This window comes from Candidatus Symbiopectobacterium sp. NZEC135 (genome assembly GCF_025962695.1).
Map to the genome: position 1 here is coordinate 1 of NZ_JAGFPF010000021.1, position 57,671 is coordinate 57,671.

Genomic DNA, 57,671 nt, shown 5'->3' on the forward strand with positions numbered 1-57,671 from the left:
AAACCAATGCTAAACACTTTCATGTAAGCAATCAGGCTTTTTAACCAGGCGGCCTGTGCGACACCTTCTACTACCAGTGTTTGTTGTAATAAGGTGGCGATCCCCAACAATAAACCCGCAGCAATAAAACCTGGAATAAGTGGCGTGAAAATCGTGGCGAATTTGGTCAGAAAGTTATGCACTGCACTTTTTTGCTTGGCTTTAATGTGCTGCTTGTTCTGACTTGCCAACTGACGTAAATCGGGCGGCTCTTCACCCGTCGATACCGATTGTGCAGGTTCAACCAGTAGAGCATTCATCATCTCGCTGGCGGTCTGCGCCTTTCCGGGGCCAAGAATGACCTGCAACTGGTCGTCGCCATTGACTACGCCCAGTACGCCAGGTATTTTTTTCAGTGCATCCAGAGCGATTAATTGACGATCCTTTAACGTAAGGCGCAGCCGGGTCATGCAGTTACCGCAGAGAATGACATTCTCTCTTCCGCCGATGAGATATAATATCTCTTCGACCATTGAAAGGGTTATTTTTGCCATGATTATCGTTATATCTCCTGCAATGTTTTACGGATAAAAGCATGGTGTTAAAGAGCGTCGTGCCCGCTTTTGCTGATATGCCCCTCGACTCACTCTAACTGCCGCATTGCCAGCACACGGTGACATCAATAACCATGTTAGCCATCTTCAGGCGCAGATAGCAATGCGATGGTTAATCTGCGAAGTCTATTCCAACATCCAATACAAATGCCCTGTTGTATACTTGAATGTGGGTCACATGCTGACTTTCCATCACTGCGCTGCGTGCAGATAAGGTTACGATCATGACAACGATACCTCCCGGTGACAATGCTGTGCCATCCGACACAGCGATAGAGCAAAAAGTCCTTAAACGTTCAATTTTGTGCACCTTTTTTATTGCAAGTGCAGGGATTATCGTTGGTCTGATTTGCGGATCAATCTCGATTATTTTTGATGGTATGTTTTCCATTCTGGATGCCGGAATGTGTTCGCTCTCTTTATTGGTCTCTCGCCTGCTTGGACAACCCCATAGCCGCCGCTTTCAGTTTGGGTTCTGGCATGTTGAACCGATGGTGCTGGCATTTAATGGTTGCCTGTTGGTTATTCTGTGTTTGTATGCCTTTGTTAATGCCATTAAAGGGATTATTGACGGTGGACGCGAATTAGAACTTGGCTGGGCTATCGCTTATGCAATTACTATCAGCACCTTTTGTTTTGCTCTCTACTTCACACAGCGTCGGCTCAACAAGAAAATCAAATCAGAACTGATTGCCCTTGATACGAAAAGTTGGTTAATGTCCGCTTGTATCAGTAGCGCTTTATTATTTGCTTTTATACTTTCCTGGCTGATGGAAGGCACTCGCTACGAATACCTCAATGTTTATACCGATCCTTTTGCACTGGCGGTTCTGACATTATTGTTAATTCCCGTTCCAGTGAAAACTATCCTGTCAGCTGTGCGAGAGATTCTACAAATGACGCCAGACAGCCTTGACGATAAAATAGAATCCATCATGGCGAAACTGACGTTGGAATATGGTTTTCTGGATTATTCTAACTATGCAACCCGCATCGGCCGTGGGTTGTTTGTTGAAATCCAGATTGTTATTCCGCAGACGATGGAGAATAACGGTGTAAAGGCGTTCGATAGAATTCGCGACAAGATTGCCCATGCCATTGGGGAAGATAGCCCCCATCGGTGGTTGACCATTACCTTCACACAAGATCCCAAGTGGTTATAGTGTGAATCACGGTGGATGATTGACGCTTATTCTTACTGTCGCCAACAAATGAAATTACGGTTGTCGCCATGATGCCGATAGACACCATGGCGTACCTCCGCTAGAACGTTTGCAGTGCGCTCAGTTTGCCTTGTTGCCACGCGCTTTCTGACTGGCGCAGCGCTTGACTGATATCGCCCAGCTTATCCGATGGCAGTGCTTTCGGTAGCAAATCCAGTCCGACGGTAGAGATGATCTGCCCGTAGGTATTACGCAGCTCTGCGTAGGCTAAATCCTGACGTAGGTTGGCATTCAGCGCGTTTAACTCGCCCTGAATCAGTTGTAATTCACCAATGCTGTTCGCTTTGTAGCGGTTACGCAACTGCTGGGCTATCTGCCCATCCAGATCGCGCAGTTCTGCGCTGGTTTTATACTGCCGCAGCGCTTCACTGTAGTTGGCGCGCGCGACGTAAAGCTGTGCAAGGATTGCCAGCGAAATCGCCTGGCGCTGTACTTCAGCCACTTGTTCATTGGCCTGTGCCGTTTTGCGTGCAGCTGGGCCGGATAACACGTTGAACAGATTCCAGGTGGCTTTCACGCCAACATCAGCCCAACTGTTGTTGACCAGGAAGGAGTTGCTGTCATAGTGACCGCCGGCGCTGATTTCTATCCCGGGCAGCATACGCAGCAGCGCTTTGCGCGTTTCGGCAGCATGAATACGGACCTGATAATCTTGCTCGCGCAGTTCTGGACGACTCACCAGCGCGGTTTCTTCCAGCGTTTTCACATCGATATTCAATTGCGGCACGATTTCGTCACTGCTTTGTGGCAGCGCGAGTTTGTAAGGCGTATCGAGCGGCAGGTTCATCAGGGTTGCCAGTTCGGTCTTGGCCAGCGACAGCGCACGGCGTTGCTCTTCCAACTGACGAGTGGCGTCTATCAGCGCACGGCGATAGCTCAGCGCTTCAATCGGATCGCCCACTTGTTGCGTGGACATGCGTTCGCTTGCTGCGCGCGCTTCATTGACACGGACGATCAAGCTATCAATCTGCCCCAGCAGGCGTTCAGCCGCGACGGCGCGCCAGTAAGCAGATCGCACATCTTGCAGGATGGTATGCACCACTTTGCGTTTACGCTCTTCGGCAATCCAGCGCTGGTCTGATTTTTGTTGAGCCGTCACGTAGCTGACGCCAAAATCGAGCACATTCCATACCATGGTCAGGTCAGCAACGTCGCGATCGCGATCCTGTGAGGTGGACGGCTCCAGAGAGGTTCTCCCTGTTTCAACGCTGCGGCTACTAGAAGCGCTCATATTATTACGCCCCGCGTAGCCCGCAGATGCGGCGATCTTCGGCAGCATATCGTAACGCGCCAGCTCCAGCTGTTGCTGCGCCAATGCATGTTCCATGACCTTTAAACGTGATTCGAGGTTGTATTTCAGTGCACGCGCCATGGCGTCATACAGCGTAATGGGGGCCGTGACCGGTTCCTGTTGGCTGAACATGGCGATTTTGTCTTGTTGGCTGCGTTGCCCGCTTTCCATTTTGGTGATCGGCTGGGTGGTCACAGCACAACCGCTGGCGGCCAACACCATAGCGCTAAGGCTAAATAATTTCCGAACCTTTAACACGATTCCGCTCCTCGTCATTGTTGTTATTGTCGTGATTATGTTTGTGATTACTGACCACGTTCACGTCGTAGCCTTACCCTTGTTGTTGGCCGCTGTCCTGCAAGGCTTGCTCAAGCGCGGCTAGCCGTTGCCACTCAGCGTCTCCCATCTGTTGTAGCTGTCGATGTAGTGACGGCGTAAATGCCACCGAACGTTCGGTACTATTCTCGCCATCATTCAATGTGTTATTTGCGCTGTTGAACGGTACATCCTTCCAGCTACCGCCGGAAAAGATCTCCATCGGTGTGAGCGAGGGCAAATGGATACCCGAGAACGTGCCGGCCAAGGATGTGGTGCCACCCAATGCAGGGTCTTTGCTAAAGCTTGGGAAGGAGCCGAGCGTACTGTCAAAGTTCACACCCACATTGCTGGCAATCCCCTGCACGAAGGTATTGGCAACCTCGCTGGTCGGGAAGGTTCCGCTGTCGGTTTGTTGTCGATTCGCGGAGAAAATGGCGGACATTACTGAACCCGGTGCCCCCGCATTACCGGTAGTAAAACTGCCGAGCGATGGCGCGACGACTAATCCGCCCAACGTGGGGGGCGCGATACTGCTATCTTGCCCTAATGACTGACGGGCATCGCTTGCTGACGGTGTCAGGTTGATACCGTCCGTAGCGCGGAACTGCGGATCGCCTTGAATACCGGGCGTCACTGTCAGGCTGAAGTTGGTACTGACGGTGGCGTTGTTGCCATCGGTTGCGATAACAGTGATCACCAGATTACCGACATTGCCGTTGCCCGGCGAGCCGGAGAAGGTGCCGGTGGTCGGGTTAAAGCTAAGCCAGCTCGGCAATGCTGAGCCGTCAGCTTGCGTGGCGCTGAGTGTCAGGGTATCGCCATCGGGATCAGTAAAGGTGCCAGCAGGGACGGTGAAGTTCAGGCTGCCATCCTGCGCGATGCTCTGGGCCGGAATTGGCGTAGCGACCACCGGTGCATCGTTGACGTTGGTGACCGTCAGGCTAAAGGTGGTGCTGACCGAGGCATCACCATCGTTAGCGGTAACCCTGATGCTCAGGTTGCCCACATCGCCGTTAGCGGGCGTACCCGAGAAGGTGCCAGTGGCCGGGTTAAAGCTGAGCCAACTCGGCAGTGCGGAGCCGTCTGCCAGCGTGGCGCTGAGCGTCAAGGTATCGCCATCGGGGTCGGCAAAGGTACCCGCAGGCACGGTGAAATTGAGACTACCGTCCTGTGCCACGCTTTGTGCCGGGATGGTGCCCGACACCACCGGTGCATCGTTGACGTTGGTGACCGTCAGGCTAAAGGTGATGCTGACAGAGGCATCGCCATCGTTAGCGGTGACCTTGATGCTCAGGCTACCCACATCGCCGTTAGCGGGGGTGCCGGAGAAGGCGCCGGTGACCGGGTTAAAGCTGAGCCAGCTCGGCAGTGGGGAGCCGTTCGCCAGCGTGGCGCTGAGCGTCAGGGTATCACCGTCGGGGTCGGTAAAGGTGCCAGCAGGGACGGTGAAGTTCAGGCTGCCATCCTGCGCGATGCTCTGGGCCGGAATTGGCGTGGCGACCACCGGCGCATCGTTGACGTTGGTGACCGTCAGACTAAATGTCGTGCTGACCGAGGCATCACCATCGTTAGCGGTGACCTTGATACTCAGGCTACCCACATCGCCGTTAGCGGGCGTACCCGAGAAGGTGCCAGTGGTCGGGTTAAAGCTGAGCCAACTCGGCAATGCTGAGCCGTCTGCCAGCGTGGCGCTGAGCGTCAGAGTATCACCATCGGGATCGGTAAAGGTGCCAGCAGGGACGGTGAAGCTCAGGTTGCCATCCTGCGCGATGCTCTGGGCCGGAATTGGCGTAGCGACCACGGGCGCATCGTTGACGTTGGTCACTGTCAGGCTAAAGGTGGTGCTGACTGAGGCATCGCCATCGTTAGCGGTGACCTTGATGCTCAGGCTACCCACATCGCCGTTAGCGGGGGTACCGGAGAAGGTGCCAGTGGCCGGGTTAAAGCTGATCCAGCTCGGCAGTGGGGAGCCGTTCGCCAGCGTGGCGCCGAGCGTCAGGGTATCACCGTCGGGGTCGGTAAAGGTGCCAGCAGGGACGGTGAAGTTCAGGCTGCCATCCTGCGCGATGCTCTGGGCCGGAATTGGCGTGGCGACCACCGGCGCATCGTTGACGTTGGTGACCGTCAGACTAAATGTCGTGCTGACCGAGGCATCACCATCGTTAGCGGTGACCTTGATACTCAGGCTACCCACATCGCCGTTAGCGGGCGTACCCGAGAAGGTGCCAGTGGTCGGGTTAAAGCTGAGCCAACTCGGCAATGCTGAGCCGTCTGCCAGCGTGGCGCTGAGCGTCAGAGTATCACCATCGGGATCGGTAAAGGTGCCAGCAGGGACGGTGAAGCTCAGGTTGCCATCCTGCGCGATGCTCTGGGCCGGAATTGGCGTAGCGACCACGGGCGCATCGTTGACGTTGGTCACTGTCAGGCTAAAGGTGGTGCTGACCGAGGCATCGCCATCGTTAGCGGTGACCTTGATGCTCAGGCTACCCACATCGCCGTTAGCGGGGGTACCGGAGAAGGTGCCAGTGGCCGGGTTAAAGCTGATCCAGCTCGGCAGTGGGGAGCCGTTCGCCAGCGTGGCGCTGAGCGTCAGGGTATCACCGTCGGGGTCGGTAAAGGTGCCAGCAGGGACGGTGAAGTTCAGGCTGCCATCCTGCGCGATGCTTTGCGCTGGGATTGGTGCTGCGACCACCGGTGCCTCGTTCGGTGGGCTGATGGTCAGGCCAAAGGTGGTACTGGTCGAGGCATCGCCATCGTTGGCGGTAACCCTGATGCTCAGGGTGCCAATATCGCCGTTAGCGGGCGTGCCGGAAAAGGTGCCGGTGGCCGGATTAAAGCTGAGCCAACTCGGCAGTGCGGAGCCGTCTGCCTGCGTGGCGCTGAGCGTCAGTGTATCTCCGTCCGGATCGCTGAAGGTACTGCCGGGCACGGTGAAACTCAGCGCGCTACCTTGTGCGATAGTTTGTGCCGGGATCGGTGTTGCTAGCACGGGCGCATCGTTGACGTTGGTGATAGTCAGGCTAAAGGTGGTGCTGACAGAGGCATCGCCATCGCTGGCAGTAACCTTGATGCTCAGGTTGCCCACATCGCCGTTAGCGGGCGTGCCGGAGAAGGTGCCGGTAGCAGTATTAAAACTGAGCCAGCTCGGTAGCGCGGAGCCGTCAGCCAGCGTGGCGCTATACGTCAGGGTATCGCCATCGGGATCGGTAAAGGTCCCGGAAGGCACGGTGAAATTCAGTGCGCTATCCTGCGCCACACTTTGTGCCGGGATCGGTGTGGCAACCACTGGCGCATCGTTGACGTTGGTGATGGTCAGCGTAAAGGTGGTACTGACCGAGGCATCGCCATCGTTCGCGATCACTTTGATACTTAGACTGCCCACATCGCTGTTGCCCGGTGTGCCGGAGAAGGTGCCGGTAGCGGTATTAAACGTCAACCAGCTTGGCAGCGGTGAGCCATTCGCCAGGGTGGCACTTAACGTCAGAGTATCACCATCGGGATCGCTAAAGGTCCCTGCGGGCACGGTGAAGTTCAGCTCGCTATCCTGTGCCACACTCTGTGCCGGGATAGTGGTTGACACCACTGGCGCATCATTGACGTTGGAGACGGTCAGGGTAAAGGTGGTGCTGATGGCGGTCAGACTGGGATCGGTAGCAGTGACCTTGATTGACAGACTGCCTACATCCGCGTTGCCCGGTGTGCCGGAGAAGGTGCCGGTGGAGGTGTTAAATGTCAGCCAACTGGGCAGCGCCGAGCCATCCGCCAGGGTAGCGGTGAATGTCAGGGTATCGCCATCGGGATCGGTAAAGGTGCCATCAGGCACGGTGAAATTCAGTGCGCTATCCTGCGCCACACTTTGTGCCGGAATGGTGGTGGACACTACCGGTGCATCGTTGACGTTGGTAACCGTTAAACTAAACGTGGTGCTGACGCTAGCATTGGTGGGGTCTGTTGCAGTTACTTTGATAGACAGGATGCCAACATCCGCGTTGCCCGGCGTGCCGGAGAAGGTGCCGGTCGCGGGATTAAACGTCAGCCAACTGGGCAATGCTGAGCCATCTGCCAGCGTAGCACTGAGCGTCAGCGCATCATCATCTGGATCGGTAAACGTACCGGCGGGGACGGTAAAGTTCAGGCTGCCATTCTGCGCAATGTTTTGCGCAGGAATGGGGGTGGACACCACGGGTGGATTACCTGTGACGATCGTCAGGGTCGAGGTTGCACTGCTGCTGGTATCGTCATTGGCGGTGACCGAAATGGTGCGGTTGCCCGCAGTTGGCGTGGTGGCAACATTGACGTAGACAATAGCGCGTAACGCCGTCTGGAAGGCATCCAGCGTGGCACCGCCAGTCAGAGTAACGGTTTGGCTACCATCTCCTGACACGTTGATGCCTGCTGCATGAGCTGCCAACAGCGCCTGCTGCGATAGCGTCATATATTCGTTACTGCCATCGGTGTTGCCCACCAGAGAAAGCGTCAGTGTCCACAGGCGCGTGTCGCCGTCGGTTTGCGACAGTGTTGCCAACAGATCGGTAATGGGCACGCCGGTATTGAGTCCAGTGGAAACCGTAGCGCTATAATCACTGCCAGTTGCGCTGCCGTTTAGATCAACCTGCGCGCTGGTACCGGAAGCGTACTGGGATTCGTAGGCACCGATATCTACGGTGCCCTGGCGAATGCGATCCATCCCGCGCGCGTCGCCATCGCCAGTCACATAGAACCGGTCCCCCTGATTAATGGCATTGGTGGCTGTAGCGGCCAGTCGGGGATCTGACGACGACACCATATCAACGCTAGTACCGATCAGATTATTGCCGCCATTCAGGGTATAGGAACCGTTGGTGGTGGTGTCGTTATGGATGACAACATCGACGGTATTGCCCGATATTATTGAGTTGCGCACACTGGCAACCCAGCTTGATGCATAGTTGGTGAAGCCAAACTCAATACCCGCATCCTGACCGGTGATGGTGGTGTTCATTAAGGTGATATGGGTGTTGGGCGCGTTGGTGCTGCCGCTTGCCGCCAGATAGAGACCTGCTACGCCCACCGCCCCATTGGGTGGGTTAACACCGCTGTTATTGTAGATGGCCGAATTGGTGAGCGACAGCGAGAGTGTTTGTTGGGCTGATACGAACAGTTTGATCACGCCTTCTTCATTAATGCCGCCCAACTGGGTATTATCATGGATATTTACCTGATCGAGATCGAAGATGTAGGCGCCCTGTTGAATATTGCTCAGGTCAATCATGCCATTGCCCCAGCCATCGTCGGTGTTCCCCGTAATATCAACATTGTACAACCTGAAGTTGATATCTAATGCGCCAGCATTGATCCCCAGCACACCACCCGAGTACAGGCTGTTGATGGTGGTGAAATGGGTCAGGGTTAGGTTCTGGATGGCGAACGTCAGCGACGAACTGGTGATCTGAAAGCCAGAATAACCGCCACCATTCAGGGTGAAATTCTGACCGTCGATAAGCAGGGTCTCGGTGGGTGACAAAATGGAGCTGCTCAGCGTCACGTCGGTCTGAAATACGATACGATCGATGCCTGGCGTGTTGTTCGCCCAATACAGCGCCTCGCGCAGGCTGAGCCCGCCGCCGTCATTGATATCATCTTGCAGTGTATTGCCATTGCCAAAGGTCGCGTCAGCGCCGGTATCGCCTCCAGTGGTGACATACAGGGTGCTGTTGCTGGCCAGCACGTTCACTGATGACGTCAGGCTCAGCGACGTGGTGTTATTGCTGCTGCCGCTGTCGCTGACGGCGGTTAAGGACACATCCCGAGTTGCCGCAGTGACGTTGCTGTTGCTATTGCCGTAGCGTAAACCATCCACCAGACCGGCAAGTTGCGTGTTGCTGGCGGTCATCCCGTTCAGTTGCAGGGTCACAGTGTTGCCGACGCGCGTCACCGTATAACTGCCAATACCGGTCAGCGTGCCGCTGCCGTTGGTCGCCAGACTGATGGCGTTACCGCCAACGTTAATAAATTCACCGCTGTCGCTGACGTTGGATACGGTCAAGGTCAGAGAGGAAAAGGTCTGCCCGCTGTCCCGCGTGTCTGCGCTGACGCCGCTGAACAGATCGATGGAACCCGCCATACCGCCGATAAAGACCGGGTTGCTACCGGTGGCGGACAGTGTCGGTGCCGTGCTGCTCGCAGCAGTGGTGACATCAAGTTTGACCACGCTGACGGTGGCATTACCGGCACTGTCTTTGGCGACCACATACACATCATAGGCAGTTGCTGCGGCTAAACCCGTCAAGGTCAGGGACTGACTGTAGGGCGCGCTGCTGGATACCTGATTGCCGGAAGCCAATGCCACGCTGCCAGTGGCCGTCTGCCCATTGATCACTTGAGTGACGCTCGGCGCGTTGGCACCGTCGGGTACCACAACGTAATAGACAGTGCCCCGTTCGTTGAGATCGGTGTTTAGCGTAAATCCGCCCGTAGTGGGGGCTGTGATCGTGGGTGTCGTGTCAAAAGTGGGCGCGATATCATCGGCGACCGTTAAGGTCACCACTTTCTCATAGGTGGCTTGCCCATCGGAAACCTGAACACGAATGGAATAGGTTCCTGCTGCCATAGTCGTGGCGTTGACCGCCTGAAGAGAATTGCCGCTAAGAGTAAACAGGGCGTTATCGGTGCTGCCAACGCCGCTCACCAAACTGTAGGTGAATGTGGTGGAATCCACGTCGGTTGCTGACAATGTTCCCACAATGCCGTTGCTGCCCAGAGATTGACCAAATGTGGTGTTAGAAAGAGCCAGATCCGTTGGCGCATCATTCACTGCCACTACGGCAACGGTACTGGCGATACTGCCGGGGTTGTAGCTATTATCACTGGTACCGGAGTCGGTGACCTGGGTGAGGGTCACCACCCGTGCCGTAGTGTGGGGGTTCTCACTGCTGTTGCCGTAGGTCATGCCGGACAGCAAGGTGCCCATATCGGCATTGCTCAATGTAGCCCCGCTGAGGCTGACGACTGCTGTACCAGCGCTAAGGGAGATACTGGCCGAGCCGTAACCGCTACCCAGTGAGACGCTATTGCCATTGGTCAGCGATACTTTGACGCCGTTGATATTCAGGTATTCGGTACTGTCTGCTACGTTGGTTACGGTAAAGGTGGCGCCGGTAAAAGTTTGCCCGCTGTCGTTGGTGTCAGCGGTCACGCCGCTAAACAAGGTAACGTCAGAGCCGTTTTCTGTATAGGTAGGATTTGTGGCGCTACCGGAAATACTCGGTGCGTTATCAGAGCCCGTCACAGCAGGTGAGGTCACAATGTTATCCCACACCACCAGACCGTTACCCGTGATAGCGTTCGTTACGCGAACCTCATCAATATTCTGAAAGGCTGAAGAGAGCGTAAGGGTATTAAACGTGGTTGTCAGCGTCACAGAATAGGTTGCACCGGAAACCGCAACACCGTCCTTATAACCGGTAAGCGTAAAGATGTTATTGGGGAAGTAGATGCCGGTGACCTTGAGGTCAACGTTTGATAATTTGAATTCGCTGCCATCGGTCGATTTTATCCCGACATAATTCAAACTTCCCCCTGAGGTAACGGTGGTGTTAAGTACCTGATTGCCACTCAGGGAAACAGACTGAATAGACACGTTCGACGTACTGTACGCAAAATAGGTAAAACCGTTGTTCGCGTCATCGTAAGACTGAATACCAGGCTGAGTGTTTATGAAGGTATTGGTGCCCGAAAATTGCGAAAAACTGTTAGTCCCCAACGTCGGTGACACCAATAAATTCGTGTATTCACGCTCAATACCGCTCAATACGGCATCCGTTGCTTCAACACTGCCAACTGTTGTCTCCAGTTGCCAGTTTCCCCCTTTGGATGCTGAGCCAGTCAAGTCAGTTGAGGCGGCAATATCTGCCTGCGTGAGCTGTGATAGCAATGAGACAAAGCTTTTTCCTGTGTCCTGTGCAATATCACAGCCATAGAGCAGCAGATCGCCATCTTGTGTTAACGCAGCGCCGAGTTTAGCCAGGTCGACCGAACGTGCCTCCGCCGTAGCACTATCCAGCGTCAGATTGCCAAGGCGAACTTGCCCTTCGTTGCCATGGCTCAATATATGGATCGCATCGTAACCAGTATGCGTTTCAGCCCATACCGCCATCTGGGTCAGGCCGTCTTGACTGCTATCCAATAAAAATACATCAACCCCCGTGGGGACATTATTGACCAGTGTTTGGTAGTCCGTCAGCGCAGTATCAATAAATACTGCTTCTTTACGTATTGTTTCGCCAGCAACGGCCTGAACAACGACGTCAGTCGTGATGTCATGCGTGGCACTATTTTGATCGGATGATGCGTTGTTGTCCGATGCGGCCTCAGCAGAATGATTTGCGGTCTGCGCAGGATGAGAAGAGGATGCTGCGTCACTCGGATTACTGGTTTCGGCCTGAGTGGCCGTTGCGGCTATGGCACCGTCGAACAACACTCGCGCTTCCAGCATATACCCTAAAGGAGCAGATGCCGGGTCAATTACGTTCTTCGGGTGAGGCTGCTTTTTACTGAATAATTGACGCAACAACATAAATATTACTCCAGAGTGATAGGGTAAGAATACTTGAACATCAATACTCAGAAGTCATCATTAAAACACACTGAATCCTATAGGTTTACAATGAAATTAAGCAAACAAATTTTTATTCAATAACCATAAAACTGCATGTCAGCTCTTCACTTTCAACCTGATTTATATAGCGCTTTCCTGATAATTCAGGAAAGCGCATTAATTATTTAATTTGGATTCATAGGGAAAATACCCGATGTAGCAATACAGGCCGTTAAGCCGACACTGGGATTGCGAATGCTAAATGGCGTCCCGCCCGTATTGGCGCCAATAGTTACACCACTCGGGGTGCCGAGGCTAAATGGTACGACAAAAGGCTTTAAGGTCGCGTTGGTTGCGGCATTACTGTAAATTTTTGCAGGCGAGTCAACCCCGCCAACAGGACTTAAATCAAACGATGGTGATGTGCCCGCCAATGATACGGTGTTACCGGGTACGTTGGTGGTGGCGGCACCGGTGACGACTGGAATTGCGACAGATGCCGTACCCGTCAGGGGGGAAAGGGTCGCCGGATGAAGATGTGGAGCGACATTATTGGTCGCTAATGCCACATTCTCAGCACCATAGGTCTGCCCTAGCACAACATTTGACAGACCCGGTCCTTGCCCTGTGCCTGCCACTACGCGACTGCGTAAATCCGGCAGCCCAAAGGTGCCTTGTGCCTGCGATCCCCCCCAGGTATACCCCACCAGAGCATAAAGTGCCTGATATTGGTTGGTAGGGACTAATTGGCCGTTTGCGCGAAGGTAGCCCTCAGGACAATAGCTCGTTACCATATAGCAAACAGACCCTATATAAGGTTCGGCAGCACAAGCCATTGCTGATGTTGGGAGCATGGAAAAACCTAATGCGCTGGCAAGAACTGATTTGACCAACAAACGTTGTACTCGCTTCATACACACCACTCCTTGAGGGATAATAACTTCATTGAATAGTGAAAAACATCTAATTACTTAAGTTATGTTGTTGATTTATATAATGAAAATCAACTAACGGAAAATGCAAAAAAGATGTAAAACAGCGGAACAATGATGCGTCAAAGAACAGTGTTAATATAGTTCACTCAGATAAATCTTACTTGCTGGCAGATAACATTTCCTTGTACTCCCCCTAAAAAACATAAGAAATTTTGGATAATCATTGCAGTGACCACCGCTACAGTCACTGTCCTTAATCAAAACCCGCTCTCCCGGATCCCCAGCGCCATCAGCCGACGCCAAACCGCACCGAGAATCGACTCTTTTCCCCCGTCCAGAATGACGCTACCCCGTAGCGGTTGCTGTAGCGGCAGAAATTGCGCTTCCTGTACCATGAAACGAACGCGGTACTGCGCCTGCACCGGTTGAGGATTGTGGTCGCGGTCGCGTCGCACGGCAATCGTGCCATGGCGATCGGATGCAAGCATTTCTTGTTGCAGATACGCGCTACCCGTAGGGGCGATGTCATGAAGTGTGACGCCAAGACGTGGGAAAGCGGGATCGTCGGCAAGGAAGACGCCTTGCATGCCCTCTTGAGTACGTATGAGTGATTCTTCGGGTATATAGCCAACCACCTGTCCCTGCGTAGGTTCCACCACTCGTAGTAATGGCGTATCCATCGTTAGCCAGCGTCCTGCTGTCATGTCCCGTGCGAGATCGCGTACCACACCTGCTTGCGGTGCCCGAATCGTTAAGCGTTGACGCTGTGCTGCTAACCCGCGATAGCGTGCCAGCGCCTCAGCTAACTGCCGATCCATGACCTGAATTTCACTTGCAGTTTCCTGTCGTGCCGCTCCACGCTGTCGCTGCTGCTGTAACTGGGTGATACGCTGGCGCTCAATATCGAGACGATAATCCAGATCGACTGACGTCAGCTCCAGCAGAATGTCTCCGATATCCACCCGCTGACCATCTGTAACGTGTAGCTGGTTAACCTGCGCCGGTACCGGACTATAGAGGGTACTGACCTTCTCGGCTTCCAAAACGGCAGGAATGTGGATACTGCCACCCCATGGATAGAGCAAGATAAACAAGAGGGCCGAGCACAGTAGGGCACTGCGCAAAAAAGCGATAGGGTGTATTGATTTGCGCATTGCCCACCAGGCATAGGCTTCTTTGGCTATTGGTAGCGCGATAAACCAGACGATCTCAACCAGCATTAAACCAATACCGATCACCTTGATAAAAAAGTGGTAAACCACCAGTGCGATGCCAAAGAACAGGAAAAAACGCCATATCCAGGAGGCATAGCCCCAGATCAGCAACTTGCGTTGTAAGGGAGGCGATAGGCTTTCTGGCGGTGGATGTCCATAGCCGAACAGGCTCTCCCGAAGCCGCCAGCGGCAAAGCGCATAAGCGCGTTCTTGCAGGTTCTCGATGCGCCAAAAATCGCTGAGCAAGAAATAACCATCAAAGCGCATCAAGGGATTAAGGTTTACAGCTAAAGTCGTCAGCCATGTCGCGCTGGAAAGCATAAAAGCGGCTGTGCGTACTGGGCCATCTGGCAGTAATGCCCAGGCCAAGAGCGCGATAACCGCCAACATCAGTTCCGCCAGAATACCGCCCGCGCCGATCAGCAAGCGTGCCTTACGGTCCTTCAGTTTCCAGGCATCGGTGGTGTCAGTATAAAACAAAGGAAATAGCACAATAAAGGCAACGCCCATGCTTTGCACACGACAACCCGCTCGTTTTGCCATGAAGGCATGACCTAGCTCATGGATAAATTTGGCGAACACCAGAGAAATACCGAACACGGCCATGCCAGGCAGGCTGAAAAGGTGTGGAAACGAATGGGTGTAGCGTACCCAGTCTCGACTGACCAAAAATAAACTCAGTAGCAGGATGAATGGAAATACCCAGATCAGAAAGGGTGCGCCATAGCGCTGAAGCCACGGCCAACAGCGGTTAAGTACCGGATCGGGTCGCCACAGAGGAATACGGAAAAACAGGTACTGGTGCAGCACGCTTTTCCATAAACTGGTGCGCATCGCATGAGCTTTGCTCAGATAGCGCTGACGTTGTTCCGTATCGCTTGCAGCGATTAAATCGTGCTGGCGCAGAAACTGTAGTAGTTGCTCCAACTCTTTCACTCTCAGCGGTAGGCCAGGCTCACTGTTGGCGGCGGCCAATATTTGCTGCGGCTGGCGCAATGGCCAATGGTGCAACAGGCGGATAGCCGAGGGGGTCAGGGTAAAATAACGCCCAGTTATAGGGTCGGCCAGTACCCACTGCGGGGCACCGTTGATGCCGGGCGCCGATTCTACCAATTGAAGATCGGCGCGCAGGGGAGGCAGATGCGGATTCATAGCCCAATCGCCTGACGGATCACGGCCAGTGGTCGGCGGAACAAGTAAACGGCCAGAGGCACATCGTCGCCGGAAATTTTGGCGGTACCTCGCAGGCCGATACGGGGTGGCGCATCAGTAAAACGCGCATCCAGACGGTAGGCCAGATTCCCGGCTGGCGTCAGCTCTGATTCATAGGCGATGCGTTCCAGCAGTGCGGCGTGCGGTGTCAGAGGGTCGCTGTCCAGAAACAGCGTAATGGGCGCATCGGACTGAAGCTGTATGGCATCACCCACGTCCAATTCAATGCGTAACGCCGCAAGGGTAGGATCGGCCAACTCCATCAACCGTTCGCCAGTGCGCACCGGTTTACCTATCCAGCGCGTGGCATCGGCAAAGACCGCAATACCATCACGTTCTGCGCGAATTTCCGCTCGGTTCAGGAGGGCGTTGGCGTAATCGCGCTCAGCGCGTTTCTGTGCAACCTGAGCGGCAAGAAAATCGAGCCGCGTTTTAGAATCGGCATCCTGAAAGGCACGCTGGGCGCTGGTGCGGTGCTCTGCTTCGGCAACGTTAAGGGCGCGCTCTGCCACGTCAGCCTGTGCTTTCAGCGTGGTGCTATCAAAACGGACCAGTAGGTCGCCTTGCCGTACGCTTTGGTTTGGCTGCACCGCGAACGACTGAATCACGCCATCCAGTGGTGCGGCAACGACACGACCCTGATGCGGAGTGACCTCTGCGGGTGCCAGCACGGATTGACGTACCGGAATAAACAGGCAGGCAAACAACAGTAGTGCGGGTACGGCGATTTTCCACCGTGACTGTCGCCGACGCCAATGGGGCGTTTGTGGTTCGAGCGCCAGCCAGGCATGACTAAATGCACCGCTCAACTGTTCAGCCAGTACTTGCTCGCTGTTTTGCCACGGATGTTCTCGCGCATACCAAATGGCACCGAATGGTTTACCCTGGCGATCGAGTAACGGTGCCCACAGCGCTTCGGGTGCGGACAAATCCAGCCAATCACGTCGGCTTTGTTCATCAAGGTGCGCGGCTTCAATGACCGTACATTGCGTTAATATTTTTTCGTCTGAGGATAATAACTGGGCGCTGGCGCGTTCAATAAACGCCACAAAAGGGGCGTGCGGTGCCGGTTGCGTAACGCCGGTGACTGCGCGTACCCGTCCATTGACGATCAGCGCAGCGTGACGAAAGCCGAATAACGGCTGGCTGTCGTTGACGAGACAATAAGCCAGTTCTTCCGTACTGTTGGCCGCCCGCGCTCGGCGCTCCACGTCAAGAAAACGTGCGAACGCACCTGCCGTAGCCGTAGCCGTAGCCGTAGCCGTAGCCGATTCCGTGCTCACGGTGCCTCCGAAAACTGTGCCGTTCCACTCATGCCGGCTATCAACGACGAGTCCGGTTTTTCTAACGCCCCGGTCAGGCTGAGTGTCTGACTGCTCTCGTCAATACGTGCACCGAGTCGTGTGACCTTGGCGTGCAAGGGCTTCCCTGTCTCGTCGGGCGTAAAGATGAAGGGTAACCCAGGTTTCAGCACCGAGAGCAAACGCGATGGAATCAGCAGGTTGATCTCAAGCACGCGGTTGTTGACGACGTCCATTAAGGGGGCACCTTGCGCTACGCTCTCAAACGCCTGCGCGCGGCGTTTTACCACCTGTCCATCAAACGGTGCCACGATGCGACAACGATTGACCTGAATCTGATACACCTGGCTTTCGGCCTGGGCTTGAGCGAGGTGAGCCGCAGAGAGCGCTACCGCGTGTTTCCCGACGGATTTCATCTGTGCCAACTGCTGGTTTTGGCTTAATTCAGCTTCTGCTGCCCGCGCGGCGGCTTGTGATGCCGACAGTTGTGCTTGATAGATGGCGCAATCAAAACGTGCCAGCACATCGCCCTTCTTGAAGGATTCACCTTCTTTGTAGGGCATCTCCACGATGCGTCCCGGCAGTTCGCTGGAAAGGGTGGCTTGATCGACCGCCACCAAAATACCCCGAGCCTGCGTGTCGGGGTGAACTTGCTGTGTCTCGAGTGCTGCTGGTGAGGTCAGCAAGGGATCGGATGCATTCGCCTGAGCGATGTGCATCCACACTCCCGCCAATAAGAGTCCTGAGGTACTGAGATAACGCAACGTATTCGCTTTTTTCACCCGTCTCCACCTATGCCGCGCAAACCGTGATAAATACGGAACAGGCGTAATGCGCAATTGGCGTTATGGCCTGTTAATTATTTGTATTTTAATGTTTCTCAGTATAGCAAAGCTGTGAGACGACGGAAGAGGGAGAGTATGTTCAGCGTGAAACTTTCATCGTTGTTCAGCATGTGTGCGATTGTTGTTTTTATGCGCCGGGTTTATTGGCATACCACCCGGTAGTGGTGTGAATCGTTACGAGCCATCCACACGCTTTCGAACGGTTGAACATACTGACGTTGATGTTTATTCGGTGGCACTTGAACGCTGATAAGAGATCAACCCGGCAAGTTATCAACCCTACGAAAACTAAGGTTAAAGGAGCGGATAAATGCACCGATAAGTCATTTAATGACCCATGCGCTTGCAAGTAACAAGGAAAACAGTTGCTATGGATATGATGGAGCTGCATTCATGAATGGTATCACCCCTCTCAGCGTCGCCCTACAGAACCTAAACGCCGGTATTGTGCAGAGCCGACCTACATCGGACAGTGGGGAAATAACGCTATTATCAACTAACGTTACGCCTTCCAGTACAAAGGTGACCCTTTCTGATGATTCGCGTTACCAAGCCCTGTTATCCCAAATCGGGTCAAATACCGTAAGCAGCGTGAACAATAACAACACTAAAAGCGTAAAAGAGATCTTAGGTTTAATTTTTCAAACTGGTGCACAGGTTGACCGCGATTACCGTTTTCTGGACGACAAACCTGAAACGGAGGATACATCAAGACTAGCGATGGCTCAGCAAGCCGCAGATTATATAAAGACGATGCTTTATTCGGACGGGCAAACCCAGAATCCCTTTGAAGGCCTCTCGCGACAGGTATTATCTTCTATTACCTATGATCGCTCCGGTTCATGGACTACTGCCGAGCGTTTAAGTGCATTTTGGCAGATGAATAAACTAGATACAGAGTACGGCAATGAAGTATTTTTTAAAACACAAGGAATAGATGATTACGACACTGTGGCTGTAAATCTTATGACTGACCTAAAAATGATCCAGGGCATGAGTGAAGCAGAAAAAAGTGAGAAAATGATCACAAAAGATAGTATTAAAGATATGCAGGGTAAAGTCGCAAAATTACAGGATGAAAATAAAGATAAACTACTACAGTATACGCCTCTTGAGTATAACAATTTGATGAAAGGGGACTCAACGGATCTGTTGATTGCGAAAGAAACAGGGTTCGGTAGTTATATGTGGGTTACTGAGTCTTCTAAAAGTATATTTACCTCAATGGTGGAGAAAAACGAAAAAATAAATACATCTAGTATGGTATTGTTAGCCCGATAGTTTATTTTGAATGGGGCGAACTATTACCAATTCATTCCCCCCTTTTTTCCTTAATGGTGCCAGAATAGAGTGCTCCCGGAAATTCTGTGTAATGCTGTTATAGTCTTGCCATAGGAGGGCTTGAAAGCGTTACGGATGAGGGAACTGGTTCTGGATAGCTCATGTTTTATCTTTGGTATAATTTATTACTATCAATAATCAATCTGTACCCTCAACTTGAAACGATCATTTCCGTTGTCCCATATATGCTCGAGGTGTGCTCCCGGTCATATTCTTAAAAAATGTGGCGAAAGCACTGTCGCTGGAAAACTCTAAAATGCTGGCCACTTCAGTGATTGGGTGTGTTTCTGCCAGTAATTCAATCGCCTTAAACAGCCGCCATTGTTGGCGCCATTGCTGATAGTTGAGCCCCGTTTCTCTCATCATAATGCGACTGATGGTTTTTCCCGTTGCTCCATTATTCGCGGCGAGTTTTCGTAGTGGTGGCGGCATTTCCATTTCACCCAAACAGCGCAAACGTCGGTCTTTTGGTAGTGGAAGAAGCGTTGACTCGCGTTGGGCACTGTGAATTTCATCCTTACACACAGCCCAAATGTGCGCTGCCGCGTCGCACTGCCAGTTCATAGACCAATCCGCGAAAGCAATGCGTTCTACTATTTCACGCAATAGTGCTGTCACGCTTAATACTTCCACATGAGGGCCGAAGGTCGGATGGCGTTGGTTATCGACATAGATAGAGCGATAACCAACAACACCAAGAATTTCAACACGATGGACAATGCTAGGGGGGATCCAGGCAATACGGGCAGGCGGTAACAGACAAATACTGTCGTTAAGCGTGATGCGCATACAGCCTTGTTGGCTAAACAGTAACTGCCCTTTTTTATGCCAATGATGGCCAGAATCATGCTGAGTTAGCTCAGAGGCAATACCTACGATTTCATTGTCATGCTCATCAGGATTAAATACGGAATCTGCGGGTATCCATGCCATAAAATGTCCGATTTTATAAAGTTTATGTCTGCTATTTTGTAATGGGAAAAATAATATTATGTTACTTTCGCAATACGTAACATTCTAGCAATATTCATGTTTATGCAACGAAAACTTACTTTGACGTTAGCAACATCCTTGATGATGTTTCCGCAGGTGGTAGAAACGATATACAGCCCTGCTTTGACGCACATAGCCGATGGGTTTCATGTCAGTGCTGAAATCGCGGCACAAACGTTATCCAGTTATTTTTTTGCTTTTGCGCTTGGCGTGGTGGTTTGGGGACGGTTATGCGATGTCATTGGGCGACGACCGGTCATTTTACTGGGGCTTGGGATATACCTGTTTGCTTCCGTTATCGCTGTATTAAGCGACACTTTCGCTATCTTGCTGGGCGCACGTGTAATGGCTGCTTTTGGTGCGGCTGTCGGATCCGTGGGAACGCAAACAGCGATCCGAGATTGTTTTAACGGACAAGAACTGGCACAAGTGTTTTCTCTGATGGGAATAGCAATGGCAATCGGTCCAGCAGTGGGGGTACTGAGTGGCACAGTACTGACACATTACTGGGGATTTCAGGGCGTGTTCACTGGATTGACTGTGTTAGCTGCCCTACTACTCGGTTACGCAGCATGGCAATTGCCCGAAACTCGCCCGCGACAGAAAGTGAAGAATCTTTTTATTAGCACGTTCAAACGCATGTTAAAAGACAGTGATATTTGGCGTAGCGCTGTGCTGGTCGCACTGCTTAATATTTGCATGTTTGGTTATTACCAGCTTGCTCCCTTTCACTTTGAAGCACTGGCTATTCCACAGTCGTGGTTCGGTTATACCGGCCTGGTACTGGCTATTGGCGTGGGTATCGGCGCTGTAGTGAATAAAATCTTAGTTGCCAGAAACTGGATGTTTATATCGCTATTGATATTGGCTTGCGGGTTAGGGCTCTTGGGCGGGATAGTCATGTGGGTAATCGAAAACACCCTGTGGTTTGTATTAGCGATGATACCGGTTGTCATGGCTTACGGTATCGCTATACCCAATATTTTGGCTCGGGCGCTACGCCGTTATAAAGATTGCGTCGGAACGGCTGGCGCTATCTTGGGTCTTATGTACTACATGATGTTGGGTGGTGGTTTAGTGTTAGCCGGTTTAACACAACGTTTAAGCGCGGTATTAATTATCAGCACGCTGTTAATGGGGATAATGGCGTTGAGTATTGCACGAGAAGAACGAAGATCGAATACAGCGAGTGTTCAAGATATTTGAGCGGCTATCAAGGCTAACGATGTCGTATTTCACGCTTTTGAACAGACGCTCAGTAGTCCACGGTGTTTGAGGGGCGAGTATGAAGGTGCCGGACGCCAGCACCTTGCGCGCTGCATCGCGCTTTTCACGGGCTGCCGCTTAGCACCTTGAGATCCATCGCGCACCATGACATCGACTGGATTGATTCCGGCTGCGCGGACCTTCACGCGCACTTGGCCGGTGCGGGATGCGGATCGGGCAATACCAATAACGCTAGAACCTCTGGACCACCGTAGCGGTGTAAGCCTATTGCGTACATGGTGAGTGTCTCCTTGCTTTACTTGAGATTGGCCTGGAAGAACGAGGTTAATTTATCGAAGGGGATAATGTTCACTTGGTCGTACAGATCGGTATGGTTGGCACCGGGAATGATCATCAACTCTTTGGGTTCTGCCGCCGCTGCATACGCCGTTTCGCTGAAGTAACGCGAGTGGGCTTTTTCGCCATGGATGAACAGGATTGGGCGTGGGGAGATTTCTGCGATGTATGTCAGAATCGGCATGTTCATAAATGACAGTGGCGTGGTTATTGTCCAGGCGTTACCGGAGTTGACCGCGCGTGGATGGTATCCACGCGCGGTCATGTAATACTCATGGTAGTCGACCATAAATTGTGCCTCGCCACCCTTTAATGTGTTGTAGGCGGGCTGATACGCCGGGATCCCTTTTTCTGCATCTACCCAACGTTGTCGGCTTAATTGCTGTAATGTTTGTGTGCGCTGTTCAGGCGTCACGCTGTCGTTGTAGCCTTTCGACATGACGCGTGTCATATCGTACATGGTGCTGGCGACGACGGCTTTGACACGTTTGTCTACCGCGACGGCATTCAGCGCCATTCCGCCCCAGCCGCAAATACCGATGATGCCGATACGCTCGCGGTCAACGTTGGGTTGCAGGCCAAGAAAATCTATCGCTGCACTGAAGTCCTCGGTATTGATATCCGGTGAAGCGACATTGCGCGGTTCCCCTCCGCTTTCCCCTGTGTAGGAAGGATCGAAGGCCAGTGTGATGAATCCTCGTTCTGCCATGGTTTGTGCATAAAGGCCGGAAGATTGCTCTTTCACTGCGCCAAACGGACCGCCAACGGCAAGGGCTGCCAGTTTTCCGCTGGCATTTTTCGGTTGATACAGGTCAGCCGCCAGCGTGATGCCATAGCGGTTTTTGAAACTGACTTTCTTGTGATCCACTTTGTCGCTTTTGGCAAACGTCTTGTCCCAGTTACTGTTGAGTTGTATTGACGACTGGGCGAAGGATTGGCTGGTGGTTATCGCACTAATGCCCAACGCGGCGATGCTAGCACCGGTTGCTTTCAGCAAGTTGCGGCGTGCCACATCAGGTTTATGCTGACACGGAAGGTGACTGCCGGTTTCATTGTTTTTGTTCATGGTGATTTTTCCTGATGGGTTGGCTCGGATTGCATTGCATTTTCACGCCGTACACCGCTTTTCAGTAGCAAGATCCTCCGTGTTTCTTGCCTAATCCTCCGGCGTAGCAAAACGGCACACGACGTGGGAAGAATTTGCGATGTACCATTGTTGATGGCGAATTCGGGGGCACCGGTGGAAACCGTCAGCCGCTGGGTTCATCTCGCCTGGCAGTGGTTGTTTGTCGACAGTGGCTTTAGCCACTGGCTGCAATCGTTTAAGCAGACCCGTACCGATGGGCAGGGACTGATACCCGATTTGAACCGTATCGGCGCAACGCTGGTACAGTGGCTGGGCGAGTATCTGCAGGCTACGCTGTGGGTCGCGCTGATTTTTTTTATCCGGGTGATGATCCTGTTCTTGAGCCTGCCGCTGTTTGCTCTGGTGGTTATCACCAGTATCGTTGAAGGGCTGGTTCGCCGTGATTTGCGCCGATATGGTGCCGGCTATGAGTCTAGCTTTGTCTACCACCACGCCAAGCGTTTTATCAAACCCGCGCTGTATGGTCCCTGCATGTTGTATCTCGCCTGGCCCACAGCAGTGTGGCCTAATCTGTTATTGCTGCCCGCTGCGCTGTTGATTGGTGGGGTGTTGACTGTGGTGACTGCTACGTTTAAGAAATATTTGTAGTGTGTTTCTACTTTTTTCCGTCATCCCGCATATATATCTGAGGGACTTCAATGCAATTATTAAGGATGACAGCAATGATTCGAATTGCGAGATAGATTAACTATTAGAATGTTTTTATTTCTGAATGTAATTTTTGAAACATTATGGCTCGCTTTTTTAATGCTGAGTAATTTCTTCATTTTTTAAGTGCGTTTTTTTGATGCAGCGTGGTCGTTTGGGGTGTTTTTTGTTTAGTTTATATTTATTAATTGCGGCGTACACTAAATTTTCGTCATGAAGAATTATGGCGTAATTAATTCACGTATCTCGAAATTTAAATAGAAATATGACGGAATGAAAAAAAATAATTCATCATTGATTGCAATAGGTATTGCATTGTTAACAGTGCCATTTTTATCTCAAGCAGCAGTCAGTACTGGAAGCAGTTCATCACTTTTGTTTTCGGATAATGACGCGATTTCAATTTCTAAAGTAAGTGATGGTGGGCATGGTGGCAATGGCGGTAATGGTGGACATGGTAATAATTCACCGGGCGGTCCAGGTGGAAATGGCGGTCATAATGGTAGCGGAAACGAGAGTGGAAATAATAATGGCGCTGGGAATGGCAATGGAAACCATGGTGGAGGGAAGGGCAGTAAGGGAGCTTAGATTTAGTCGTTTAAATGATGCCAAGCAATTGGCATCAAGATAGATTGAAATTAGAGGGTTTTATTATGTTAAAACAACTTCCATTTGTTTTTTTTGCTGTTCCTTTTTTATCTTTTGCCAATGTTGATAATTCTCACCCTGTTCATGATGAATATACTGTGTTAAGTGGGAGTAATATTGGTAGTGGGGGGGGGCGAGACAGTTTTTTAAATGTCCGGTATGGTGCCAATGGTGCCAATGGTGCCAATGGTGCCAATGGTTTGCCAGGTGAAGATGGTGAACCAGGCGAAGATGGACAGGGCGGAGGAAATGGTGGGAATGGTGGGAATGGTGGGAATGCGGGAGATGCCGGTGGGAATGGCGGGAATGGCGGTAATGGAAGCGGGACTGGTAATGGGGGTAACGGCGGAAATGCTGGTCCTGGAGGACACGGAGGAACTGGCGGTAAAGGCGGGGGAAATGGCGGGCATAATGGCAGTAATGGAAAAGATGGTAAATAAGAACTTACCCGTGTTCAATATATGACAGACTAATGTCGCCATACGAGCATAATTTAGTAATGAGGATTGCGAGAGAGACAATTTAAATCGCAGTTTCTAATTTTGTGTCGAGCCTGTCCAGAACTTGTCGTATCTGCAGGTTCTTTTTTTGTTAGTACTTTTACGACCATGCCTTCACCGCTGAAATGGCGTCATTGTTACTCCGGTTTGATTCATCTGGATTTATACTCAAAAAAATTACATGTGACAGAGACATTATGAGCATAGCTGGTGCGCTATGCACTGAGTGGCACATTTTCCCGCTTTTAATTTTCACCAATCCATAAAAAATTTCCTACTGCCAGCCTAACGGCTTTGCGTCACTCTCCCGAGCACCAGATATACCGGGAGAGCAGCCTATGCGCCATATGAATACCCTCTGTGCACTGTTACTGACAGTCCTGCCGGTGCTGCAGTGCCAGGCGTCGGAGAAAGATGAATTGGCGCTGGTCATGCGCCAATTAGAGCAGCTTCAAGCAGGACTTGACCGCGCTCGCGTCGTGGCGAACCAGAACCAGGATGCACGCTTCTATTTTGATTATCAGCAGGCGATGCGAGATATCGCCACCATGAAGCAGGGGATCTCCACTTACCTGGAGCCCTCCCGCGCGCAACCGACTACACCCACCGCCGTTAACGCGCCCTGAGTTTCCCGATTATCGAGAACTGTTCAGGGAGTCTGACATCAAGAGCGCGGTTGTAGATTCAATCTGTCAACGCAACACCCCTTTCAATACGTTGTAGTTTTTTCCTGAGCTCACGGATTTCAATTTGTTCCGGGGTAATGGGGGAGGCTTTTGGTGTTTTTCCCTGTCGCTCATCACGCAACTGCTTCACCCATCGCGTCATTGTGGAAAGGCCGACATCCATAGCGTTGGCTGCGTCTGCAACGGTGTAGTTCTGGTCAAGTACCAGTTGAGCGGATTCGCGTTTGAATTCAGGACTGAAATTTCTTCTTTTCATTGGAGAACCTGTGTTGTTCTAAGGTGAGCATATCACCTCTGTTTAGGTGGCCAAATTCAGTAAACCACTTCAAACCAGTTATTCAACGTCTCGCGTTTTGATGGGCGTCGCAAAGAAGAGAGTACCAACATGGACCATCCTCCCCTGCGGGCATTCTTTCGTCGTCTGTCGCGGGAATGTGGCTGTGCGATCAGCCCGCATCGGTTCCGTCATACCATCGCCACCAACCTGATGAGCCTGCCTGATCGCAATATCAAAATGGCGCAGGAGCTGCTTGGTCATTCAACACCAGCGGTAACGTTGCAATACGTTGAAACGGACTTGAATAGGGTGAGAACGATGCTTGAGGAGCTAGAGGCTGCTTAGAAAGAGGGGAAACGCAAACCTAAGCATCTGATAAACATCATGGAGAAAAATCCGACTTTTTCTTTACAGAAGATTGACACAGGTGTGTTCTGAGGGTAAATACCTTACCTGTAGTAATTTTCTATGGATGCGAGAAATCCAGAGGGTGCTAGAACATCCTCTGGATTCTTAAGTCCTGTGTTCAACATCGATGCGGTATGCAAGTTACCATCATGATGCTGGGGACCTTTTGTCATGCCCGTTGAGGATCTCAACCCTTAACGAACAGGCTCTGAAGAAGTGGTGCCCGGACTCGGAATCGAACCAAGGACACGGGGATTTTCAATCCCCTGCTCTACCGACTGAGCTATCCGGGCAACGGGGCGCATTAAACCGTATTGGGTCAGTGCCGTCAATGAGTTTATATCACATTCCCATACGAATGCTGTGAATTCGAGCAGTAACGTGCATTTTTGCAGCAAAAATGGTTTTCTGGGTTTGATAACCAGCTAGGCAAACGTTTTCTTATTCGGCGCAATCCGTGTTGGGCGTATTGTGTTTGAAAAAAAACCGTGCCACTATGACGCCGTTTTTTACTCCCCATTCACGAGCGGTTAAAGAGGGCGCCACTATGTCAGATTCATTGCGCAAGGTGCAGGCTGTACGCGCCGGGCTGTCGATGATGCCTGCCTGTGGGCTCGGTTTCCGCTTGTCTGCATTCTCTCGATTATCCTCCTTCACCATGCGGTGAGGCGTTCTGATGCTCACTGTTAGGCATGAGTAAGAACAGCGCATCGCTCTGATTTTACTGATGTCTATCGGGCGGAGCTGGATCCAGTTTCTCCTTGCGTGTTAAGCCGTATAGGCAAAAAGCGGTATTTGTCAGTCGCACCGTCTGGTCTTGTCATAAGATTAATGTATATCTGTTTTAATCTGCGGGTATGCCATCTAGGCCTGACAGTGATGACGCTTTACACGGTGCCTTTGCGCCACTACTCATCCTTAAGTGTTTGGGTTTGGTTACATGAAACAGTTAAAAATTGCAGCAAACGCGACGGTTGCAGGCCGTCTCCATACCCAGCGAGAAATTGTCTCTCTGAGTCAAACCGACTTTACTGACGTAGCCGCGGTTGTCGTTTCTCTTGAAGAGGCGCGATGTGGGGTGTTGTCGTTGTTGCAGCACACCGGTTTCGGCATTCCAGCGTTTGTGGTGAACGAACCGTGGTATTCCGCAGAGGACGTGTTGCCATCTGGCAGCAGCTGGCTGCGTGTTGACGGTGCGGGTGAGCACGCCCCGTTGCTGGAGAAAGCCGCGGCGGATTATCAGGCCGGGTTATTGCCGCCGTTTTTCGATACGCTGTCCAAATATGTCGGCATGCGTAATTCCACCTTCGCCTGTCCGGGCCATCAGGGCGGCCAATTTTTTCGCAAGCATCCCACCGGGCGTCAATTCTTTGAGTTCTATGGTGAAACACTCTTCCGTTCCGATATCTGCAATGCGGATGTGAAACTGGGCGATCTGTTGATTCATGAAGGGGCGGCGAAAAAAGCGCAGAAGTTTGCGGCCAAAGTGTTTAATGCCGACAAAACCTACTTCGTACTCAACGGCACCTCGTCAGCCAATAAGGTGGTGACCAACGCGTTGCTGACGCCGGGCGATCTGGTGCTGTTCGATCGCAATAACCATAAATCCAACCATCACGGCGCGCTGATTCAGGCGGGCGCGACGCCTATTTACCTAGAGACGGCACGAAATCCGTTTGGCTTTATTGGCGGGGTAGATGCGCACTGCTTTGATGAAGCTTATCTGCGTGGCTTGATTCGGGAAGAGGCTCCGCATCGCGCGGATGCGCCGCGTCCGTTCCGTCTGGCAGTGATCCAGCTTGGCACCTACGATGGCACCATTTACAACGCGCGTCAGGTGGTGGATAGCATCGGTCACCTATGTGATTACATCCTGTTTGACTCTGCCTGGGTGGGCTACGAGCAGTTTATCCCGATGATGGAGCAGTGCTCGCCGCTGTTGCTGGAACTGAATGAGAACGATCCGGGCATCTTTGTTACCCAATCGGTTCACAAGCAGCAGGCGGGCTTCTCGCAAACCTCGCAGATCCATAAAAAAGACACGCACATCAAAGGGCAAAAGCGGTTTTGCAACCATAAGCGCTTCAACCACGCCTTTATGCTGCACGCCTCGACCAGCCCGTTTTATCCGCTGTTTGCCGCGCTCGATGTGAATGCAAAAATGCATGAAGGCAGCAGTGGTCGTCGCCTGTGGCTCGAATGCGTCAAGCTGGGGATTGATACCCGTAAGCAACTGCTGGCCCGCTGTTCGTTGATCAAACCTTTTGTTCCCGATCTGATCGACGGCGTGCCGTGGCAGGATCACGCCACGGACGACATGGCGCAGGATGTGCGCTTCTTCGATTTCGAGCCGGGAGCGGCGTGGCATGCATTTGAAGGATATGCGCAGGGGCAGTACGTTATCGATCCGTGCAAGCTGTTGCTGACGACGCCCGGTATTGATGCCAGCAGCGGTGAATATGCCGCTTTTGGTATTCCGGCCACCATTTTGGCCAACTACCTGCGTGAGCATGGCATTATCCCAGAGAAAAGCGATCTTAACTCGATCCTGTTTCTGCTGACGCCTGCGGAAGATAGCGCCAAGCTGTCGTATCTGGTGGAGGCATTGGTCCGTTTTGAAGCGCTGATTGCGCGCGATGCGCCGTTAAGCGAAGTGCTACCGAATCTCTATCATAAATATGAACAGCGCTACTCTGGCTATACGCTGCGTCAATTGTGCCAGGAAATGCATGATTTCTATGTCAGTCACAACGTGCAGTATTTGCAGAAAGCCATGTTCCGCAAAGCGACGTTGCCGCGTGCCGTGATGCTGCCGCAAGAGGCAAACAATGCCTTTGTGCGTGGAGAAGTGGATTTGATCCCACTGGCTGAGGCTGAAGGGCGTGTCGCGGCAGAAGGTGCGCTTCCCTATCCGCCGGGCGTGCTGTGCGTGGTGCCGGGAGAAATTTGGGGCGGGGCAGTACTGCGTTACTTCCTGGCGTTAGAGGAAGGTATTAACTGGATGCCAGGTTTCTCGCCGGAGTTGCAAGGCGTTTACAGCGTTGAGCAGGACGATGGCAGCAAGCGCCTGTGTGCGCATGTGATTCAGGAATAATCGTAACGGTATTAATGGCGCGAGGCGTAAACCCTCGCGCCGTTTTTTTATTCAGTAGCAGACGCGGGTGCCGCCGCGATTTCGCCATTAGCCGCAGCGCGATGCTTTTTCAGCCCGTACCATCCCACCATCAGCAGGATAGCCAGCACCGGCGTGGAGGCAATGGTCCAGGTGCCGTTCGGGTAGTCAAACGCCATCAGCACCACCACGCCCAGCAAGAACAGTAGCGTAAGCCATGACGTAAACGGTGCACCGGGCATTTTGAATGAAACGGGTTCAGCTTTACCCTGTTTGATGGCCTGGCGCAGCTTCATCTGGCACAAAATAATGAAGGCCCAGGAACAGATGATGCCGATAGACGCCATGTTGAGCACAATCTCAAACACTTGCGACGGCACAATATAGTTGAGGAATACCCCAACGATATGGATCGCCACCGTCACCATGATGCCGGTATAGGGTACAGACTGCGCACTCATTTTCGATAGAAAGTGTGGTGCTGAGCCTCCCTGAGACAGGGAGCGCAGAATGCGTCCGGTCGAGTAAAGGCCAGAATTCAAGCTGGATAGTGCGGCTGTAAGCACCACCACGTTCATTACATCACCCATGTAGGGCACACCCAGCTTGCTAAAGAAGGTGACAAACGGGCTTTGTCCGGCCTGATAGGCATTCCACGGTAGCAGACAGACCAGCAGCACGATGGAGCCGACGTAAAACAAGGCGATACGCCAAATCACGCTGTTAACGGCTTTGGGCAAAATGCGTCGGGCATCTTTGGCTTCACCGGCGGCAGTACCGATGATTTCGATGCCGGCAAAGGCAAAGATCACGCCCTGAACCAGCACCAATGCGGGCAATAACCCGTGGGGGAACAGGCCGCCGTTATCACTGATGAGGTGAAAACCGGTTGGGTTGCCCGCAACAGGGTGACCGCTTGCCAGAAACACCGTACCGACAATCAGGAACAGTGAAATGGCCGCCACCTTGATCAAGGCAAACCAGAATTCCATCTCGGCGAACCATTTCACACCAATCAGGTTCATGGTGGTAACGATGGATAGCGCACCTAAAGCCAACACCCACTGCGGCACATCGGCAAAGGTTCCCCAGTAGTGCATATAGAGCGCAACCGCCGTGATATCCACAATGCCGGTCATCGCCCAGTTCAGGAAATACATCCAGCCTGCGAGGTACGAGCCTTTTTCGCCGAGAAATTCGCGTGCGTAAGAGACAAAACTGCCGCTGGAAGGGCGATGCACGATCAATTCACCGAGTGCACGCAGGATAAAGAAAGAGAAGATACCGCAAGTGAGGTACACCAGCGCCAGTGAAGGGCCTGCCAGTTGCAGACGTGCCCCTGCACCCAAAAACAGCCCGGTACCGATAGATCCGCCAATGGCGATCATCTGCACGTGGCGTTTGCTAATGCTTTTTTGATAACCCTTTTCGTGGGAATCAAGCCAGTTTTTTTTGCTGGTCTGATGCGTCACATCTGTTGTGTTGTGGTGTGTCATGCTCTGTTTGTGTTCCTGCTGGTCTTTCATGCCTGATGGTGTTTGGTCTGACGTTGCGGTCATGCAGGTGCGCGGTTTGCTTCTCCTCGCTCCGCAGTCATAACCCTTTGTTATGTTTGTTTCGGGCAGCGATGCTACCTTTTCTCGTCTTTGCTGGCAAAAAAAGTGTTGGGAATGTGTGCAATAAAAAAGAGTGATATGACATTGTGCTTTGTGGGAAGTGTTACACCTCAGCCGCATCGAAATTAGCAGCATCCTGGAGACATTGACTTTCTTATTTCGGCTATTTGCTGGCACAATTTCCCCGCGTTCAAACAGGAGAAACGAAATTATGGTGTGGCGTACTGGTTTTTTGTTCGGAGCAGGGCTGTTCTGTGCGGCAGCATTGGCTTCTTCTCAAGTGGGGTTTCGTCAGTTCGCTCTAACAAATGATGTCCCCGAACGCATGCTTAATATCGCTGTGCTTTATCCTGCTGCACAGAGTGATATACCGGTTAAATCAGTAGGTGAAAATTTGGCTTTTTTCGGTGTCGACGTACAAGAAAACGTACATCCAGAGTCCGGCACGCATCCCTTTGTTGTACTCTCTCATGGATTTGGTGGTAATTGGCGCAATCAGCTTTGGTTGGGACACGCGTTGGCGCAACAAGGCTATATCGTTGCTGCCACTGACCATCCTGGTACGACGTCAATGATGATGAATAAGGCGATTGCAGCCAAACTTTGGCTACGTCCAGATGATATACGGCGGGTTATTTCAGCCATTCAAAACAAACAAAGTGACGTCGGGACTATTGCACCGGGAAAAATTGGCGCTATTGGTCACTCATTAGGGGGATGGACGGTGTTGGCGTTAGCTGGCGGGCGTTTTGATACTCAGCAGTTTGAAACCGATTGTCTCACGCATACTGAGCTGGCTTCTTGTATCGTGTATCAGAAAATGGGGATACAACAAGAGGCGCAAGCAAATACGTTGTTAGGGCAATCCGCGCGTGATCCGCGCGTAACGGCTGTTGTCTCATTGGACCTAGGGTTAGCTCGCGGTTTTACTTCTCAAAGTCTAGCGGCTATTGATATTCCCACACTGGTTATTAGTGCAGGAGAGCCTGATTCCCAGCTTCCTGCCAAGGTTGAGTCATACTTTATGGCGCAGCAAATGCCCGAGCAGCGTACCCGTTATTTGGAAATAAACGATGCCTCGCATTTTAGTTTCATGCAGGTGTGTAAGTCGGGAGCGGTTACTCTGCTTGAACAAGAGCAACCGGGAGATGGCATCATCTGCGTTGACGGAAACAAGCGCTCTCGTGAACAAATACACCTTCAGGTCATTGCAGCCATCAGCGATTTTCTCGATAAAACTTGGCATTGACCGTATGTACCTCTGGCGTACGAATACGCCAGAGGTAAGGGGAACATCTCGATTAACGGCGATAGTTTTTCTGCGTCGAGTTGACCTTGTAGAGATAGCGCCGCGATTCGGATGACGGGTGCTTGGTGGTCAATGTCTCGTAGACTTCGCCTGGCGACATCTGGTTGATCAGGCTAACGGCCCTGTCCTTGTCGCTGGAGAACACACGCAGTACGCTGCCCGCACCACCGTTATACGCGGTAATAACGGCATAGCGACGTGAGGTGGGGTTTTCAATTCCCCCCAGATAGGTGTTCTTCAGAATCGCCAGATAAGCCACGCCGGTATCGATGTTGTTCTCAGGATCGAACAGGTAGCTGCGGCTCGGCTGCCCCCATTTTCCCTTGCTCTTGAACACATCACGTCCGGCGCTGTGCTGCACTACCTGCATCAGCCCCAATGCATCAGAACGGCTGACGGCGTAAGGGTTGAAGCTGGATTCGGTTTGCATGATTGCCAGAATCAGCGATTCTTCAATGCCATAGCGTTCGGAAGCCTGACGAATCAGCGGCAGGTATTTATGCGCACGCTTGTCCAGATGGTTTGGCACCAGTTGGAAGGTGATGGACCAGATCACATGCAGCCCGGAGGTCCGTTTCTGCAAGCGGTTTTGCAACAGATAATCGGCAAAGCTGGCGGCGCGTCCTTCCCAACGAATGGGTTGTCCGGTGTTATCTAATACCTGACCGTAAAGCATCGGTTCACGGCTGATTTGAATATCATTGGCGTCAGAGTAAAGGTCTGTATTGCTGGCGTCATCGCCCATCAACAGTGTGGTGATGATGGCCTGGCGTAAACTCGGGACGTAATTGGTCGCTGAAATGGTTTCGATAGTGATCGTACCGGCATCAAAGTTGATGTGACTACGGGTTTGATATTGATCGGTATACTTGACGTAGTCTTTCGGGCCGGCAATCAGCACTTCGTTCAGGCCCCAGATATTCTCGATGTTGTGGGCGAACTGCCCCATCAGAATGTCAAAGGCGTTGGTATCCTTGATGAATTCTTCATTATTGAGATCGCCGCGCTTGCCGGAACAGGAGATCAGCAAGGGCGCAACGAGCAACAACGCTAGCAATTTCTTCATAGATGATTCGTTATAAGTATCTTGTTATTAACGGTTCATTCGCAACACGGTGTCAGCATAAAGAGACAACAGGGCCACAAGGCCCTGATGTCATGCGCTGGGAGGGGTATAGCCTTCGATGTGGACCTCTTTACCCTCGAACAGGAACTTAATCATCTCTTGTTCCAGCAGTTTGCGGTGATCCACGTTCATCATGTTGAGCTTTTTCTCGTTGATCAGCATGGTTTGCTTGGTCTGCCATTGCGCCCATGCCTCTTTCGAGATTTCCTGATAGATGCGTTTGCCCAGTTCTCCAGGATAAAGCTGAAAATCCTGCCCTTCGGCTTCACGTTGTAAAAAAGTACAAAAAATGGTTCTGCTCATGCTGATTCCTCTTGGATAACGCGTGCTGGTCAGATCAAACTGCCGCCGGAGTGTTGCGCTAACATACGTAATAGTCGTTCCACCGGTGCAGCCAGCCCAACGGCGGGCGGTTGCGCCAAGTTATACCAGAGACCGGCCTTTTCCTCCATGCAAGCATCGTGCAAAGCGTGAGGAATGTCAGTGGGTAATGCGAGCCAGAGCGGAACAATATCCAGATGGAAATGGCTAAAGGTATGGCGAAACGACACCAATTGCTGGACGTCTGTGATTTTCAGACCGCGTTGTTCCAGCCAAGGTTCCACATCATCATGGGTGTTGAATTGTGGAAAGCAAAACAATCCTCCCCATAGCCCGGTTGCAGGCCGCTGTTGCAGCCATACTTCATTGCCTCGTTGCAGTAATAGAAACCAGGCGCTTTTTTCCGGTAACGTCTGCTTCGGTTTTTTACCCGGATAGCTGGCCCAGCTGTGGTTGGCATAAGCCAGACAACCGTTGCTCAGCGGGCAAAGTTCGCATTTGGGGCGGCTGCGGGTGCATACCATTGCACCTAAATCCATCATCGCCTGATTAAACTGGCTAACGCCCTGTGCGGGCGTCACCTGCTCACTATGGGACCAGAGCTGATGTTCAACCTCTTTTTTACCCGGCCAGCCGGCTACCGCGTAGCAGCGTGCCAGTACGCGTTTTACATTGCCATCAAGAATCGGGTGATGGTGGCCGAGAGAAAGGGATAGCACAGCACCTGCGGTGGAACGCCCGACACCCGGTAGCGCGCAAACGGCATCCAATGTGGTAGGAAATTCTCCGCCGTGCTGTTCCACGATGGTTTGCGCGGCTTTGTGCAGGTTACGCGCACGCGCGTAATACCCCAGGCCGGTCCACAGGTGCAGCACCTCATCCAAGGGGGCGGCGGCAAGGGTGCGTACATCGGGAAAGCGTGCAATAAAACGTTGAAAATAGGGGATAACCGTGGTGACCTGCGTCTGTTGTAGCATGATCTCAGAGAGCCAGACGGTATAAGGCGTTTTCTCTTGTTGCCACGGCAGCGTCTTGCGGCCATAGCGCTCATACCATGCCAACACCTGCTGCGCGAACGGCTGCGCTTGCATCATAAAAAGCCACTCTCTTGCCGGGTGAAAAGTCTGACAGCGATTCCAGCACAGAGTTAATGTGCTGTAAACCGGAACTTTCCGAGGTATCCCCCTTGCTAAACCGCGGTATCCTTGCATAATGCGCCTTTCTTTGGGCGAATTTGAACAGGCCATCGGCACACGTTTTCTATGATCAATAACGTCATTTCACCGGAATTTGATGAGGATGGGCGTCCGCTGCGCCGTATTCGCAGTTTTGTGCGCCGTCAGGGGCGTTTAACCAATGGGCAGCAGCAGGCGTTGGATAACTATTGGCCCGTGATGGGGGTAGAGTATCAGGCGCAGGCGCTCGATTTTACCGCGCTTTTCGGTCGCGAAGCGCCGACGGTATTGGAAATCGGGTTTGGCATGGGGGCGTCGCTGGTTACCATGGCAGAGCAACACCCTGAGCAAAATTTTTTAGGGATTGAGGTTCATCTTCCTGGCGTCGGAGCCTGCCTGGCAGCGGCGCAGGAAGCTAATCTGAGCAACCTGCGCGTGATGTGTCATGACGCGGTAGACGTGTTAGAGCAGATGATCCCCGATGGATCACTGGCCATGGTTCAGCTCTTTTTCCCTGATCCTTGGCACAAAGCGCGCCATAATAAACGTCGTATTGTACAAAAAGCCTTTGCGGAGCGGGTGCTGCGCAAGCTGGCGAAGGGGGGCGTTTTTCATATGGCCACAGATTGGGAGCCTTATGCGGAACATATGCTTGAGGTCATGCGTGATGTGGCGGGATACCGTAATCTCTCTGCTACGCAGGACTTCGTTCCTCGCCCAACGTCTCGCCCGTTAACCAAGTTCGAAGCGCGCGGCCAGCGGTTAGGCCACGGAGTGTGGGATCTTATGTTTGAGAGGATAGAATAATGGCACAACAACGCAGTCGTCGTTTGCGCAAAAAGTTACACATTGATGAGTTTCAGGAACTGGGCTTTTCGGTAAGCTGGCGTTTCGCTGAGGGCTCGTCGGTAGAAACTATCGATGCCACCCTGGATAAGTTTGTTGACGATGTGATTGATCCGGCTGGTCTGGCCTTTGAAGGCAGCGGTTATCTGCACTGGGAAGGGTTGATCTGCTTGCAGAAGACCGGCCATTGCACCGATGCGCACCGTGAGCAGGTTGCTGCCTGGCTGAAAGCCCAGCAGTTGCAAGAGGTTAAAGTTAGCGAACTGTTCGATATCTGGTGGGATCTGCCGGAAAATCTGCTCTCCTGATTCTGTTTTTATAGGAAGACGACATGTTGCGATCGGTAATGCTCTCTCTGTTGGCTTTGTTGTCCTGGCAGGCACAGGCGGCGTATCAATGTGAAGTGAATCCGCAGGATGACATCTTCATTACACCGCAACAAGTGCAGGTGGTTGGCGCAAGTGGCAATCTGGTGATTTCGCCGCAGGGCGATGTCACCCGCAACCAGACGGCATTAACGCTTACTGCGACACAGCGTCAGCAGGCGAAAGCGTATCAAGCGGATTTGCGTCAGCAACTGCCGTGGATTGAGCAGGGCACACAGGCGCATCTGGAAAAAGCGCGCGTGGCGCTGGATGGTGTCATTGCTAAGGAACTGGGCAGTGACAGCAATGTGCGCACCCGGCTGACCACGTTGGATACCCAACTCAAGCAGCAGATGGCGCGCATTCTTGAGCCGCGCAGTGATGGCATTGCATTTCATCACCAGGCCGTCAAACAGGTGGAGCAGGATGGCCGCCAGTTGGTGCAGCAAGCCCTTGGTGGCGTGTTGCAAGACAGCTTGAACGAGATGGGGGTAAAGCAGCTTTCCAGCGGCGGTAATCCGTTGCAGGCGATGATGGGTAACCTTGGCAACCTGCAACAAGCAATTCAAACCGAGTGGAACAGCCAGGAACTCACGTTCCAGCGCTTTGGCAAGGATGTATGCCAGCGAGTCATTTCACTGGAAAACCAACGTAAGCAGTTGCTTAAATCCCTACCGTAATCGTATCTACAACGCCACTCTGATGAAAATACGTATTTCGTCAGAGTGGCTTTTTATGTCCCCGTTTTATATCCCCGGCGTTTGATAAGGCGCATAGCCGATTTGTGAAAGCTAGTTATGGTTATACATATATCATGCTGTTACTCGATTTTATTTCTCTCATGCCATTGTAAAAATAAAGAAGAATAAATATGAAGTGGTAAACGAGTGACCTTTAACGGGCATTTGCGTTTATTGCTTCTCACTTTTGCCTATGCAATACGAAGCGTGATGGATAAATATTATTTAACAAAGGACTTAATATGACCTTCGCCGAATTGTTGCAGGCAATGTCTGCCGATATGCATGTAGATATTAATAAAGCCGTTGATAGCGGAGGCTGTGCTATTCGCTTTGAGAACAATGTTGAACTGAATATTGAGTGCCGTAATGACGAGGCCTATCTTTTTTCGCCCGTCATGCGTACGGCAGAGCGTCTCTCAGATGATTTTTTCGCATCGTTGTTACAAATCCATTTGTTTGGGGTCGCAACCGAGCGTTGCTGGTTTGGTTTTGATGCCAGCGGTAATCAGGTGATTCTGTTTCATCTGCTCACGTTGGATAATATGGATGCCGAGACCGCGATAAAACGTATCGACACACTCATTACACAAATTCAGTACTGGCAAGAGCACCTTCCCAATATTGCCAATCGGGCTTCGCGACCTTCAATTGCGCAAACCACTATCAGCAGAAACAGGTATCAACGTACACGATGAAGATTTCAGATGGCATGAAACTGGCTGCCCGTACGCTAACCTATAAAGCGATGGACAGCAGTAAAGTCGTTAATACGCTGGTTAACCGCATCACTTTTGGTTCGGTCAGTCGCGATACATTGGCGAAGAATATCCTGTCCGGTACGGTTAATCTCGCTCAGCAATACGCGTGTGAACAAAAATTGCTGGGTGAGCGAAGCGCTGAAATTGTCAGCCTTGGCAGAAGCGTATTGTTTGATAATACGGTGGCGCAGGTAAAAGAGGGGGCTAGTCCCTTAGTCTCTTTGCTGATGGAGTACAATGGCAATAATTCGTGTTCCACCTTCCTGGCAAGTAAAATTGCCGAGCGTTTTCTGCCTGATATGTTACAAGATCACGCGCTGGAGCGTATTTTATGCGTTTGGTCAACGCAGGAATCAGGTTCACAGGTGATGAAACTGGCAATAGAAAATGCCCTCACCGGTGTTTATGGTGGGAAGATGATCGCCGCGACATTTATGTCGGTATTAAAACGCACAATTCTGGATAAAGCAGAATATCAAAGTAATACCGCATTGCACCGCATTGCAGCAAAAGAGTTGCAGCGGCATTATACGCAAAGTAAAGAAGTCGTCCCGGAAATTTCACTGTGCTCAGTGATTTCATCCGTAACCGCAGAAACCTACAGCCATGTTTCATCCTTGTGTTTGCAATCAGAAGTGATGCGGAATGTTTTGCAATTGCCCGCTAAAATAAGAGAAGTCTTCAATGCGTTCCTACCAATGGGGACTGCCAATGGAGACAAAAAAACAGTCTCCGATCTTATTGAACTGGCCATCCTTGCTCATAAAACACAACAGCCTGAACTGGTTGATGAGATGTTCAAGATGATTGCTGAACTGCCAAAAGAGGTTCGTGGTGAATTCCAAAATAAATATGAGCAACTAAAACCATTATTAGAAAAAATGCCGTTGTCTACCATCGCGATTGGTCAAAACTGGCTTAATGAGCTTGAATCTGTTTCCTTCGAACATCATGATAACTATGCGGTTTCCTCCGAGCTAACGGCTTTTATGAAAAACGGCTTCTCTTTGCCAGTGAAGCACCCTGAAGACGCGGGAGGTTATTTCGCTGGTGGCTCGTTTATCAATGCGTTACGGCAGGGAATGGCTCTCCATATCGATAATAGCCATAAAAGCTATGGTCAACGAGCTGTTGATATGGGGGGCAATCTGTTTTCGATTATCAAAGACACGCTTGCGTTACCTGAGGGGCTGTCTGAAGGGCAAAAGCGTCAAGTTGGACAGCTTTCTGACATGGTTAACCACCATCCTATGAGCCTGCTGGCGCTGACGCACCATATTGCGCCCAAAAATGTTCTGAATAACGTCGGTAATAAGGTACTTAATGAGCTCAATCATCAGTCTGGCAATGTGATTTTTATCGATAATCGATGGATGAAACTGGGGCCGCCTCAGACAACGGTTACCGTGAGCAAGAGCAACGGCGTTGATATTGCAACCCAGATAGTCTGGCCGGTGGAGCAACTGGGTTCGTCGCGGGATGACATGTTGCCTTTATCGAGCGGTTCAAGCACGGTTTCTACCACGGTTAACAGTCATCTGATGTTCAATGAGAACGGTTTGAAAAACAAGAGTGTGACCATTTCAGACATCAATGTCGATTTGGCTGAAAAATTAACCTTTAGCCAGCCGCTGGAAACCTATACCGCTAGCGCATCGAAATGGCTGAATAGCGATCCGCAGCACGGCGGCTTGTTTCCTCTGCTTAGCGGTGCTTCGAGCTGCTAGTTAAAAAAAGGCCCAATAGTGGGCCTTAACAGTGAGATAGCGTGGATATCAAGGCGCCGGGATGGTGAAACGGCGATGAATCTCTTCCAACTCAGCCAGCACATCGGCATCCAATTGCACCTCCAGGCTGGCAAGATTGGTGTCGAGCTGTTCAAGCGTAGTTGCTCCCAGGATGGTGCTGGCGACAAACGGTTGCTGACGAACAAACGCCAACGCCATTTGTGCCGGATCCAACCCGTGACGTTGCGCAAGGGCGACATACTCAGCAATGGCTTGCTGGGTGTGCGGCGCGCTGTAACGCACAAAACGGCTGAACAGCGTATTACGCGCACCAGCAGGCTGCGCGCCATTCAGATATTTCCCGGTTAAGGTACCAAAGGCGAGAGGCGAATACGCCAACAGTTCCACCCCTTCGTGCTGGCTGATTTCAGCCAAACCCACTTCGAAGCTGCGGTTGAGCAAGCTGTACGGGTTCTGGATGGAGACGATGCGCGGCAGATTATGTTTTTCAGCCAGTTGCAGGTAGCGCATCACGCCCCAAGGGGTTTCATTCGATACCCCGATATAGCGGATTTTTCCGGCACGAACCTGTTCTTCAAGGGCTTCCAGCGTTTCCAGCAGCGTCACTGTTGCTTTGTCATCGGTGTATTGATAGTTCAATTTGCCAAAGCAGTTGGTTTGTCTCTGCGGCCAATGCACTTGATAAAGATCGAGGTAGTCGGTGTTCAGGCGAGTGAGGGTGGCGTCCAGCGCGGCACGGATATTTTTACGATCCAATACCTGTTGCGGGCGAATACCGGCGTCGCTGCCACGGCTTGGCCCGGCGACTTTACTTGCCAGAATCAGTTTTTCTCTGCCGCCACGCGAGGCTAACCATGAGCCAATATAGCGTTCCGTGAGCCCCTGTGTTTCCGGTCGCGGTGGTACGGGGTACATTTCTGCGGTGTCAATCAGGTTAACGCCGGCTGCCACTGCGCGATCGAGCTGCGCGTGCGCCTCCGCTTCACTGTTTTGTTCACCAAACGTCATGGTGCCCAGACTGAGCACGCTGACTTCTAAAGCACTATGGGGAATACGGTGATAGAGCATTGCCAGCTTCCTTAATGTCTGAAAATCCCGGCGTCCTCATCCCTTACATAAAGGGAAAAACCAGCGCCTATTTCTGACTATAACCAAGCAATGCTATGGGGGGAAGCACCTTTAATGGCTTTACGGTGTGAAAAAAAAACAAAAAAGTCAGGCAAGGCCTGCCGTTAACGCTGAACAATCTGGGAGACAATTTCATTATTGATCTGTCGCCACTGCCCATCTTCATCAAGATAACTGAGCAGACCCGTGTCTTTATCCAACGCCGGCTTGTTTTTTGTCAGCAACATCTGCCCTTCTTTGGTGGCAATCACATAGTTGCTGCTACATCCACTGAGAAACAGGGCAAAAAAGCATAACGCGATGGCTTTGTGTCGAATCGTCATCAGGTAATCCACTCGAATAGTAAAACAACGGGCGATGGTTCTCTTCAGAACCTAATCTCTATCAAAAAACATGAATATACAAGATGAGTCTAGCAAAGCGTGAAAAAGAAGAATGTAGGAATAATGGAAATAATTGGTGATTCCCCGTAAAGGAGAGGTAGGAGAGCGGGCGGGCAGCCAAGGCTACCCGCCGGGGGCGTTATTCTGCGTTTGTCGCTTTTTTACTGCGCATCAGATTCAGCGCTTCAACCGACATTGAGAAGAACATGGCGAAATAGATATAGCCTTTGGGAACGTGGACATCGACGCTTTCCAGAATCAGCGTAAAACCCACCAGAATCAGGAAAGAGAGCGCCAGCATTTTCACCGATGGGTGGCGATCGACAAACTCACCGATGGCGCGGGCTGAAAACATCATCACACCCACGGCAATCACCACGGCGGCCATCATAATAAACAGATGGTCGGAAAGGCCGACGGCGGTAATGACGGAGTCGAGGCTGAAGATGATGTCCAACAACATGATCTGCACAATCGCCCCGAAAAAGGAATGTACCTGACTGGCATGTGCCTCTGAACCGCCTTCGATAGTCTCATGAACTTCGCGACTGGATTTCCAGATCAGGAACAAGCCACCGAAAAACAGGATCAGATCGCGCACGGATATTTCATTATCCATCAGCGTAAACAGCGGGTTGGTCAGGCGGATCACCCAGGCGATAGAGGCGAGCAAGCCAAGGCGCATCAGCATGGCACCCAGAAGGCCGATACGGCGCGCTTTATTTTGCTGGGCTTTGGGTAACTTGGCGACAACCAGAGAAAGGAAGATGATGTTGTCGATACCTAGTACTATCTCCAAAATGGTCAGCGTGCCGAGCGCCATCCATGCATTCGGATCAACAATCCAATCAAACATTATATCAATCACACCTAAACGAAATGTAAACGTAGATTATACGCTTCGCTTTCTGCTTTCTGGCAAGAAAAAACGATACGCATTATCTCTATCTCAGGCACTTAAAGGTGAAAATGGCGCGCTAACAGCGGACCGGTAAAGGTCTTCTTTAAATAGAAACCGCGCGGCAAGGTCATGATGTGCTGACCAAACTCGCCGATTGCTTGTGTTAGCGCCTTGCTGTTGGCGCCTTTAGGGCGTAATTGTAGTACCTCGCCGTGACGTGCGGTGATGCTTTCCACTTTGCCAAGCACGATCAGATCCATCAGTTCTTCCCAATCCCGGCGCAGCAATTCCTCCTCCTCGGGAGAGGGGCTCCAGATAAGCGGTGTGCCGATATGCCGTTCGCCAAGTGGAATTTCACGCGACCCTTCCACTGGGATCCATAGCACCCGTGCCAACTTATGCCGCACATGGCTGCTTTCCCATGTCACACCGCTGTTGCCGGTCAGCGGAGCCACCGACACAAAGGTGGTTTCGAGCGGTCTGCCCTGGTCATCGATCGGTATGGTTTTTAGCTCCACGCCAATATCGGGAAAATCCTGTTCCGGCTTGCTGCCCGCGCTGGCACCGAGAAAGCGCTCGAGAAGAACGCCGATCCACCCCTTGTCGCGCTTGAGGTTGGCGGGCAGTGGCAGATTTGCCTGTGCAGCAAGTTCCGCCAGCGTATAACCGGCAAGCGCCCGTGCATGCTCGAGCAGCGTATGCTCATCGGCGGGTGGTGTCGAAATCGGGTTGGGCATATTCACCTATGAAACCGGTTGTCAGATTGACTAAAAAAAATACAGCATTCATCAGGTTTTTCAACAGGGCATTGCCCTGCCGAAAGAAAAACAATAATAGCATGATTCATAGCGTGTTTTTTTGTTTATCCCGCCAATGCATCGCATCGGTTTTATCGTTGTTCAGGGATAGACACCGACAATAAACAGGATCTTACACCAGGTTATCCACAGATTTTTGGGATAACCGGGATAAGTCATCACTACTGGTTTGATTTACAGCCTTGACGTCACGAATTTTTGCGATTTTTGTTATTTTATTATGCGATTCTTGCGCTGCGTCTGTGGATAAAACAGTTGTGGAGCAATCTTTCACCACTCTGCCGGACACCGGTTTTCTGTGCGGTTTATTTGCAGTGAATATGTCGTGGGTTAAATCGGTATTTTTTTGAAAATAAAGGAAGAATTTTTAGGTTTCGCGCTGTGGTTTTAACGACAGAGAAAATGTTTTCCGCATGCTTTCATTTGGTTCTGCACAGTGATATCCACAAAAATAGTGAATAAAAGCGCTATGGCTGCGGCTTGCTGTTTATAACTATTCATCTTTCTGTGGGTTAGCGGCAGGTTATTCGTAGAGTCAATGCTGTTAAGCAGGAGTTTACCGGGTGGCGGGAGTGTGAAACAATCAGGCCATCTTTGCATTGAAAGTTTTCGAGGTAGTCCGGTGATCGATGATGATGGCTACCGCCCTAACGTTGGTATTGTAATCTGCAATCGGCTTGGTGAAGTGCTCTGGGCGCGCCGTTATGGTCAGCATTCCTGGCAGTTCCCGCAAGGGGGCATCAATCCGGGGGAAAGCCCTGAACAAGCCATGTATCGCGAACTGTTTGAAGAAGTGGGACTCAGGAAAAAGGATGTCCGTATTCTAGCTTCAACCCGTAGCTGGTTACGTTACAAATTACCAAAACGTTTGGTGCGTTGGGATACAAAACCGGTTTGTATCGGTCAAAAGCAGAAATGGTTTCTGCTACAGTTAATGTGCAATGAATCTGATATCAATATGCAAAGCAGCGGTACGCCGGAGTTCGACGGCTGGCGCTGGGTGAGTTACTGGTATCCTGTGCGTCAGGTGGTGTCGTTTAAACGCGACGTTTACCGTCGGGTGATGAAGGAATTTATCAGCCCGGTTATACAACTGCAAGAGAACGCCGCGGCGAGGGCGCCTTCGGTGCCTCGGCGCAAAAGAGGATAAGTCGCGCTCATCATGCTCACGCGTTTGCGAGAAATCGTTGAGAAAGTGGCGGCGGCATCGCGCTTGAATGATGCGCTGGATCTGTTGGTCAATGAGACCTGCCAGGCGATGGATACGGAAGTGTGTTCTGTCTATCTGGCCGACCACGATCGCCAATGTTACTACCTGATGGCGACACGCGGTTTGAAAAAGCCGCGTGGTCGTCTTATCACGCTGGCTTTTGGTCAAGGGATTGTTGGATTGGTGGGGCAGCGTGCTGAACCTATCAACCTGGCCGATGCACAAGCCCACCCCAGTTTTAAATTTATTCCTTCCGTCAAAGAGCAGCACTTTCGTTCTTTCCTTGGTGTGCCCATCATTCATCGTCGACAACTGCTCGGGGTGCTGGTGGTGCAACAGCGCGAACATCGCCAGTTTGATAAAAATGAAGAGTCTTTCATGGTCACGCTGGCGGCGCAAATGGCCGCTATTCTCTCTCTGACGCAAATCAAAGCGCTGTTTGGTCAGTATCGACAAACACGACTCAAAGCGCTGGTGGCATCGAGTGGCGTGGCGATTGCGCCAGGCTGGATGGACAGTAGCCAGCCCTCACTTGAACTGGTTTTTCCGGCGTCAAGTCTGGATAGTGAGCGCGAGCGTTCGCGTCTGACACAGGCATTGGAAGAGGCCAATGCCGAATTCCGACGTTTTAGTAAACGTTTTAGCGCCAGTGCGCAAAAAGAGAGTGCGGCCATTTTCGATCTTTATTCCCATTTGCTGAGTGATGCACGCCTAAAGCGCGAGCTGTTTCAGGAAGTGGATGACGGGAATGTCGCCGAGTGGGCGGTAAAACTGGTGATCGAGCGTTTCGCCGCGCAGTTTGCCGTGCTTCAGGATGCCTATTTGCGCGAACGCGCAGGGGATTTTCGCGCGTTGGGGCAGCGTCTCTTGTTCCATCTTGATGATAGTGTGCCCAGCAGCGATCGCTGGCCGCCGCATTTTATTCTGGTGGCCGATGAACTGACGGCAACGCTACTGGCGGATGTGCCACAGGACCGACTGGCCGGCGTGGTCGTGCACGACGGTGCCGCCAACTCTCATGCGGCGATCATGGTGCGGGCGATGGGGATCCCCACCCTGATGGGCGCGGATATTCAGCCTGAGTTATTGCACCAGCGCACGCTGATCCTTGATGGCTATCAGGGCGAACTGTTGGTGGATCCTGAACCGACGCTGTTACAAGAATATCAGCGCCTGTTGAGTGAAGATAATGCGCTGACGCGTCTGGCCGAAGACGATATGCAACGGCCTGCGGTGCTGAAAAGCGGAGAGCACATGCAGGTGATGCTCAATGCCGGGCTCAGCGCTGAACATGAGCAGCGTTTTATCAACCTGGTTGACGGCGTCGGGCTGTACCGCACCGAAGTGCCCTTTATGCTACAGAGCGGCTTTCCGTCTGAAGATGAGCAGATGGCGCAGTACCAGGGCATGTTGCAGCTTTATCCCTCACGTCCGGTCGTGTTGCGCACGTTGGATATCGGTGCCGACAAACAGCTACCGTATTTGCCAATCAGTGAAGAGAACCCCTGCTTGGGGTGGCGAGGTATTCGCGTTACCCTCGATCAGCCGGAGATCTTCTTGATCCAGGTGCGGGCAATGCTGCGCGCCAATGCCGAAACCGGCAACCTGCGCATTTTGTTGCCGATGATCAGCAGCTTGGACGAGGTGGACGAAGCGTGCCGGCTTATTGCGCAGGCAGCCGCTGAAGTACGAGAACTGGTGGGGCATGCCTTGCCGGAACCGCGCATCGGCGTGATGATCGAAGTCCCGTCTATGCTGTTTTTGCTACCACACCTGGCCTCCCGTATTGATTTTGTCTCGGTAGGCACTAACGATCTGACCCAGTATTTGCTAGCCGTGGATCGCAACAACCCACATGTGGCATCACTCTATGACAGCCTGCATCCGTCTATGTTGCTGGCGTTGGCCGGTATTGCACGCGAATGCCAACGTCTTGATCTTGAAGTCTCTGTCTGTGGTGAAATGGCCGGCGAGGCCATGGGTTCACTGGTATTAACTGGGCTGGGCTATCGTACTTTCAGCATGAACGGTCGTAGCGTAGCGCGGGTAAAATACCTGCTGCGTCAATTGGTATTGACGGAGGTACAAGTGCTGACTGAGCGCCTTTTGATGGCGCGCAGCGCAAGCGAAGTGCGCCAGTGGATTGCACTCTTCCTCGAAGAGCGCGGTTTGGGAGCGCTGGCCCGAGGTGGGCGCTGACAACATGTGTTAAAGGTAACATCCTGTTTACATAACTTTTCCTGCGCTTGCACGCTGCGTAGCGGCTGCTCTGTGCTATCATGCGCAACCGCCGCCAGTGCGTAAGGCGTTAATGCCGAGAGTGCGTTGGCAAACAAGGTTTCCCCTTTTCCGACTTCCCGTACCGTGGGATTAACAACGTCGTGAGATAAACAAACAAGCATGTGGTGATCGATGACAACGAGTTACTTGGCGTTTCCTCAATTTGATCCGGTGATTTTCTCCCTTGGACCCGTTTCGCTCCATTGGTACGGACTGATGTACCTAGTGGGCTTTGTGTTTGCCATGTGGCTGGCTGTGCGCCGGGCGAATAAACCGGGCAGCGGCTGGACCAAGGAAGAAGTGGAAAACCTGCTCTACCTGGGGTTCCTCGGGGTTTTCGTGGGCGGCCGTCTGGGGTATGTCCTGTTCTATGCTTTCCCTTCGTTCATCAGTAACCCGCTTTACCTGTTTAAAGTGTGGGATGGCGGTATGTCATTCCACGGCGGTCTGGTTGGGGTGATTTGCGTTATGCTGTGGTTTGCTCGTCGTACCAAGCGCCACTTCTTTCAGGTTGCCGATTTTATTGCACCGTTGATTCCTTTCGGACTGGGTGCTGGGCGCTTGGGTAATTTTATCAACGGGGAACTCTGGGGCCGCGTTACTACCGATACGCCGTGGGCGATGCTGTTTCCCGGTGCACGAAGCGAAGATTTGATGCTGGCGGTAACCAACCCGCAATGGCAGGCGATTTTCAATCAGTACGGCATGTTGCCGCGCCATCCGTCCCAGCTTTATCAGATGGCGTTGGAAGGCATCGCGCTGTTTATCCTGTTAAATCTGTTCATTCGTAAACCGCGCCCGATGGGCAGCGTTTCTGGCTTGTTTTTGATTGGCTACGGTGTGTTCCGCATTATTACCGAGTTTTTCCGTCAGCCGGACGCACAGCTTGGCCTGTTCGGTAATTTCATCAGCATGGGGCAGATTCTGTCGCTGCCGATGGTATTTGCCGGTATCCTGATGATGGTCTGGGCCTATCGCCGCAAGGCGTAAAAACAGCAATTGCTTGCCGTGAGCGGCGTCCTTGCTGACATTAGTGAGAGTCGCGCGGTGAATTTTTTAATCGTGTAGTGAGGGTGAAATGAAACAGTATCTGGAATTGATGCAGAAAGTGCTTGATAAGGGAACGCCGAAGGGAGACAGAACCGGCACCGGAACCTTATCGATTTTCGGCCATCAGATGCGTTTCAATCTGCAAGACGGTTTTCCGCTGGTGACCACCAAGCGCTGCCATCTGCGCTCAATCATTCACGAGTTGCTGTGGTTCCTCAACGGTGATACCAACGTTGGCTATCTGCACGACAATAAAGTCAGCATTTGGGATGAATGGGCCGATGAAAATGGCGATCTTGGTCCGGTATACGGTAAGCAGTGGCGCGCCTGGGGCGCGGCGGATGGTCGCCAGATTGACCAACTGCAAACCGTGCTGCAACAGTTAAAGCAGGACCCGAATTCACGCCGTATCATTGTTTCTGCGTGGAACGTGGGTGAGTTAGATCAAATGGCGTTGGCGCCGTGCCACGCGTTCTTCCAGTTCTACGTGGCGGATGGCAAACTTTCCTGCCAGCTTTACCAGCGCTCGTGCGATGTGTTCCTCGGCCTGCCGTTCAACATTGCCAGCTATGCACTGCTGGTGCATATGATGGCGCAGCAGTGCGATCTTGAAGTCGGCGATTTTGTCTGGACCGGTGGTGATACCCATCTGTACAACAACCATATGGAGCAAACGCATTTGCAACTGAGCCGTGAGCCAAAAGCGCTGCCGAAATTGATCATTAAACGTCGTCCTGCCTCACTGTTTGACTATCAGTTCGACGATTTCGAAATAGAAGGTTACGACCCGCATCCCGCCATTAAGGCGCCAGTGGCGATTTAATCGTCGATTCTGCACTTCTGCTATCAAGGCTGCTTCGGCAGCCTTTTTTACCGATTGTTTTCGCCTCTCTTTCTTCAACCTGCATTTCCTCAACCCGCATTTCTTCAACTCGCATTTCTTCAACCCGCATTTCTTCAACCCGCATTGTATCGACGTTGTAACGCCTTGCTGCAAGGCCCGTTTTGCTGCGAGCGGGCAGGCATTCCCACTTTTTTTTTGCAAGGCGACTGCCCGATTCTGGCTACACTGCCGTCATGGATAAAAGCACTTTTGTTGATGCGGGTTTTAGCCTGCCGGAATTGCTGGTTGCACTGACGCTTATCGCTCTGTTATCCGCAGGCGGTATTCAGGGCTGGACCGCCTATCAGCAGGCTGTGCGCCTCGAGCATCAAACACAGTTGGTGATGTTGTTTCTGCAACGCGTGCAGGCCAATGCCTATTGGTATAACGACACGCGCACCGTGAGTGTAATACAAACCGGTGAGGTGTGGTGTTTACGTGAAGGAACGGGGGCGTCGCTGAGCTGTTATGCGGGCACTGGCGGGCGTTTGTTGCCCTCAGTGCGCGATGTACGCATTGCCGCAATGGCGCGTCCGACGGTCACTTTTTATGGTCTGCGCAATACCGCGCAGGCAGGACACCTGGTGTTAGAGAATGGTGCCGGTCGTCTGCGTATCGTGATATCGATCTGGGGGAGGATACGGTTATGCAGCGATACGCAGCCAGTCTTAGGTATTCCGCGTTGCTAAGTCGCAGAATCGGCGGGTTTAGCCTGATGGAGGTGCTGCTGGCAATGCTGGTGGGTAGCGTGATGCTTATCGCCTCCATACAGATTTACCCTACGCTGCGCAGGCATAGCCAGAATACGTTACGCCATTTTTTGTTGGAGCAGCGTATTCATCAGGCATTGTTTGCGCTGGAGAAAGATCTGCGACGCGCAGGATTTTGCGCCAGTCGCTGTCACGGCAATGTCGTAACCTTAGGGCAATTTCCCGGCGAGGCGGCGAACAGTTGCGCTATCGTCGCTTATGATTTTAACCGACGTGGCGGTGCTCCGCAGAATCAGGAAACGTTTGGATACCGGTTGCGCGCGGGGGCATGGGAAACGCACGTCAGTGTTGCCGATTGTGGGGGCGGTGGATGGGAGCGGCGGCTTGATCCGCAGGAAGTGACGGTAACGCGTTTTGAAGTGATTGCATGGCGTAATGGAGCCGGACCGACGCTGTATGAAGTACACCTGGCGGGACACTGGTTTCGTCGCCCTGATATTGCGCGCCATCGGGTGCGCTGGATTGCAGGGCATAACGCATGAAACGTTGGTGCCAGCAGGGCACTGGTGCACTCTTGATGGTGATGTTGCTGGCAGCCGCGGGGCTGCTGTTAATGACGGGGATGCAACGGCAGTTAGACAGCGCGCTCTCTCTTACCCATGATGAGCGTCGCTATTGGCAAACGTTGGTATTGGCCGAATCGTCGCTACAATGGGGCATTGGGCAGGTGTGGCTTATGGGCAACCGTACTGATGAACAATGCCTCAGCTATGTAGCAGAAGGGCTGCGAGTCTGTTTACGACCGGTGCCCGGTGAACACTATATGTTGCTGCGCGGTGAGGGGCATCTTCCCCGCGCTTCATCGGTGATGGTGCTCTTTCAGCGTGTGGTACCCATTGAGCCTGACGGTGAAATCAGTCCGTTGAAACCCATCGCGGGGGGCTGGCTGGATTTTTGCCCCGAAAGGCAGGAGGCCATTTGTGGCGGATAACCAGAGAATCCCTTGTGGATGGTGTTGGCAAAGACAACGTCAACAAGGATTTGGACTGGTGGAAACCGCCATCGCCGCGCTGTTTTTTGCCATATCGGTGTTAGGATTACTGCACTATCATCAGCGGTTGCAGCAGGCTTTTGTACATCAATGGCAGCAACGGCAGGCATGGCATCTGGCATATCAGCAGCTTGCCATTTATGCTGCCGGTCGGGGAGGGGAAGCATTAACGCTGCTTGAACGCGACCTCCCTCCTGGATGGCAATTAGCGTTGACGGAGCAGTTTCAGTCGGTATCGTGCCTGCGCGTCTCCTCGACGGTGACAACGCCGCAGCACTATCAGGCGCGCTTGCACCGTTGGTTTTGTTTTACTGATACAAATCGGCGAGCCGTGCCTGAGGGCAATTGACGGTGAGCGGGGTTTGCGGGCACCGAAACGGGAATCATCATGTTCAGGGTTTATCACTCGAATCAGTTAGATATTTTGAAAACGCTGATGGTGACGCTGATAGCGCGCCAACCGTTGCAGGACCCGTTTCAACCTGAAACGATCCTGGTTCAAAGCCCTGGTATGGCGCAATGGTTACAGATCGAGCTTGCTAGTCACTTTGGTATCGCTGCCAATCTGCATTTTCCTTTGCCCGGTGTTTTTCTGTGGGACATGTGTCGGCGTGTATTACCAGATATCCCGGTGGACAACACCTTTAGCAAAGAAGCGATGACCTGGAAGTTAATGCATATTCTGCCTCAGCAGCAGGATAACCCGGCATTTTTGCCGTTGAGTCATTACTTGCAAGACGACGCTGATAAACGCAAGCGGCATCAGCTTGCAGGTCGGGTGGCGGATCTGTTCGATCAATACCTGATTTATCGGCCTGAGTGGATAAAACAGTGGCAAGCGGGTGCGCTGGTCGATGGGTTGGGCGATGCGCAGGTGTGGCAAGCTGAGCTGTGGCGTGCACTTTTGCAATACAGCGCGCAACTTGAACAGAAAGAGTGGCACCACGCTCGCCTCTATCAGCGCTTTATCGAGACGCTGGAGCAGACCACAACCTGCCCACAAGGGTTACCGCCGCGCGTGTTTATCTGCGGTATTTCAGCGCTACCGCCGGTTTATTTGCACGCACTGCGTGCATTGGCAAAGCATATTGATGTGCACCTGCTGTTTACTAACCCATGCCGGGATTACTGGAGTGATATTCAGGATCGCCATTTCTTAGCGAAGCTGACAAGTCGTCAGCGTCGCTTGCACAGCAACAGCGCGGAGGAGCAATACCGTCCGTTGTTTCGCGATCCCGCTAATGTCGATGGGTTATTCAACGATGAGGGCGAACAGCGCATTGTCAATCCGCTGCTGGCAAGCTGGGGAAAACTGGGGCGTGACCATCTCTATCAGTTGGCGCAGATAGACGAAGTCGATGATATCGAAGCCTTTGTCGAGCTTGATGGCACAACGCTATTGCAACAGGTGCAGCGCGATATTCTGGAGCTTGATGACGGCAGCGTTATTGCCGATAGTGCACAAGCGCAGGCCAGCAGTGAGCGCAAGCGTCTGCTTACGCCCCATGATGCGTCTCTCACCTTTCACGCCTGCCACAGCCCGCAACGCGAGGTCGAAGTATTGCACGACCAGTTGCTGGCGATGATGGCAGAGGATGAAACACTCACGCCGCGTGATGTTATCGTGATGATGGCGGACATTGATAGTTATACACCTTTCATTCAGGCGGTGTTTGGCAATGCGCCGACAGCTCGCTATCTGCCTTTTGCTATCTCCGACCAGCGAGCACGCCACGCTCATCCGGTTCTGCCCGCGTTTCTCAGCCTGCTGGAGTTGCCACACAGTCGTTTTACCGCTGAGCAAGTACTGTCGCTGCTTGAAGTCCCTGCGCTTTCTGCCCGTTTTGGTATCGACGAAGAAGGGCTGCGCCGTTTGCGGCTGTGGGTGATGGAATCTGGCGTGCGCTGGGGGCTTGATGATGACAACGTGCGCGATCTTGATTTGCCGGTTACCGGCCAGCACACCTGGCGTTTTGGCCTGACACGCATGCTGCTGGGCTATGCGATGAACAGCAGCGCGGGGGCCTGGCAGGGCGTGTTGCCCTACGATGAATCGAGTGGGTTGATTGCCCAACTGGTGGGGCAACTGGCGGAGTTGTTGGCGCAACTCACGCAGTGGCGTCAGCGTTTACGGGTAGCGCGCACGCCAGCACAATGGTTACCGTTGTGTCGGCAATTGTTGGACGATCTGTTCATTGCGGATAGCGACAGCGATGCTGCGCTGTCTCTGATTGAGCAGCAGTGGCAGGCGATGCTGGGGGCGGCAGTTGCCAACGCGTTTGAAGAAGCCATCCCGGTGGTCTTGTTGCATGACGACTTGGCCCAACGCTTGGATCGGGAAAAACTGAGCCAGCGCTTTCTTGCCGGTGCCATTAACTTCTGTACGCTGATGCCCATGCGTTCGATACCCTTTAAAGTGGTCTGTCTGCTGGGGATGAACGACGGTGTTTATCCGCGCACGCTGCCTCGGTTGGGATTTGACCTGATGGCGCAGAAGGGACAGCGCGGTGACCGCAGCCGCCGTGATGATGACCGCTATTTGTTTCTGGAAGCGCTCATTTCGGCGCAACATCGGCTTTATATCAGTTACATCGGTCGTGCGATTCAGGATAACACGCAGCGTTATCCCTCGGTATTGGTGAGCGAACTGATGGAGTATTTGGCGCAAAGCTACCATTTGCCTGGGGATGACACGCAGGATCTGGATACCAGCGCGGCACGCGTTTGTGCGCATCTGTGTCGCGAACATACTCGTATGCCGTTTGACAAGGATAACTTCCTTGAGCACGCTCAGCCGTGCAGCTTCGCCAGCGAGTGGCTGGCCGCCGCCGGGCGCACTGGATTGCAACAGCCACAGTTTGATACGCCACTGGCGCCTGTCACCTATCCCGATATTACGCTGGATGCGTTGAAACGTTTTTATCGTCACCCTGTCAAAACCTTTTTCCAAGCGCGTTTGGGCGTGAACTTTGTTGTGCAGAACGATGAACTGCTCGATGAGGAGCCGTTCGCGTTGGACAACCTCAGCCGCTATCAGTTGAATGCGCAATTACTGAATACCCTGATTACGCAAGGTGATGCTGATGAACTGTTAGACCGCGCCCGCGCGGCGGGCGCGCTTCCCTATGGTGCTTTCGGGGAGTTGTATTGGCAAAAACAGCGCCAGGAGATGCAAGCGCTGGCAGACAGCGTCAGCGCCGAGCGTGATGCGGCGGGAATGACCAGCCTGGAATTGGACATGACGCTAGACGCTGTACACCTCAGTGGCTGGGTGATGCAGGTACAGCGTGATGGGCTATTACGCTGGCGGCCGGCGCGATTAGGCATGAAAGATGGCGTGGCCCTGTGGTTGGATCATCTGGCGTACTGTCTGGCGGGAGGTACGGGAGAGAGCCGTATGTATGGCCGTGAAGAGACGGCCTGGCGCTTTGCTGCGGTTTCTGTGGAGGAAGCGCAACGCCAGATGGCGCATTTGATTAAAGGATATCAACAAGGCATGAATGCCCCACTATTATTACTGCATCAGAGCGGCGGGGCTTGGCTACAAGCATGCTACGATGCATCAAGTGGCACGCTGAACGAGTCACCCGATGTGGTGCACAACGCATTGAACAAGCTGCAACAAAGCTGGGCTGGCAACGTGATGTCACCCGGCGAAGGCGATGATTTCTATTTGCAGCGTATCGTGCCGGAACTGGATGAAGCCCGTATTGAGGCGATTGTTACAGCGGCAAAAACCTGGCTGTTGCCGATCCTGCGCGCCAATCAGGCATAAGCGAACGGATGTGATGGCAGTGAATCAAGAACGGCGAGATTGACGTGAGAGAAAGGACGGTAATGAAGAGAGAATGGCGTAAACAGTTTGCCTGCTGTATCGGCATGATGATGTTGCTGCTGAGCGGTGTGTCCGCAGCGTGGGCGCAAACCGCAGGGTGGCGTCCTTTGGAGCAGGTTATTCGCAAGGGAGAAAACGATCCGCGTAATTATCAGGCGATCACCTTGGATAACGGCATGACGGTATTGCTGGTGTCCGACCCGCAGGCAACCCGTTCGTTAGCGTCGCTGGCGCTGCCTATCGGTTCACTCGACGATCCTAACAGCCAATTGGGATTGGCCCACTATCTGGAACATATGGTTCTGATGGGGTCCAAACGTTATCCGCAGGCGGATGCGTTGGCCGAATTTCTGAAAAAACACGGTGGTAGCCACAATGCGAGCACCGCGCCGTACCGTACTGCCTATTATCTGGAAGTCGAAAATACGGCATTACAGCCCGCCCTCGATCGCCTGGCGGATGCCATTGCTGAGCCGCTGCTCGATCCGGTTAATGCGGATCGCGAACGCAATGCGGTCAATGCTGAATTGACCATGGCACGCTCGCGCGACGGGCACCGCATGGTACAAGTGGGCGCGGAAACCTTAAATCCGGCGCACCCGGCATCGCGTTTTTCCGGAGGGAATCTGGAAACCCTTAAGGACAAGCCCGGTAGCAAGCTGCATGACGAACTGCTGGCGTTCTATCAGCGTTATTACTCGGCTAACCTGATGAAAGGGGTGATCTACAGCAACCAACCTTTGCCAGAATTGGCGAAAATGGCGGTAGAGACCTTTGGGCGCATCGCCAATCGTCAGGCCAAGGTGCCCGTTATCACCGCGTCATCAGTGACGGACGATCAGCGCGGTATCATGATTCATTACGTGCCGGCGCAGCCGCGCAAGCAATTGCGTATTGAGTTTCGCGGCGATGCCATGGAACAGACCGACCCTACCAGTCAGGCATTCCGCAGCCAAACCAACACCTATATCAGCTATTTGATTGGCAATCGCAGCCAAAATACCTTATCGGACTGGCTGCAAAAACAAGGGTTGATAGAGTCTTTGGGCGCGGGCGCTGACCCTATTGTCGATCGTAACGGCGGGCTGTTTGCCATCTCTGCCACCCTGACCGATAAAGGCCTTGAACAGTATGACGTGGTGGTGGCTGCCATTTTCCATTATCTGCAACTGTTGCAGCAAGAGGGCATCCAGCAGCGCTATTTTGATGAAATCTCCCGCGTGATGGCGCTCGATTTCCGCTATCAGTCGGTTAAGCGTGACATGGGTTATATCGAATGGCTGGTGGATACCATGATGCGTGTGCCGGTGGAACACACGCTGGATGCCGCCTATCTGGCCGATCGCTTTGATCCCGATGCAATTAAGCAACGTTTGGCCAGCATGACGCCGGAGCGTGCGCGTATCTGGCTGATAAGCCCTGATGCGCCGCACAACAAAGAGGCTTACTTTGTTAATGCGCCGTATCAAGTGGACAAAATAGCCCCGGCGCAGTTTACCCGCTGGCAAACGCTGGGCGAAAAGATGGCGCTCACGCTGCCGACGCCAAACCCGTATATCCCGACGGATTTCTCGCTGATCAAGCGCGGTGAAGTGCAGAACTACCCGAAAATGGTGTTACAGCAGCCGGGGTTGCGGGTGCTCTATATGCCGAGCCGTTATTTTGCCGATGAACCGAAAGCGAATGTCACGGTGTTGCTGCGTAACTCGGTAGCGCAGGATACGGCACGCCATCAGGTGATGTTTCAGCTTAATGACTATCTGGCAGGTCTAGCGCTGGATGAACTGAGCTATCAAGCTTCAGTCGGGGGGATCAGTTTCTCTACCCGTGGGAATGACGGGCTCACCATCAACGCCAATGGCTATACGCAACATTTGCCTAAACTCATGCTGGCGCTGGTTGAGGGGTATGCAAGCTATACGGCGACGCCAGCACAGTTGGAACAGGCTAAATCCTGGTATATCCAGCAGTTGGACGCCGCTGAAAATGCTAAAGCGTATGAGCAGGCTCTGGAGCCTGTTCAGGCGATCTCTTCGCTGCCTTATACCGAGCGAGAAGAGCGGCGCGCTCTGCTTAAAGATATTTCGCTGGACGATGTCATTGCCTTCCGTGATGCGCTGTTGCGTGATGCTGCGCCGGAAATGCTGGCAGTCGGTAACCTCACCGAAGGTCAGGTAACGAAACTGGCACAGGATATCAAAGCGCGTCTGGCCTGTTCAGGGCAAATCTGGTGGCGTTCCCCGAATGTGGAAGTCGCGCGTACCCAGCTTGCCAACCTGCAACGTACAGGGAGCAGCACCGATTCTGCGTTGGCTGCGGTGTATATTCCGACCGGTTACGGTGAAGTGCAGGGCATGGCGTACAGTTCGCTGCTCAATCAGATCATTCAGCCCTGGTTCTATAACCAACTGAGAACGGAAGAGCAACTCGGCTATGCCGTGTTCTCCTTCCCGACCATTGTTGGCCGTCAGTTCGGTATCGGGTTCTTGCTGCAAAGCAACAGCCAGCAGCCTGCTTACCTCTACCAACGTTATCTGGATTTCTTCCAGAAAGCCAAGCCGCGCCTGCGTGCCATCAAGGCCGATGAGTTTGAGCAGTACAAACAGGCGTTAATTACCGAACTGAGTCAGCGCCCACAAACGATGAACGAAGAGGTTGGTCGGTTGCGTAACGATCTCGATCGTGAAAACTTTGCCTTCAACACCCGTGAGAAACTGATTGAAGCGCTTAAACCGCTGACGGTAGAGCAACTTGCGCGCTTCTTCGAACAAGCTCTGGCACCGCAAGGGCTGGCAGTGTTGTCGCAAATTTCGGGCAGCCACCACGGTAAGGCTGATTACGCTGCACCGAAAGACTGGACACTTTACCCCAATGCTTCAACGCTGCAACAGACGCTGCCAGTGAAACAGCGGATGATTGAAAAACCGCGTAGCGGCGTATTGTCTGCTGAAAAAGTCTCGGCGGTTGAGAAAAAAGACGTGGTTGAGAAGGTTGCTCCATGAGTCAGGATACGCCGCAGACGCTTGATGTGCTTACGCTTCCCCTGTTTGGGGAGCGGTTGATAGAGGCTTCTGCCGGTACGGGTAAAACCTATACGCTGGCGGGGCTCTATCTGCGCCTGTTATTAGGGCTGGGCGGCGACGCGGCGTATCCTAAACCTCTGTTGGTCGAAGAGATCCTGGTGGTGACCTTTACGGAGGCAGCCACAGAGGAACTGCGCGAGCGTATTCGTTCCAATATTCATGCGTTGCGCCTGGCTTGCCTGTGTGGTGAAAGTGAAAATCCGCTTTTCTCGGCACTGCTGGTGCAACTGCCCGATAAGCCATATGCGGCACAACGGTTGCTCGATGCTGAGCGACAAATGGATGAAGCCGCCATCTACACCATTCACGGCTTTTGTCAGCGCATGCTCGCAAGCCATGCCTTTGAGTCTGGTTCGCTCTTCGATCAAGCGTTGATCGAAGATGAACAGCTTCTTACCCGGCAGGCCTGTGCCGATTTCTGGCGGCGTTACTGTTATCCCTTGCCGTTTGATGTGGTTAGCGTTATTGGTCAACTCTGGAGTGGGCCGGATGCGTTACAGCGCGAACTTGCCCCCTATTTACAGGGCGAAACGCCACAACTGCATAACCCACCCGCACCGGATGAGACGCTGTTACAGCGTCATCAGCAGATTCTGGCGCGCATTGATGATATCAAGCAGCAGTGGCAGCAGGTGGCAGCACAGGTGGAGAAGTGCATTCTCGAATCGGATGTGGACAAGCGCAGCTACAGTAATCGTTATCTACCGGGCTGGGTAGAAAGCGTTAGCTTCTGGGCTGAAACGCAAACCACCGACTATGCCTTACCAAAGGCGCTGGAGCGGTTCGCACAGTCTACGTTGAACGAGAAAACCAAAAAGGGTGCGCCGCCCGTGCTTCCGGTGTTTTCGGCGATTGAGACGCTGCTTACCACACCGTTGTCACTGCGCGATATTGTTATCGACCGAGCGTTGCATGATATTCGCGCGACGGTGCGCAGCGAAAAATTGCGTCGCGCTGCCTTGGGATTTGACGACCTGCTGAGCCGTCTGGATGAGGCGCTGCGCCAGCCGCTGGGTCAGCAACTGGCGGCCGCGATACGTCAGCGTCATCCAGTGGCGATGATCGATGAGTTTCAGGATACCGACCCACAACAGTATCGTATTTTCCGCGCCATCTATGGTGAACAGCCCGACAGCGGTATGTTGCTGATCGGCGATCCAAAACAAGCTATCTATGCTTTTCGCGGCGCGGATATTTTCACTTATATGCGGGCGCGTGCTGATGTTAAGGCTCACTACACGCTGGAAACCAACTGGCGCTCTTCCCATGAGATGGTCAGCGGTGTGAATCGCCTGTTTCAATGTGTCGACAACCCGTTTGTTTTTTCGGCGATCCCTTTTTTGCCCGTTAAGCCAGCGCCTAATAAACAGGGGCTGCGTTTTGAGATGGACGGCGTGCCTCAGCCTGCACTGCAATTTTGTCTGTCGGGTTCTGTGGCATTGGGGACGGGGGCGTATCAGCAACTGATGGCGCAGCAGTGTGCCATGCAAATTCGCGACTGG

The 57,671-nt window shown here is 52.4% G+C and carries 42 protein-coding genes, 1 tRNA gene and 3 pseudogenes (1 of these 46 running past the window's edge); 25 read left to right on the forward strand and 21 right to left on the reverse strand.

Annotated elements, in window-relative coordinates:
• The coding region (locus J5224_RS12360) for a PTS transporter subunit EIIB (RefSeq protein ID WP_264625661.1) at positions 1 to 533 on the reverse strand (533 nt) is incomplete at its 3' end.
• A gap of 284 nt (positions 534 to 817) precedes the next feature.
• On the opposite strand from J5224_RS12360, the gene J5224_RS12365 reads away from it, so the two are divergent.
• Positions 818 to 1,756 carry a cation diffusion facilitator family transporter gene (locus J5224_RS12365; RefSeq protein WP_264625662.1) on the forward strand — a complete coding sequence of 313 codons (939 nt, stop codon included), beginning with the start codon at positions 818 to 820 and terminating at the stop codon, positions 1,754 to 1,756.
• Positions 1,757 to 1,856: 100 nt separating this feature from the next.
• On the opposite strand, the gene J5224_RS12370 is transcribed toward J5224_RS12365, so the two are convergent.
• The 6 genes from J5224_RS12370 to J5224_RS12395 form a co-directional block, all read right to left on the reverse strand.
• A complete protein-coding gene (locus J5224_RS12370; protein ID WP_264625663.1) occupies positions 1,857 to 3,365 on the reverse strand; it encodes a TolC family protein in 1,509 nt (502 codons plus the stop codon).
• A gap of 73 nt (positions 3,366 to 3,438) precedes the next feature.
• The gene (locus J5224_RS12375; RefSeq protein ID WP_264625664.1) at positions 3,439 to 11,979 is read right to left on the reverse strand and encodes a putative Ig domain-containing protein; all 8,541 of its coding nucleotides are present in this window, start codon (positions 11,977 to 11,979) and stop codon (positions 3,439 to 3,441) included.
• Between the two features lie 206 nt (positions 11,980 to 12,185).
• Positions 12,186 to 12,914, reverse strand: coding sequence for a phage tail protein (locus J5224_RS12380; protein WP_264625665.1), 729 nt, complete (start codon positions 12,912 to 12,914; stop codon positions 12,186 to 12,188).
• A gap of 278 nt (positions 12,915 to 13,192) precedes the next feature.
• Positions 13,193 to 15,301 (reverse strand): HlyD family efflux transporter periplasmic adaptor subunit, encoded by a 2,109-nt coding sequence (locus J5224_RS12385; protein WP_264625666.1) that lies wholly within the window; start codon positions 15,299 to 15,301, stop codon positions 13,193 to 13,195.
• The gene (locus J5224_RS12390) at positions 15,298 to 16,644 is read right to left on the reverse strand and encodes an efflux RND transporter periplasmic adaptor subunit (RefSeq protein ID WP_264625667.1); all 1,347 of its coding nucleotides are present in this window, start codon (positions 16,642 to 16,644) and stop codon (positions 15,298 to 15,300) included. Before J5224_RS12390 ends, J5224_RS12385 begins: the two co-directional genes overlap by 4 nt.
• Positions 16,641 to 17,426: an efflux RND transporter periplasmic adaptor subunit gene (locus tag J5224_RS12395; RefSeq protein WP_413544672.1), complete on the reverse strand. Its 786-nt coding sequence runs from the start codon at positions 17,424 to 17,426 to the stop codon at positions 16,641 to 16,643. The genes J5224_RS12390 and J5224_RS12395 overlap by 4 nt, the downstream gene beginning before the upstream one ends.
• Positions 17,427 to 17,900: 474 nt before the next feature.
• Between J5224_RS12395 and J5224_RS12400 the strand changes: the two genes are divergently transcribed.
• Positions 17,901 to 18,788, forward strand: a complete 888-nt coding sequence (locus tag J5224_RS12400; protein WP_264625668.1) for a hypothetical protein — start codon at positions 17,901 to 17,903, stop codon at positions 18,786 to 18,788.
• A 225-nt stretch (positions 18,789 to 19,013) separates the two neighbouring features.
• On the opposite strand, the gene J5224_RS12405 is transcribed toward J5224_RS12400, so the two are convergent.
• On the reverse strand, positions 19,014 to 19,781 hold the full coding sequence (locus J5224_RS12405; protein ID WP_264625669.1) for an AraC family transcriptional regulator: 768 nt from the start codon (positions 19,779 to 19,781) through the stop codon (positions 19,014 to 19,016).
• A 102-nt stretch (positions 19,782 to 19,883) separates the two neighbouring features.
• Here J5224_RS12405 and J5224_RS12410 point away from each other — a divergent pair, with 102 nt between their 5' ends.
• Positions 19,884 to 21,047 (forward strand): MFS transporter, encoded by a 1,164-nt coding sequence (locus J5224_RS12410; RefSeq protein WP_264625706.1) that lies wholly within the window; start codon positions 19,884 to 19,886, stop codon positions 21,045 to 21,047.
• Positions 21,048 to 21,363: 316 nt separating this feature from the next.
• Here J5224_RS12410 and J5224_RS12415 read toward each other — a convergent pair whose 3' ends face one another.
• Positions 21,364 to 22,470: an alpha/beta hydrolase gene (locus J5224_RS12415; RefSeq protein ID WP_264625670.1), complete on the reverse strand. Its 1,107-nt coding sequence runs from the start codon at positions 22,468 to 22,470 to the stop codon at positions 21,364 to 21,366.
• A 147-nt stretch (positions 22,471 to 22,617) separates the two neighbouring features.
• Between J5224_RS12415 and J5224_RS12420 the strand changes: the two are divergent.
• Together J5224_RS12420 and J5224_RS12425 are read left to right on the forward strand one after the other, a co-directional pair.
• A pseudogene (locus tag J5224_RS12420) lies at positions 22,618 to 23,139 on the forward strand (TIGR03747 family integrating conjugative element membrane protein); the annotation flags it as partial.
• Positions 23,140 to 23,472: 333 nt separating this feature from the next.
• Complete coding sequence (locus J5224_RS12425; protein WP_264625671.1) at positions 23,473 to 23,787, forward strand: hypothetical protein; 315 nt, start codon at positions 23,473 to 23,475, stop codon at positions 23,785 to 23,787.
• Positions 23,788 to 23,993: 206 nt separating this feature from the next.
• Here the strand turns inward: J5224_RS12425 and J5224_RS12430 are convergent, their stop codons facing one another.
• Positions 23,994 to 24,329 (reverse strand): hypothetical protein, encoded by a 336-nt coding sequence (locus J5224_RS12430; protein WP_264625672.1) that lies wholly within the window; start codon positions 24,327 to 24,329, stop codon positions 23,994 to 23,996.
• Between the two features lie 356 nt (positions 24,330 to 24,685).
• On the opposite strand from J5224_RS12430, the gene J5224_RS12435 reads away from it, so the two are divergent.
• Positions 24,686 to 24,973, forward strand: coding sequence for an RAQPRD family integrative conjugative element protein (locus J5224_RS12435; RefSeq protein ID WP_264625673.1), 288 nt, complete (start codon positions 24,686 to 24,688; stop codon positions 24,971 to 24,973).
• Here J5224_RS12435 and J5224_RS12440 read toward each other — a convergent pair.
• Positions 24,963 to 25,289, reverse strand: a pseudogene (locus J5224_RS12440) (transposase); the annotation flags it as partial. The gene J5224_RS12435 and the pseudogene J5224_RS12440 sit on opposite strands and share 11 nt — an antisense overlap.
• A gap of 72 nt (positions 25,290 to 25,361) precedes the next feature.
• Here J5224_RS12440 and J5224_RS12445 point away from each other — a divergent pair.
• Positions 25,362 to 25,655: pseudogene (locus J5224_RS12445) on the forward strand (site-specific integrase); the annotation flags it as partial.
• 280 nt (positions 25,656 to 25,935) lie between these two features.
• On the opposite strand, the gene J5224_RS12450 reads toward J5224_RS12445, so the two are convergent.
• Positions 25,936 to 26,011 (reverse strand) — tRNA-Phe (locus J5224_RS12450).
• Between the two features lie 647 nt (positions 26,012 to 26,658).
• On the opposite strand from J5224_RS12450, the gene J5224_RS12455 reads away from it, so the two are divergent.
• Complete coding sequence (locus J5224_RS12455) at positions 26,659 to 28,812, forward strand: ornithine decarboxylase (protein ID WP_264625675.1); 2,154 nt, start codon at positions 26,659 to 26,661, stop codon at positions 28,810 to 28,812.
• Between the two features lie 47 nt (positions 28,813 to 28,859).
• Here the strand turns inward: J5224_RS12455 and ansP are convergent, their stop codons facing one another.
• The gene (gene ansP / locus J5224_RS12460) at positions 28,860 to 30,326 is read right to left on the reverse strand and encodes an L-asparagine permease (RefSeq protein ID WP_264625676.1); all 1,467 of its coding nucleotides are present in this window, start codon (positions 30,324 to 30,326) and stop codon (positions 28,860 to 28,862) included.
• 331 nt (positions 30,327 to 30,657) lie between these two features.
• Between ansP and J5224_RS12465 the strand changes: the two genes are divergently transcribed.
• A complete protein-coding gene (locus J5224_RS12465) occupies positions 30,658 to 31,695 on the forward strand; it encodes an alpha/beta hydrolase family protein (RefSeq protein WP_264625677.1) in 1,038 nt (345 codons plus the stop codon).
• A 52-nt stretch (positions 31,696 to 31,747) separates the two neighbouring features.
• On the opposite strand, the gene mltC is transcribed toward J5224_RS12465, so the two are convergent.
• From mltC to mutY, 3 genes are all read right to left on the reverse strand, one after another.
• Complete coding sequence (mltC, locus tag J5224_RS12470; RefSeq protein ID WP_264625678.1) at positions 31,748 to 32,821, reverse strand: membrane-bound lytic murein transglycosylase MltC; 1,074 nt, start codon at positions 32,819 to 32,821, stop codon at positions 31,748 to 31,750.
• A gap of 90 nt (positions 32,822 to 32,911) precedes the next feature.
• On the reverse strand, positions 32,912 to 33,184 hold the full coding sequence (locus J5224_RS12475) for an oxidative damage protection protein (RefSeq protein WP_264625679.1): 273 nt from the start codon (positions 33,182 to 33,184) through the stop codon (positions 32,912 to 32,914).
• A 29-nt stretch (positions 33,185 to 33,213) separates the two neighbouring features.
• The gene (mutY, locus tag J5224_RS12480) at positions 33,214 to 34,296 is read right to left on the reverse strand and encodes an A/G-specific adenine glycosylase (protein WP_264625680.1); all 1,083 of its coding nucleotides are present in this window, start codon (positions 34,294 to 34,296) and stop codon (positions 33,214 to 33,216) included.
• A 168-nt stretch (positions 34,297 to 34,464) separates the two neighbouring features.
• Here mutY and trmB point away from each other — a divergent pair, with 168 nt between their 5' ends.
• From trmB to J5224_RS12505, 5 genes are all read left to right on the forward strand, one after another.
• Entirely contained in the window at positions 34,465 to 35,184 is a 720-nt protein-coding gene (gene trmB / locus J5224_RS12485) for a tRNA (guanosine(46)-N7)-methyltransferase TrmB (RefSeq protein WP_264625681.1), read from the forward strand.
• A complete protein-coding gene (locus tag J5224_RS12490) occupies positions 35,184 to 35,531 on the forward strand; it encodes a YggL family protein (RefSeq protein ID WP_264625682.1) in 348 nt (115 codons plus the stop codon). Before trmB ends, J5224_RS12490 begins: the two co-directional genes overlap by 1 nt.
• A gap of 23 nt (positions 35,532 to 35,554) precedes the next feature.
• Positions 35,555 to 36,268 carry a DUF2884 domain-containing protein gene (locus J5224_RS12495; protein WP_264625683.1) on the forward strand — a complete coding sequence of 238 codons (714 nt, stop codon included), beginning with the start codon at positions 35,555 to 35,557 and terminating at the stop codon, positions 36,266 to 36,268.
• A 302-nt stretch (positions 36,269 to 36,570) separates the two neighbouring features.
• Positions 36,571 to 37,026 carry a type III secretion system chaperone gene (locus J5224_RS12500; protein ID WP_264625684.1) on the forward strand — a complete coding sequence of 152 codons (456 nt, stop codon included), beginning with the start codon at positions 36,571 to 36,573 and terminating at the stop codon, positions 37,024 to 37,026.
• Positions 37,027 to 37,076: 50 nt separating this feature from the next.
• A complete protein-coding gene (locus J5224_RS12505) occupies positions 37,077 to 38,816 on the forward strand; it encodes a hypothetical protein (protein ID WP_264625685.1) in 1,740 nt (579 codons plus the stop codon).
• Between the two features lie 48 nt (positions 38,817 to 38,864).
• Here J5224_RS12505 and J5224_RS12510 read toward each other — a convergent pair whose 3' ends face one another.
• The 4 genes from J5224_RS12510 to mutH all read right to left on the reverse strand — a co-directional run bounded on the left by J5224_RS12510 (position 38,865) and on the right by mutH (position 41,986).
• Entirely contained in the window at positions 38,865 to 39,905 is a 1,041-nt protein-coding gene (locus tag J5224_RS12510; protein WP_264625686.1) for an NADP(H)-dependent aldo-keto reductase, read from the reverse strand.
• 164 nt (positions 39,906 to 40,069) lie between these two features.
• Positions 40,070 to 40,288, reverse strand: a complete 219-nt coding sequence (locus J5224_RS12515; protein WP_264625687.1) for a YgdI/YgdR family lipoprotein — start codon at positions 40,286 to 40,288, stop codon at positions 40,070 to 40,072.
• 199 nt (positions 40,289 to 40,487) lie between these two features.
• The gene (locus J5224_RS12520) at positions 40,488 to 41,204 is read right to left on the reverse strand and encodes a TerC family protein (protein ID WP_264625688.1); all 717 of its coding nucleotides are present in this window, start codon (positions 41,202 to 41,204) and stop codon (positions 40,488 to 40,490) included.
• A 101-nt stretch (positions 41,205 to 41,305) separates the two neighbouring features.
• Entirely contained in the window at positions 41,306 to 41,986 is a 681-nt protein-coding gene (gene mutH, locus J5224_RS12525) for a DNA mismatch repair endonuclease MutH (RefSeq protein ID WP_264625689.1), read from the reverse strand.
• 703 nt (positions 41,987 to 42,689) lie between these two features.
• On the opposite strand from mutH, the gene rppH reads away from it, so the two are divergent.
• The 4 genes from rppH (at position 42,690) to thyA (ending at position 47,430) form a co-directional block, all read left to right on the forward strand.
• Positions 42,690 to 43,217, forward strand: coding sequence for an RNA pyrophosphohydrolase (gene rppH, locus J5224_RS12530; RefSeq protein ID WP_195313845.1), 528 nt, complete (start codon positions 42,690 to 42,692; stop codon positions 43,215 to 43,217).
• Positions 43,218 to 43,229: 12 nt separating this feature from the next.
• A complete protein-coding gene (gene ptsP / locus J5224_RS12535) occupies positions 43,230 to 45,476 on the forward strand; it encodes a phosphoenolpyruvate--protein phosphotransferase (protein WP_264625690.1) in 2,247 nt (748 codons plus the stop codon).
• 213 nt (positions 45,477 to 45,689) lie between these two features.
• Complete coding sequence (gene lgt / locus J5224_RS12540) at positions 45,690 to 46,547, forward strand: prolipoprotein diacylglyceryl transferase (RefSeq protein ID WP_264625691.1); 858 nt, start codon at positions 45,690 to 45,692, stop codon at positions 46,545 to 46,547.
• Between the two features lie 88 nt (positions 46,548 to 46,635).
• Positions 46,636 to 47,430 (forward strand): thymidylate synthase, encoded by a 795-nt coding sequence (thyA, locus tag J5224_RS12545; protein ID WP_264625692.1) that lies wholly within the window; start codon positions 46,636 to 46,638, stop codon positions 47,428 to 47,430.
• Here thyA and J5224_RS12550 read toward each other — a convergent pair.
• Positions 47,408 to 47,575, reverse strand: a complete 168-nt coding sequence (locus tag J5224_RS12550) for a hypothetical protein (protein ID WP_264625693.1) — start codon at positions 47,573 to 47,575, stop codon at positions 47,408 to 47,410. The genes thyA and J5224_RS12550 overlap by 23 nt on opposite strands.
• A 109-nt stretch (positions 47,576 to 47,684) precedes the next feature.
• Between J5224_RS12550 and J5224_RS12555 the strand changes: the two genes are divergently transcribed.
• The 7 genes from J5224_RS12555 to recB all read left to right on the forward strand — a co-directional run.
• Positions 47,685 to 48,179, forward strand: coding sequence for a prepilin peptidase-dependent protein (locus tag J5224_RS12555; RefSeq protein ID WP_264625694.1), 495 nt, complete (start codon positions 47,685 to 47,687; stop codon positions 48,177 to 48,179).
• Positions 48,173 to 48,742, forward strand: coding sequence for a prepilin peptidase-dependent protein (locus J5224_RS12560; RefSeq protein ID WP_264625695.1), 570 nt, complete (start codon positions 48,173 to 48,175; stop codon positions 48,740 to 48,742). The genes J5224_RS12555 and J5224_RS12560 overlap by 7 nt, the downstream gene beginning before the upstream one ends.
• Entirely contained in the window at positions 48,739 to 49,191 is a 453-nt protein-coding gene (locus J5224_RS12565) for a YgdB family protein (RefSeq protein ID WP_264625696.1), read from the forward strand. The genes J5224_RS12560 and J5224_RS12565 overlap by 4 nt, the downstream gene beginning before the upstream one ends.
• Positions 49,181 to 49,600 (forward strand): prepilin-type N-terminal cleavage/methylation domain-containing protein, encoded by a 420-nt coding sequence (locus J5224_RS12570; RefSeq protein WP_264625697.1) that lies wholly within the window; start codon positions 49,181 to 49,183, stop codon positions 49,598 to 49,600. The genes J5224_RS12565 and J5224_RS12570 overlap by 11 nt, the downstream gene beginning before the upstream one ends.
• A gap of 39 nt (positions 49,601 to 49,639) precedes the next feature.
• Positions 49,640 to 53,026: an exodeoxyribonuclease V subunit gamma gene (gene recC, locus J5224_RS12575; protein ID WP_264625698.1), complete on the forward strand. Its 3,387-nt coding sequence runs from the start codon at positions 49,640 to 49,642 to the stop codon at positions 53,024 to 53,026.
• A gap of 62 nt (positions 53,027 to 53,088) precedes the next feature.
• Positions 53,089 to 56,088: a pitrilysin gene (gene ptrA / locus J5224_RS12580; protein WP_264625699.1), complete on the forward strand. Its 3,000-nt coding sequence runs from the start codon at positions 53,089 to 53,091 to the stop codon at positions 56,086 to 56,088.
• A protein-coding gene (gene recB, locus J5224_RS12585; RefSeq protein WP_264625700.1) for an exodeoxyribonuclease V subunit beta crosses the window boundary here: on the forward strand, positions 56,085 to 57,671 show its 5' portion. The gene runs 2,019 nt beyond the window's last position; only the first 1,587 of its 3,606 coding nucleotides appear in the window; the start codon lies at positions 56,085 to 56,087; its stop codon lies beyond the right edge, outside the window. Before ptrA ends, recB begins: the two co-directional genes overlap by 4 nt.

Coding starts and splice junctions, on each gene's coding strand:
- lgt (WP_264625691.1), top strand. CDS start 45,690: ATGACAACGAGTTACTTGGCGTTTCCTCAATTTGATCCGGTGATTTTC.
- J5224_RS12380 (WP_264625665.1), bottom strand. CDS start 12,914: ATGAAGCGAGTACAACGTTTGTTGGTCAAATCAGTTCTTGCCAGCGCA.
- J5224_RS12455 (WP_264625675.1), top strand. CDS start 26,659: ATGAAACAGTTAAAAATTGCAGCAAACGCGACGGTTGCAGGCCGTCTC.
- J5224_RS12410 (WP_264625706.1), top strand. CDS start 19,884: ATGCAACGAAAACTTACTTTGACGTTAGCAACATCCTTGATGATGTTT.
- recC (WP_264625698.1), top strand. CDS start 49,640: ATGTTCAGGGTTTATCACTCGAATCAGTTAGATATTTTGAAAACGCTG.
- J5224_RS12550 (WP_264625693.1), bottom strand. CDS start 47,575: ATGCGGGTTGAAGAAATGCGGGTTGAAGAAATGCGAGTTGAAGAAATG.
- J5224_RS12415 (WP_264625670.1), bottom strand. CDS start 22,470: ATGAACAAAAACAATGAAACCGGCAGTCACCTTCCGTGTCAGCATAAA.
- thyA (WP_264625692.1), top strand. CDS start 46,636: ATGAAACAGTATCTGGAATTGATGCAGAAAGTGCTTGATAAGGGAACG.
- mltC (WP_264625678.1), bottom strand. CDS start 32,821: ATGAAGAAATTGCTAGCGTTGTTGCTCGTTGCGCCCTTGCTGATCTCC.
- J5224_RS12425 (WP_264625671.1), top strand. CDS start 23,473: ATGAAAAAAAATAATTCATCATTGATTGCAATAGGTATTGCATTGTTA.
- mutY (WP_264625680.1), bottom strand. CDS start 34,296: ATGATGCAAGCGCAGCCGTTCGCGCAGCAGGTGTTGGCATGGTATGAG.
- ansP (WP_264625676.1), bottom strand. CDS start 30,326: ATGACACACCACAACACAACAGATGTGACGCATCAGACCAGCAAAAAA.
- J5224_RS12495 (WP_264625683.1), top strand. CDS start 35,555: ATGTTGCGATCGGTAATGCTCTCTCTGTTGGCTTTGTTGTCCTGGCAG.
- J5224_RS12500 (WP_264625684.1), top strand. CDS start 36,571: ATGACCTTCGCCGAATTGTTGCAGGCAATGTCTGCCGATATGCATGTA.
- J5224_RS12510 (WP_264625686.1), bottom strand. CDS start 39,905: ATGCTCTATCACCGTATTCCCCATAGTGCTTTAGAAGTCAGCGTGCTC.
- J5224_RS12490 (WP_264625682.1), top strand. CDS start 35,184: ATGGCACAACAACGCAGTCGTCGTTTGCGCAAAAAGTTACACATTGAT.
- J5224_RS12365 (WP_264625662.1), top strand. CDS start 818: ATGACAACGATACCTCCCGGTGACAATGCTGTGCCATCCGACACAGCG.
- J5224_RS12430 (WP_264625672.1), bottom strand. CDS start 24,329: ATGGCGACATTAGTCTGTCATATATTGAACACGGGTAAGTTCTTATTT.
- ptrA (WP_264625699.1), top strand. CDS start 53,089: ATGAAGAGAGAATGGCGTAAACAGTTTGCCTGCTGTATCGGCATGATG.
- mutH (WP_264625689.1), bottom strand. CDS start 41,986: ATGCCCAACCCGATTTCGACACCACCCGCCGATGAGCATACGCTGCTC.
- J5224_RS12400 (WP_264625668.1), top strand. CDS start 17,901: ATGAATGGTATCACCCCTCTCAGCGTCGCCCTACAGAACCTAAACGCC.
- J5224_RS12520 (WP_264625688.1), bottom strand. CDS start 41,204: ATGTTTGATTGGATTGTTGATCCGAATGCATGGATGGCGCTCGGCACG.
- J5224_RS12505 (WP_264625685.1), top strand. CDS start 37,077: ATGGACAGCAGTAAAGTCGTTAATACGCTGGTTAACCGCATCACTTTT.
- J5224_RS12515 (WP_264625687.1), bottom strand. CDS start 40,288: ATGACGATTCGACACAAAGCCATCGCGTTATGCTTTTTTGCCCTGTTT.
- J5224_RS12565 (WP_264625696.1), top strand. CDS start 48,739: ATGAAACGTTGGTGCCAGCAGGGCACTGGTGCACTCTTGATGGTGATG.
- J5224_RS12475 (WP_264625679.1), bottom strand. CDS start 33,184: ATGAGCAGAACCATTTTTTGTACTTTTTTACAACGTGAAGCCGAAGGG.
- J5224_RS12405 (WP_264625669.1), bottom strand. CDS start 19,781: ATGGCATGGATACCCGCAGATTCCGTATTTAATCCTGATGAGCATGAC.
- J5224_RS12385 (WP_264625666.1), bottom strand. CDS start 15,301: ATGAATCCGCATCTGCCTCCCCTGCGCGCCGATCTTCAATTGGTAGAA.
- J5224_RS12555 (WP_264625694.1), top strand. CDS start 47,685: ATGGATAAAAGCACTTTTGTTGATGCGGGTTTTAGCCTGCCGGAATTG.
- trmB (WP_264625681.1), top strand. CDS start 34,465: ATGATCAATAACGTCATTTCACCGGAATTTGATGAGGATGGGCGTCCG.
- J5224_RS12375 (WP_264625664.1), bottom strand. CDS start 11,979: ATGTTGTTGCGTCAATTATTCAGTAAAAAGCAGCCTCACCCGAAGAAC.
- ptsP (WP_264625690.1), top strand. CDS start 43,230: ATGCTCACGCGTTTGCGAGAAATCGTTGAGAAAGTGGCGGCGGCATCG.
- J5224_RS12465 (WP_264625677.1), top strand. CDS start 30,658: ATGGTGTGGCGTACTGGTTTTTTGTTCGGAGCAGGGCTGTTCTGTGCG.
- J5224_RS12435 (WP_264625673.1), top strand. CDS start 24,686: ATGCGCCATATGAATACCCTCTGTGCACTGTTACTGACAGTCCTGCCG.